54 protein-coding genes, 1 rRNA gene and 3 pseudogenes (1 of these 58 cut by a window edge) are annotated in these 55,288 nt (G+C 71.3%); 26 read left to right on the plus strand and 32 right to left on the minus strand.

Translation table 11 applies throughout. The features are described 5' to 3' along the window. Together AB0M27_RS15780 and AB0M27_RS15785 are read right to left on the minus strand one after the other, a co-directional pair. A 16S ribosomal RNA gene (locus tag AB0M27_RS15780) occupies positions 1-356 on the minus strand; the annotation flags it as partial. Between the two features lie 519 nt (positions 357-875). Further along, entirely contained in the window at positions 876-1,526 is a 651-nt protein-coding gene (locus AB0M27_RS15785) for a DNA-3-methyladenine glycosylase (RefSeq protein WP_365721960.1), read from the minus strand. Between the two features lie 100 nt (positions 1,527-1,626). Between AB0M27_RS15785 and AB0M27_RS15790 the strand changes: the two genes are divergently transcribed. The 3 genes from AB0M27_RS15790 to AB0M27_RS15800 all read left to right on the plus strand — a co-directional run bounded on the left by AB0M27_RS15790 (position 1,627) and on the right by AB0M27_RS15800 (position 3,669). Beyond that, positions 1,627-2,409: a sporulation protein gene (locus AB0M27_RS15790; protein WP_365721962.1), complete on the plus strand. Its 783-nt coding sequence runs from the start codon at positions 1,627-1,629 to the stop codon at positions 2,407-2,409. 45 nt (positions 2,410-2,454) lie between these two features. Next, positions 2,455-2,994: a YbhB/YbcL family Raf kinase inhibitor-like protein gene (locus tag AB0M27_RS15795; protein WP_365721964.1), complete on the plus strand. Its 540-nt coding sequence runs from the start codon at positions 2,455-2,457 to the stop codon at positions 2,992-2,994. A gap of 168 nt (positions 2,995-3,162) precedes the next feature. Further along, entirely contained in the window at positions 3,163-3,669 is a 507-nt protein-coding gene (locus AB0M27_RS15800; protein WP_228623854.1) for an HNH endonuclease, read from the plus strand. Positions 3,670-3,805: 136 nt separating this feature from the next. Here the strand turns inward: AB0M27_RS15800 and AB0M27_RS15805 are convergent, their stop codons facing one another. The 3 genes from AB0M27_RS15805 to AB0M27_RS15815 form a co-directional block, all read right to left on the minus strand. Continuing rightward, positions 3,806-4,774 (minus strand): SPFH domain-containing protein, encoded by a 969-nt coding sequence (locus AB0M27_RS15805; RefSeq protein ID WP_365721966.1) that lies wholly within the window; start codon positions 4,772-4,774, stop codon positions 3,806-3,808. A gap of 111 nt (positions 4,775-4,885) precedes the next feature. Further along, on the minus strand, positions 4,886-5,317 hold the full coding sequence (locus AB0M27_RS15810) for an NfeD family protein (protein ID WP_365721968.1): 432 nt from the start codon (positions 5,315-5,317) through the stop codon (positions 4,886-4,888). A gap of 95 nt (positions 5,318-5,412) precedes the next feature. Then, positions 5,413-6,204: an ABC transporter ATP-binding protein gene (locus AB0M27_RS15815; protein WP_365721970.1), complete on the minus strand. Its 792-nt coding sequence runs from the start codon at positions 6,202-6,204 to the stop codon at positions 5,413-5,415. Positions 6,205-6,353: 149 nt separating this feature from the next. On the opposite strand from AB0M27_RS15815, the gene AB0M27_RS15820 reads away from it, so the two are divergent. Further along, entirely contained in the window at positions 6,354-7,142 is a 789-nt protein-coding gene (locus tag AB0M27_RS15820; protein ID WP_365721972.1) for a hypothetical protein, read from the plus strand. A gap of 150 nt (positions 7,143-7,292) precedes the next feature. Here the strand turns inward: AB0M27_RS15820 and AB0M27_RS15825 are convergent, their stop codons facing one another. The 3 genes from AB0M27_RS15825 to AB0M27_RS15835 all read right to left on the minus strand — a co-directional run bounded on the left by AB0M27_RS15825 (position 7,293) and on the right by AB0M27_RS15835 (position 9,489). Then, positions 7,293-7,538 carry a chaplin gene (locus AB0M27_RS15825; protein WP_356310424.1) on the minus strand — a complete coding sequence of 82 codons (246 nt, stop codon included), beginning with the start codon at positions 7,536-7,538 and terminating at the stop codon, positions 7,293-7,295. Positions 7,539-7,709: 171 nt separating this feature from the next. Next, positions 7,710-8,351: a response regulator transcription factor gene (locus AB0M27_RS15830; protein ID WP_365721975.1), complete on the minus strand. Its 642-nt coding sequence runs from the start codon at positions 8,349-8,351 to the stop codon at positions 7,710-7,712. Further along, positions 8,344-9,489 (minus strand): GAF domain-containing sensor histidine kinase, encoded by a 1,146-nt coding sequence (locus AB0M27_RS15835; protein WP_365721977.1) that lies wholly within the window; start codon positions 9,487-9,489, stop codon positions 8,344-8,346. The genes AB0M27_RS15830 and AB0M27_RS15835 overlap by 8 nt, the downstream gene beginning before the upstream one ends. Positions 9,490-9,714: 225 nt before the next feature. On the opposite strand from AB0M27_RS15835, the gene AB0M27_RS15840 reads away from it, so the two are divergent. The 3 genes from AB0M27_RS15840 to AB0M27_RS15850 all read left to right on the plus strand — a co-directional run bounded on the left by AB0M27_RS15840 (position 9,715) and on the right by AB0M27_RS15850 (position 12,545). Further along, entirely contained in the window at positions 9,715-10,410 is a 696-nt protein-coding gene (locus AB0M27_RS15840) for an SDR family oxidoreductase (RefSeq protein WP_365721979.1), read from the plus strand. Further along, positions 10,407-11,489: an S-adenosylmethionine:tRNA ribosyltransferase-isomerase gene (locus AB0M27_RS15845; protein WP_365721981.1), complete on the plus strand. Its 1,083-nt coding sequence runs from the start codon at positions 10,407-10,409 to the stop codon at positions 11,487-11,489. Before AB0M27_RS15840 ends, AB0M27_RS15845 begins: the two co-directional genes overlap by 4 nt. A gap of 300 nt (positions 11,490-11,789) precedes the next feature. Next, positions 11,790-12,545 carry a transglycosylase SLT domain-containing protein gene (locus AB0M27_RS15850; RefSeq protein WP_365721983.1) on the plus strand — a complete coding sequence of 252 codons (756 nt, stop codon included), beginning with the start codon at positions 11,790-11,792 and terminating at the stop codon, positions 12,543-12,545. An 83-nt stretch (positions 12,546-12,628) separates the two neighbouring features. Here the strand turns inward: AB0M27_RS15850 and AB0M27_RS15855 are convergent, their stop codons facing one another. After that, a complete protein-coding gene (locus tag AB0M27_RS15855; protein WP_365721985.1) occupies positions 12,629-15,229 on the minus strand; it encodes an FHA domain-containing protein in 2,601 nt (866 codons plus the stop codon). Positions 15,230-15,470: 241 nt separating this feature from the next. On the opposite strand from AB0M27_RS15855, the gene AB0M27_RS15860 reads away from it, so the two are divergent. Both AB0M27_RS15860 and serB read left to right on the plus strand, forming a co-directional pair. Further along, positions 15,471-17,288, plus strand: coding sequence for a streptophobe family protein (locus tag AB0M27_RS15860; RefSeq protein ID WP_365721987.1), 1,818 nt, complete (start codon positions 15,471-15,473; stop codon positions 17,286-17,288). 227 nt (positions 17,289-17,515) lie between these two features. Continuing rightward, positions 17,516-18,739 carry a phosphoserine phosphatase SerB gene (gene serB / locus AB0M27_RS15865; protein ID WP_351801070.1) on the plus strand — a complete coding sequence of 408 codons (1,224 nt, stop codon included), beginning with the start codon at positions 17,516-17,518 and terminating at the stop codon, positions 18,737-18,739. Positions 18,740-18,802: 63 nt separating this feature from the next. Here the strand turns inward: serB and AB0M27_RS15870 are convergent, their stop codons facing one another. The 4 genes from AB0M27_RS15870 to AB0M27_RS15885 all read right to left on the minus strand — a co-directional run bounded on the left by AB0M27_RS15870 (position 18,803) and on the right by AB0M27_RS15885 (position 21,424). Then, positions 18,803-19,321, minus strand: a complete 519-nt coding sequence (locus tag AB0M27_RS15870; RefSeq protein WP_365721989.1) for a histidine phosphatase family protein — start codon at positions 19,319-19,321, stop codon at positions 18,803-18,805. Positions 19,322-19,399: 78 nt separating this feature from the next. Beyond that, the gene (locus AB0M27_RS15875; protein ID WP_365721991.1) at positions 19,400-19,606 is read right to left on the minus strand and encodes a hypothetical protein; all 207 of its coding nucleotides are present in this window, start codon (positions 19,604-19,606) and stop codon (positions 19,400-19,402) included. Positions 19,607-19,790: 184 nt separating this feature from the next. Beyond that, positions 19,791-19,910, minus strand: a complete 120-nt coding sequence (locus AB0M27_RS15880; RefSeq protein ID WP_279617406.1) for an SGM_5486 family transporter-associated protein — start codon at positions 19,908-19,910, stop codon at positions 19,791-19,793. Positions 19,911-20,059: 149 nt separating this feature from the next. Then, a complete protein-coding gene (locus tag AB0M27_RS15885; RefSeq protein ID WP_365721993.1) occupies positions 20,060-21,424 on the minus strand; it encodes a CynX/NimT family MFS transporter in 1,365 nt (454 codons plus the stop codon). Between the two features lie 82 nt (positions 21,425-21,506). On the opposite strand from AB0M27_RS15885, the gene AB0M27_RS15890 reads away from it, so the two are divergent. Continuing rightward, positions 21,507-22,199, plus strand: coding sequence for a FadR/GntR family transcriptional regulator (locus AB0M27_RS15890; RefSeq protein ID WP_365721995.1), 693 nt, complete (start codon positions 21,507-21,509; stop codon positions 22,197-22,199). Positions 22,200-22,273: 74 nt separating this feature from the next. Here the strand turns inward: AB0M27_RS15890 and AB0M27_RS15895 are convergent, their stop codons facing one another. From AB0M27_RS15895 to fabG, 3 genes are all read right to left on the minus strand, one after another. Continuing rightward, positions 22,274-22,624, minus strand: a complete 351-nt coding sequence (locus AB0M27_RS15895) for a hypothetical protein (protein ID WP_365721997.1) — start codon at positions 22,622-22,624, stop codon at positions 22,274-22,276. Positions 22,625-22,778: 154 nt separating this feature from the next. Next, positions 22,779-23,546, minus strand: a complete 768-nt coding sequence (fabI, locus tag AB0M27_RS15900; RefSeq protein ID WP_365721999.1) for an enoyl-ACP reductase FabI — start codon at positions 23,544-23,546, stop codon at positions 22,779-22,781. A 5-nt stretch (positions 23,547-23,551) separates the two neighbouring features. Then, positions 23,552-24,256 (minus strand): 3-oxoacyl-[acyl-carrier-protein] reductase, encoded by a 705-nt coding sequence (fabG, locus tag AB0M27_RS15905; RefSeq protein ID WP_365722001.1) that lies wholly within the window; start codon positions 24,254-24,256, stop codon positions 23,552-23,554. Positions 24,257-24,504: 248 nt separating this feature from the next. Between fabG and AB0M27_RS15910 the strand changes: the two genes are divergently transcribed. The 3 genes from AB0M27_RS15910 (at position 24,505) to tyrS (ending at position 28,754) form a co-directional block, all read left to right on the plus strand. Then, positions 24,505-26,028, plus strand: a complete 1,524-nt coding sequence (locus AB0M27_RS15910) for a TldD/PmbA family protein (protein ID WP_365722003.1) — start codon at positions 24,505-24,507, stop codon at positions 26,026-26,028. Then, positions 26,025-27,419: a TldD/PmbA family protein gene (locus AB0M27_RS15915; RefSeq protein WP_365722005.1), complete on the plus strand. Its 1,395-nt coding sequence runs from the start codon at positions 26,025-26,027 to the stop codon at positions 27,417-27,419. The genes AB0M27_RS15910 and AB0M27_RS15915 overlap by 4 nt, the downstream gene beginning before the upstream one ends. 66 nt (positions 27,420-27,485) lie before the next feature. Beyond that, positions 27,486-28,754 carry a tyrosine--tRNA ligase gene (tyrS, locus tag AB0M27_RS15920; RefSeq protein WP_365722007.1) on the plus strand — a complete coding sequence of 423 codons (1,269 nt, stop codon included), beginning with the start codon at positions 27,486-27,488 and terminating at the stop codon, positions 28,752-28,754. Between the two features lie 124 nt (positions 28,755-28,878). Here tyrS and AB0M27_RS15925 read toward each other — a convergent pair whose 3' ends face one another. Continuing rightward, on the minus strand, positions 28,879-29,166 hold the full coding sequence (locus tag AB0M27_RS15925; RefSeq protein WP_365722009.1) for a GlsB/YeaQ/YmgE family stress response membrane protein: 288 nt from the start codon (positions 29,164-29,166) through the stop codon (positions 28,879-28,881). 198 nt (positions 29,167-29,364) lie between these two features. Here AB0M27_RS15925 and AB0M27_RS15930 point away from each other — a divergent pair, with 198 nt between their 5' ends. Further along, positions 29,365-29,757, plus strand: a complete 393-nt coding sequence (locus AB0M27_RS15930) for a DUF3099 domain-containing protein (RefSeq protein ID WP_365722011.1) — start codon at positions 29,365-29,367, stop codon at positions 29,755-29,757. Positions 29,758-29,984: 227 nt separating this feature from the next. Next, positions 29,985-30,203 carry a hypothetical protein gene (locus tag AB0M27_RS15935; RefSeq protein WP_365722013.1) on the plus strand — a complete coding sequence of 73 codons (219 nt, stop codon included), beginning with the start codon at positions 29,985-29,987 and terminating at the stop codon, positions 30,201-30,203. Here AB0M27_RS15935 and moaA read toward each other — a convergent pair. The 3 genes from moaA to AB0M27_RS15950 form a co-directional block, all read right to left on the minus strand. Continuing rightward, a complete protein-coding gene (moaA, locus tag AB0M27_RS15940; protein WP_365722015.1) occupies positions 30,200-31,189 on the minus strand; it encodes a GTP 3',8-cyclase MoaA in 990 nt (329 codons plus the stop codon). The genes AB0M27_RS15935 and moaA overlap by 4 nt on opposite strands. Positions 31,190-31,345: 156 nt before the next feature. After that, on the minus strand, positions 31,346-32,965 hold the full coding sequence (locus AB0M27_RS15945; protein ID WP_365722017.1) for a cation acetate symporter: 1,620 nt from the start codon (positions 32,963-32,965) through the stop codon (positions 31,346-31,348). Next, positions 32,962-33,318, minus strand: a complete 357-nt coding sequence (locus AB0M27_RS15950; RefSeq protein WP_365722018.1) for a DUF485 domain-containing protein — start codon at positions 33,316-33,318, stop codon at positions 32,962-32,964. The genes AB0M27_RS15945 and AB0M27_RS15950 overlap by 4 nt, the downstream gene beginning before the upstream one ends. 258 nt (positions 33,319-33,576) lie before the next feature. Between AB0M27_RS15950 and AB0M27_RS15955 the strand changes: the two genes are divergently transcribed. The 4 genes from AB0M27_RS15955 (at position 33,577) to AB0M27_RS15970 (ending at position 39,269) form a co-directional block, all read left to right on the plus strand. Beyond that, entirely contained in the window at positions 33,577-35,106 is a 1,530-nt protein-coding gene (locus tag AB0M27_RS15955) for a S8 family serine peptidase (RefSeq protein WP_365722019.1), read from the plus strand. A gap of 78 nt (positions 35,107-35,184) precedes the next feature. Further along, positions 35,185-36,708 carry a S8 family serine peptidase gene (locus AB0M27_RS15960; protein ID WP_365722021.1) on the plus strand — a complete coding sequence of 508 codons (1,524 nt, stop codon included), beginning with the start codon at positions 35,185-35,187 and terminating at the stop codon, positions 36,706-36,708. A 47-nt stretch (positions 36,709-36,755) separates the two neighbouring features. Further along, positions 36,756-38,132, plus strand: a complete 1,377-nt coding sequence (locus AB0M27_RS15965; protein ID WP_365722023.1) for a CoA transferase — start codon at positions 36,756-36,758, stop codon at positions 38,130-38,132. A gap of 126 nt (positions 38,133-38,258) precedes the next feature. After that, complete coding sequence (locus tag AB0M27_RS15970; RefSeq protein ID WP_365722025.1) at positions 38,259-39,269, plus strand: CopD family protein; 1,011 nt, start codon at positions 38,259-38,261, stop codon at positions 39,267-39,269. A gap of 4 nt (positions 39,270-39,273) precedes the next feature. Here AB0M27_RS15970 and AB0M27_RS15975 read toward each other — a convergent pair whose 3' ends face one another. From AB0M27_RS15975 to AB0M27_RS15985, 3 genes and pseudogenes are all read right to left on the minus strand, one after another. Beyond that, complete coding sequence (locus AB0M27_RS15975) at positions 39,274-40,323, minus strand: zinc-dependent alcohol dehydrogenase family protein (protein WP_365722027.1); 1,050 nt, start codon at positions 40,321-40,323, stop codon at positions 39,274-39,276. Positions 40,324-40,437: 114 nt separating this feature from the next. Further along, positions 40,438-41,148: a VIT family protein gene (locus AB0M27_RS15980; RefSeq protein ID WP_365722029.1), complete on the minus strand. Its 711-nt coding sequence runs from the start codon at positions 41,146-41,148 to the stop codon at positions 40,438-40,440. A 38-nt stretch (positions 41,149-41,186) separates the two neighbouring features. Next, positions 41,187-41,891, minus strand: a pseudogene (locus AB0M27_RS15985) (amidohydrolase family protein); the annotation flags it as partial. Between the two features lie 152 nt (positions 41,892-42,043). Between AB0M27_RS15985 and AB0M27_RS15990 the strand changes: the two are divergent. The 6 genes and pseudogenes from AB0M27_RS15990 to AB0M27_RS16015 all read left to right on the plus strand — a co-directional run bounded on the left by AB0M27_RS15990 (position 42,044) and on the right by AB0M27_RS16015 (position 48,229). Beyond that, positions 42,044-42,714, plus strand: a pseudogene (locus AB0M27_RS15990) (TetR family transcriptional regulator). Between the two features lie 618 nt (positions 42,715-43,332). Continuing rightward, positions 43,333-44,325: a DEDDh family exonuclease gene (locus tag AB0M27_RS15995; RefSeq protein ID WP_365722031.1), complete on the plus strand. Its 993-nt coding sequence runs from the start codon at positions 43,333-43,335 to the stop codon at positions 44,323-44,325. A 160-nt stretch (positions 44,326-44,485) separates the two neighbouring features. Continuing rightward, positions 44,486-44,719 carry a hypothetical protein gene (locus AB0M27_RS16000; protein WP_061928587.1) on the plus strand — a complete coding sequence of 78 codons (234 nt, stop codon included), beginning with the start codon at positions 44,486-44,488 and terminating at the stop codon, positions 44,717-44,719. Between the two features lie 34 nt (positions 44,720-44,753). Next, positions 44,754-45,563 carry an SURF1 family protein gene (locus AB0M27_RS16005; RefSeq protein WP_365722033.1) on the plus strand — a complete coding sequence of 270 codons (810 nt, stop codon included), beginning with the start codon at positions 44,754-44,756 and terminating at the stop codon, positions 45,561-45,563. 120 nt (positions 45,564-45,683) lie between these two features. Further along, positions 45,684-47,468, plus strand: a pseudogene (locus AB0M27_RS16010) (glycoside hydrolase family 15 protein). Between the two features lie 5 nt (positions 47,469-47,473). After that, a complete protein-coding gene (locus AB0M27_RS16015) occupies positions 47,474-48,229 on the plus strand; it encodes an SDR family oxidoreductase (RefSeq protein WP_365722035.1) in 756 nt (251 codons plus the stop codon). Positions 48,230-48,245: 16 nt separating this feature from the next. On the opposite strand, the gene amaP is transcribed toward AB0M27_RS16015, so the two are convergent. Genes amaP through AB0M27_RS16040 form a run of 5 tightly spaced genes read right to left on the minus strand, consistent with a single transcriptional unit; the run spans position 48,246 to position 50,521 of the window. Next, complete coding sequence (gene amaP, locus AB0M27_RS16020; protein ID WP_365722037.1) at positions 48,246-48,827, minus strand: alkaline shock response membrane anchor protein AmaP; 582 nt, start codon at positions 48,825-48,827, stop codon at positions 48,246-48,248. A gap of 5 nt (positions 48,828-48,832) precedes the next feature. Continuing rightward, on the minus strand, positions 48,833-49,447 hold the full coding sequence (locus tag AB0M27_RS16025) for a DUF6286 domain-containing protein (RefSeq protein WP_365722039.1): 615 nt from the start codon (positions 49,445-49,447) through the stop codon (positions 48,833-48,835). Further along, the gene (locus AB0M27_RS16030) at positions 49,447-49,803 is read right to left on the minus strand and encodes a hypothetical protein (protein WP_365722041.1); all 357 of its coding nucleotides are present in this window, start codon (positions 49,801-49,803) and stop codon (positions 49,447-49,449) included. Before AB0M27_RS16030 ends, AB0M27_RS16025 begins: the two co-directional genes overlap by 1 nt. Positions 49,804-49,809: 6 nt before the next feature. Next, positions 49,810-50,004 carry a hypothetical protein gene (locus AB0M27_RS16035; protein WP_153535343.1) on the minus strand — a complete coding sequence of 65 codons (195 nt, stop codon included), beginning with the start codon at positions 50,002-50,004 and terminating at the stop codon, positions 49,810-49,812. A 46-nt stretch (positions 50,005-50,050) separates the two neighbouring features. Continuing rightward, positions 50,051-50,521: an Asp23/Gls24 family envelope stress response protein gene (locus tag AB0M27_RS16040; protein ID WP_365722043.1), complete on the minus strand. Its 471-nt coding sequence runs from the start codon at positions 50,519-50,521 to the stop codon at positions 50,051-50,053. Positions 50,522-50,618: 97 nt separating this feature from the next. On the opposite strand from AB0M27_RS16040, the gene AB0M27_RS16045 reads away from it, so the two are divergent. Beyond that, complete coding sequence (locus AB0M27_RS16045) at positions 50,619-51,353, plus strand: nucleopolyhedrovirus P10 family protein (RefSeq protein WP_365722045.1); 735 nt, start codon at positions 50,619-50,621, stop codon at positions 51,351-51,353. Positions 51,354-51,389: 36 nt separating this feature from the next. Here AB0M27_RS16045 and AB0M27_RS16050 read toward each other — a convergent pair whose 3' ends face one another. The 4 genes from AB0M27_RS16050 to AB0M27_RS16065 form a co-directional block, all read right to left on the minus strand. Continuing rightward, complete coding sequence (locus AB0M27_RS16050; RefSeq protein WP_365722047.1) at positions 51,390-52,193, minus strand: enoyl-CoA hydratase/isomerase family protein; 804 nt, start codon at positions 52,191-52,193, stop codon at positions 51,390-51,392. Between the two features lie 161 nt (positions 52,194-52,354). Next, entirely contained in the window at positions 52,355-52,576 is a 222-nt protein-coding gene (locus AB0M27_RS16055; protein WP_004002281.1) for a helix-turn-helix domain-containing protein, read from the minus strand. Between the two features lie 323 nt (positions 52,577-52,899). Continuing rightward, positions 52,900-54,498: an ABC-F family ATP-binding cassette domain-containing protein gene (locus AB0M27_RS16060; RefSeq protein WP_365722049.1), complete on the minus strand. Its 1,599-nt coding sequence runs from the start codon at positions 54,496-54,498 to the stop codon at positions 52,900-52,902. Positions 54,499-54,618: 120 nt separating this feature from the next. Continuing rightward, positions 54,619-55,288, minus strand: partial view of a hypothetical protein gene (locus AB0M27_RS16065; protein ID WP_365722051.1) — the 3' portion only. 152 nt of this gene lie beyond the right edge of the window; 670 of the gene's 822 nt are visible here — the last part of the coding sequence; the start codon falls outside the window, past its right edge — the gene reads right to left on this strand; it ends in the stop codon at positions 54,619-54,621.

A 55,288-nucleotide genomic window follows, 5' to 3' on the forward strand; every position in this document is an offset into this window, starting at 1 on the left:
TTCCCCACTGCTGCCTCCCGTAGGAGTCTGGGCCGTGTCTCAGTCCCAGTGTGGCCGGTCGCCCTCTCAGGCCGGCTACCCGTCGTCGCCTTGGTGAGCCATTACCTCACCAACAAGCTGATAGGCCGCGGGCTCATCCTTCACCGCCGGAGCTTTCCAGCCTCCACCATGCGGAGGAGACTCGTATCCGGTATTAGACCCCGTTTCCAGGGCTTGTCCCAGAGTGAAGGGCAGATTGCCCACGTGTTACTCACCCGTTCGCCACTAATCCACCCCGAAGGGCTTCATCGTTCGACTTGCATGTGTTAAGCACGCCGCCAGCGTTCGTCCTGAGCCAGGATCAAACTCTCCGTGAATGTTTTCCCGTAATCGGGATGAACACCACGAGAGCGGTGCGAGAGGAGGAATAGTCCCCTCGCACACAGCGTCCTCGCTGTGTTTTTCAAAGGAACCTCGCCCCGGTCGCGATGACCGGAGACGGGGTATCAACATATCTGGCGTTGATTTTTGGCACGCTGTTGAGTTCTCAAGGAACGGTCGCTTCCTTTGTACTCACCCTCTCGGGCTTTCCTCCGGGCGCTTCCCTTCGGTGTTTCCGACTCTATCAGATCTTTTCTCGACCCGATTCCCTGTCGGCGGGATGTCTCCGGGGTTTTCGGCTTTCGCCGTCCGCCCTTTCGACATTCACTACGTTAGCTCATTCTCTCGGCGACTCATAATCGAGTCTCGCGAGTTCGAATTCGGGCACGCGGACGCGCCAAAACCGACCCCGCCGAGGGGTTGTAGCTGAGTAGTGGGTGGGCCGCTCCGGCTGCAGGCAAACGCCGTACCCGGTTCAGCGGCTCGGGATACATTACGCACCTTCGTGGGGCGCGTCAACTTCGGCGCCGCTTCGGTACGTGTGCCCGATAGGGACTCACCGTCGGGTCGCCCGCGACCCAGTAACGCCAGGGATGGATGTCGCCGTTCCCGCCTTCGCCGGCGACTCCGGTGCGCGGGCCGCTTCGTACCTGGTCAGGGGCTACCGGCGTACCCGTGAGCATCCGCAGCGGGGTCTCGCCGGAGGCGCACGCGTCCGTGCCGTCCATGGCGCGGTCGACTTCCAGGGCCGTCGCCAGGCGGGCCGGGCCCTTGGCCAGTTCCTTGTCGTTCCGGGCCGAAACTCGCCGTTTGCGGGCGAGTTCTACGCCGTCGACGACCTCACCGGCGCGGAGCAGGACAGCGCTCGCGCGGCCCTCGGGACCGCAGACGAGGTTCATGCAGTGCCACATGCCGTAGGTGAAGTAGACGTATACGTGTCCGGGGGGACCGAACATCACCGCATTGCGGGCGGTGGGGCCACGGTAGGCGTGTGAGCCGGGGTCGTTCGGGCCGTCGTACGCCTCGACCTCGGTGAGGCGGACTGCGATCGGGCCGTCGGGTGTCGTACGCACCAGGATGCGGCCGAGGAGGTCCGGTGCCACCTCCAGGACCGGGCGGTCGAAGAACTCTCGGGGTAGTGGCGTACGGTCCGGGAGCGCGATCATGCCGTCCGAGGGTAATGCAGAGGGGACACCGCGTCGGCGGAACCGGTCGGCGGCGGATCGCGTTTGTAGGGGTCGAGGGTCCTTCGTAAAGGGAGAGTCAATGGCGTTCAAGAAGCTGCTCGCGAGCCTCGGGGCCGGCGGGGCGTCGGTCGAGACGGTGCTGACCGAGGTCAATGTCGTGCCGGGCGGTGTCGTCCAGGGTGAGGTGCGGATCCAGGGCGGGTCCGTGAACCAGGACATCGAGGGTCTGTCCGTCGGTCTGCAGGCCAAGGTCGAGGTGGAGAGCGGCGACGAGGAGTACAAGCAGAACATCGAGTTCACCAAGGTGCGGCTCGGCGGTGCCTTCGAGCTGCAGGCGGGTGCCGTCCACGCGGTGCCGTTCGGTTTGGAGATCCCCTGGGAGACGCCGGTCACGATGATCGACGGGCAGGCGCTGCGCGGGATGCACATCGGTGTGACGACCGAGCTGGCGATCGCTCGGGCCGTGGACTCCGGCGACCTGGACCCGATCAACGTCCACCCGCTCCCGGCGCAGAAGGCCATCCTTGACGCCTTCATCCAGCTGGGCTTCCGCTTCAAGAACGCGGACATGGAGCGTGGCCACATCCGGGGCACGCGGCAGAAGCTGCCCTTCTACCAGGAGATCGAGTTCCACCCGCCGTCGCAGTACCGGGGCCTGAACCAGGTCGAGCTGAGCTTCGTGGCCGACGAGCACGCGATGGACGTCGTGCTGGAGATGGACAAGAAGCCGGGTCTGTTCAGCGAGGGTTCGGACACCTACCGGTCGTTCCAGGTGGGTCTGAACGACTGGATGGGGACCGACTGGGCGGCTTATCTGAACCAGTGGCTGTCCGAGGTCGGCAGCAAGCGCAACTGGTTCTAGGCTCGGGAACTGCTGGTTCCAGATCATCGATCAGGAGGTACCGAGGTGACCGAGCTCAAGCGGCGGCCGCTCCCCCATGACTTCCATCCGCCCGTGCCGTCGTTCACGGTGACGAGCGCGGACATCGAGGAGGGTGCGACGCTGAAGAGCGCCCAGGTCCACGCGGAGGGCAACACCTCGCCGCACCTGCGGTGGGAGGGCTTCCCGGCGGAGACCAAGAGCTTCGCCGTGACGTGCTACGACCCCGACGCACCGACCGGCAGCGGCTTCTGGCACTGGGTGCTGTTCGACATCCCGGCCTCCGTGACGGAGCTGCCGGCGGGTGCGGGCAGCGGCAAGTTCGAGGGCCTGCCCGAGGGCGCGGTGCATGTGCGCAACGACTACGGGACGAAGGACTTCGGTGGCGCCGCGCCGCCGCCCGGGGACGGGCCGCACCGGTACGTCTTCACGGTGTACGCGGTGGACCAGGAGAAGCTCGGTCCGGATGCCGACGTCTCTCCGGCCGTCGTCGGCTTCAATCTGCGGTTCCACGCGATCGCGCGTGCCCAGCTCATCGGTGAGTACGAGAACCCCGCGCAGGGCTGAGCGCGGCGCCGTGATTCAGCCGAGCGTTCATTGAACGTTTGCCCGCCTCCGGTCTTGGAAGTGATCGGAGGCGGGCATTTTTTATTGCGTTGTCCATCTCGGCGCGCCCGTCCAGAGTTGATCCAAGCCCGCCGGGGGGTGGGCAGATGCGCACGGGAGGTGGGCTGGATGCGGGACACGCTGGTACTGAACGCGAGCTTTGAGCCGCTGTCGACGGTGACGTTGAATCGAGCCGTCGTTCTGGTGCTCCAGGACAAGGCCGTCGTCGAGCAGGCCCATCCCGAACTGCGTATGCGCGGTGCCGATGTGGACATACCCGCGCCCCGGGTGATCAGGCTGTGCAGATATGTACGGGTGCCGTTCCGAAGACAAGCCCCGTGGTCGAGGCGGGGTGTGCTGGTCCGGGACCGGCACCGGTGCGCGTACTGCGGGCGCAGGGCCACGACGGTGGACCACGTGCTGCCGCGGGCGCAGGGTGGGCAGGACACGTGGCTGAATACGGTTGCCGCGTGTGCGGAGGACAACCACCGGAAGGCCAACCGGACTCCCGAGGAGGCGGGTATGGCTTTGCTGAGGGAGCCGTTCGAGCCGACTCCGGCTGATGCGATGCTGTTGGCTTTGGGTGCCGAGGAGTTCGAGGCGCTTCCCGAGTGGCTCGCTCGGGATGCGGCCTAGGCGTCTGCCGGGTTCGGTTCGCCGGCGGTTGCGGGTTGTCTCGGGTTTCTCGCGCCCGCGCGGCGGAGCCGCATATCCATACGGCCCCGCGCCCCGTGACGGGGCGCGGGGGGAACCGGCGTTCACATGGAGACCCTCAGTCGATGTTCGGCTTCTCGCGGCGCTCGGTGCCCGGGCCGTTGTTCTGTGAGGGGACGTTGGCTCCGCCGTTGCCCTGGCCTCCGCCGCCCAGGGGGCCGAAGTTGCCCATGGCGCCGGAGAGGCCCTTGAGGGCGTCGCCGATTTCGCTGGGGACGATCCAGAGCTTGTTGGCGTCGCCCTCGGCGATCTTCGGGAGCATCTGCAGGTACTGGTAGGACAGGAGCTTCTGGTCCGGGTCGCCGGCGTGGATGGCCTCGAAGACCGTACGGACCGCCTGAGCCTCGCCCTCGGCGCGCAAGGCGGCGGCCTTGGCCTCACCCTCGGCGCGCAGGATCTGGGACTGCTTCTCGCCCTCGGCGGTGAGGATGGCGGCCTGGCGCGTACCTTCGGCGGTGAGGATCGCGGCGCGCTTGTCACGGTCGGCGCGCATCTGCTTCTCCATCGAGTCCTGGATGGAGGTGGGCGGTTCGATGGCCTTCAGTTCGACGCGGTTGACGCGGATGCCCCATTTGCCCGTCGCCTCGTCGAGGACGCCGCGCAGGGCGGCGTTGATCTCCTCGCGGGAGGTCAGGGTGCGTTCGAGGTCCATGCCGCCGATGATGTTGCGGAGTGTGGTGACCGTCAGCTGTTCGATGGCCTGGATGTAGCTGGCGACCTCGTAGGTGGCCGCGCGGGCGTCCGTCACCTGGTAGTAGATGACCGTGTCGATGTTGACGACCAGGTTGTCCTGGGTGATCACCGGCTGCGGCGGGAAGGGTACGACCTGTTCGCGCAGGTCGATGCGGTTGCGGATGGTGTCGATGAACGGGACCACGATGTTCAGGCCCGCGTTCAGGGTGCGTGTGTAGCGGCCGAAGCGCTCGACGATGGCGGCGCTGGCCTGTGGGATGACCTGGATGGTCTTGATCAGGGCGATGAAGACCAACACCACCAGAATGACCAGGACGATGATGACCGGTTCCATCGTGTTCCCCGTACCCCTCTCCGCCTCGGCGCCTTAGGCAGATCTCGTGGTTGCAGAAGATCTTGCTGGTCGAGTCTGACAGACCATTGCCCAACTCGTGTGCAGGATGCCTCAGATGACGATGGCGGTGGCCCCCTCGATGTCCACGACGTCCACCTCCTGGCCCACTTCGTAGGCGCGGTCGGTGTCGAGGGCGCGGGCCGACCAGACCTCCCCGGCGAGCTTGATGCGGCCACCGGCGCCGTCGACGCGTTCCAGGACGACCGCCTGCTTGCCCTTCAGGGCGTCGACGCCGGTGGCGAGTCCGGGGAGTTGTCTGCTGTGCCGGGCCGCGATGGGGCGGACGACGGCGATGAGTGCGACGGAGACGACGACGAAGGCGAGGACCTGGATCACGGCGTCGAAGCCGAGTCCGGCGACGACCGCGGCCGCGACGGCGCCCACCGCGAGCATGCCGAACTCCGGCATGGCGGTGACCACGAGCGGGATTCCGAGCGCCGCCGCGCCGACGAGCCACCACACCCATGCGTCGATGTCGTTCACACGGTCATGGTAGGGCCGGGGTCGGGCGGCGGACAGGGCGCGAAAGGGAGCGGGACGGGCCTGGGAAGGCCTCGGGGAAGACCTCGGGTGAAGGGTCAGGACAGGGGCAGGCCCTGAGCCGTCCAGCGGTCGCCGACCTGCTCGACGACGAGCGGCAGGCCGAAGCAGAGGGAGAGGTTGCGGGAGGTCAGTTCCAGCTCGATCGGGCCGGCGGCGAGGACCTTGCCCTGACGGATCATCAGGACGTGGGTGAAGCCGGGGGCGATCTCCTCGACGTGGTGTGTGACCATGATCATCGAGGGGGCGACGGGGTCGCGGGCGAGCCGGCCGAGGCGGCGGACCAGGTCCTCGCGGCCACCGAGGTCGAGGCCGGCGGCGGGCTCGTCCAGCAGGAGCAGCTCGGGGTCGGTCATCAGGGCGCGGGCGATCAGGGTGCGCTTGCGCTCGCCCTCGGAGAGGGTGCCGAAGCGGCGGTCGAGGTAGTCGCTCATGCCGAGGCGGTCGAGAAAGGCGCGGGCGCGCTGCTCGTCGACCTCGTCGTACTCCTCCTGCCAGTGGGCGGTCATGCCGTAGGCGGCCGTCAGTACCGTCTCCAGGACCGTCTGGCGCTTGGGGAGCTTCTCGGCCATGGCGATGCCGGCCACGCCGATGCGGGGGCGCAGCTCGAAGACGTCGACCTTGCCCAGGGTGTCGCCGAGGATGGTGGCAGTGCCCTTGCTGGGGAAGAGGTAGCTGGAGGCGACGTTCAGGAGGGTGGTCTTGCCGGCGCCGTTGGGTCCGAGGATGACCCAGCGCTCGCCCTCCTTCACCGACCAGGAGACCTGGTCCACCAGAGCCCGGCCCTCGCGGACCACGGATACGTCCTGAAGCTCCAGAACATCGCTCATGAGCGCGTTGTCTCCCCTTGCAGTGTGCCGGTCTCGGCTGTCGCGTACGCCTGTGGCTCGGTCCGCCGCGCCTGTGGGCGCAGCCCTTATGAAATCTACGCCACGAGTGCGCCGCTCCATTCCATCGGTCCGGTCCTTAGGGTGGGGGCATGCTCACGGAACCGCGTTCAGGACGCCTTGCCGCTTGGGGAAATGCCCTTTTGGCCGGACTTGTGTCTCCGGATGACGCCGCGCTCGCCATTGTGGGCGAGGACACCGTGCACCGGGTGGAGGGGCTGCCCGGGGAGTCCGCGCAGGTCGGGCTCACGCTGGCACTGGGGCGGCTGCGGACGCTGGGGGCGACCGGGCTGCGGGTGGCGCTGCCGGCGCCGGGGCATCCGCTGGGGCTGAGCGGTCCGCCCGAGTTCAATGCGCGGGCGCTGGAGGCCGAGGAGGCGGTGGTCTGCCACGGCGCCGCGTTCGGGCTGGTGCCGGACGTCTACGAGGCCGGGCCGCAGGGTGATGTGCATGCCGAGGTGGTCTGGCATGTGCTGCCGGTGCGGGAGGCGCCGCCCGCCGATGTGCCGTCGCTGGGCGAGGCGGAGCGGGAGCTGGCGGAGGCGCTGCGGGAGGCGACCGAGGTGCTGTCGAAGCTGGACGTCGCAGGGTCGGGTCCGGTGGCTGAGGCGGCGATCGACGCGTACCGGGCGCGGGCCGAGCGGGGGCGGGAGGTGCTGGCGCCGGGGTATCCGCCGCGTGCGGTGCGAGTGCTGGAGCTGGCACAGCGGGTCGCGCTGCTGGTGTCGCTGGCGTACGGCAACGGGCACGGGGGTGCGGTCAGTTCCAGCGAGATGGCGGCGCGGTCGGAGGCGTTGCGGCCGGTGGAGCGGACGGCGCGGCGGGCGCAGGTGGCGGCGTACAACTCGATCGTGGAGGAGCGGGAGCGGGGAGCCCGGTAGCTGGATGGTGGGGGACGATCGCACCGGCTCAGGGGCGCGAGGCTGTTATCGGTATGCGGCTCCACCCGCGTGGGCGCGCCTAGTGAACAACACATGACAGGCGGCCTCCCGGTGGGCACCGGGAGGCCTGTGGTCAGTGTCGGCCGGACCTCAGTGGTTGAGGCCGAGGTTGCCGAAGGCCGGATTCAGCACGCCGATGACGCTCACGCTGTTGCCGACCGCGTTCACCGGGACGTGCACCGGGACCTGGACGACGTTGCCCGAACCGACGCCCGGGGAGCCGTGGGCCTCGCCGCCTGCCCAGCTGCCGGTCGTGGCGGAGGCCATGCCCGCACCGGCGGCCACGAGGCCACCGGCCACCATCGTCACGGCAGCTACCTTCTTCAGGTTCTTCACTTTCCAACCCCTCCTAGGCGGTCACCGCGGTGGTTCGCCGCGGCACGCACTGGAGAACGGCGGAGATCGTCGGAGGATGCGCCATCCGGGTGACATTCCCACGACGGTATGAATCTCAGTCCGGAGCGGAACCCTCCGTATTGCCGGGCGCACCGGCGCGCACGGCGCGCTTCAGCCGGTCACGCCGTGTCGTACGGCCCACAGCGCGGCCTGGGTGCGGTCCGCGAGGTCGAGTTTCATCAGGATGTTGGAGACATGCGTCTTGACGGTCTTCTCGGACAGGACGAGGGCGCGGGCGATCTCGCGGTTGGAGCGGCCGTCCGCGATCAGGCCGAGCACCTCGCGCTCCCGCTCGGTGAGCGAACCGCCTCTGCTCTGCCCGGAGTTGCCCTCCTCCTGGGAGAGCAGGGCGTCGGCGACCTCGGGCTGGAGCAGGATGTGGCCGGCGTGCACGGAGCGGATGGCGCCGGCGAGGGCGTCGGGGTCCACGTCCTTGTAGACGTAACCGGCGGCGCCCGCGCGCAGGGCCGGTACGACCGTGCGCTGCTCGGTGAAGCTGGTGACGATGAGCACGCGCGCGGGGTTGTCGAGTTCGCGCAGCCGGCGCAGGGCCTCGACGCCGTCCATGCCCGGCATCTTGACGTCCATCAGGACGACGTCCGGGCGCAGTTCCTCGGCGCGGGCGACTCCCTCGGCGCCGTCGGCGGCCTCGCCGACGACCTCGATGTCGTCCTGCACCTCCAGGAAGGTGCGCAGGCCCCGGCGGACGACCTGATGGTCGTCGACGAGCAGCACCCTGATTCCGTCAGCCACCGGGGACCTCCATCTCGATCGTGGTGCCCTTGCCGGACACCGACTCCACGGTCAGCGTGCCGCCGACCCCGCTCGCGCGGTCCCGCATCGAGACCAGGCCCAGATGCCGTCCGGCGCGGCGGATCGCCTTCGGGTCGAAGCCGCCGCCGTCGTCGGTGACGCGCAGCACGGCTCCGCAACCGCGCCGCTGGACGCTGACGTCGACGTGTGCGGCGCCGGAGTGGCGCAGTGCGTTGTGCAGGGCTTCCTGGGCCACCCTGAGCAGGGCTTCCTCCTGGGCGGCGGGCAGGGCGCGGAAGCCGTTGCTGGTGAAGGTCACGCGCGCGGTGTGGGCGCGGTCGAGGACCTGGGTCTGGGTGCGCAGGGTGGCGATCAGGCCGTCCTCGTCCAGGGCAGCGGGGCGCAACTCCACTACCGCGGCGCGAAGTTCGTCGACGGCCTCGGCGGCGAGCGCGGCGACCTGGTGGAGTTCGCCCTTGGCGCGGGCGGGGTCGCGGTCGACGAGGGCCGCCGCGGCCTGGGCGGTCAGGCGCAGGGAGAAGAGCTTCTGGCTGACCGCGTCATGCAGTTCGTGGGCGAGGCGGGAGCGTTCCTCGGCGATGGTGAGTTCGCGGCTGCGTTCGTAGAGCCGGGCGTTGGTGAGGGCGATGGCGGCGTGCTGAGCGAGGATGGCGAGCAGTTCCTCGTCCTCCTCGGTGAAGCCGCAACTCCCGTCCCGCCTGGGACAGTTCTTGTTCGCCAGGAAGAGGGCTCCGATGACCTCGTCGCCGTCGCGGATCGGCAGGCCGAGGAAGTCGGCCAGGTCCGGGTGCGCGGCCGGCCAGCCCTCGAAGCGGGGGTCCTTGCGCACGTCGGCGAGGCGCTCCGCCTTCGCCTCGTGCAGCATCGCGGCGAGGATGCCGTGCTGGCGAGGGAGCGGGCCGATGGCGCGCCACTGCTCGTCGCTGACGCCGTCGACGACGAACTGGGCGAAACCGCCGTGGTCGTCGGGGACGCCGAGGGCGGCGTACTGGGCGTCCAGCAGCTCGCGGGCGGAGGCGACGATCGTCTTGAGGACGTCGCGCACCTCCAGATGCCTGCTCATGGCCAGCAGCGCGGAACTGACCGCTGCGAGGCCGGACCGGGGGCGGTGACTCATGTCCTCACGGTACCGGCGGGGTGTGACAAGCGGATCGGACCTGTGGCGGCGGGGCCCGGTCCGCTGGTCCTAGGGCGGCCGGCGTAGGTCCCGGGGCCCGGACGCGCGGTGTACGCCGAAGGGCCCCTGCGGTTTGCGGCCCGCGTCCGACGCGGCCGGGCCGGCGCCGTTCCTAGGTTGTGGTCACCGCCTGATGGAGGCGGTGGTGACGAAAGGACGGTAGTCATGCCGGTGGCGATCATCACGGGAGCCTCGAAGGGCCTGGGGCGGGCGCTCGGAACGGCGCTGGCGGCGCGAAGCTGGGATCTGGTGCTGGACGCCCGGGGCGCCGAGGCCCTCGAGGAGGCCGCGGAGAACATCGCCGGGCACGGCGCGCGCGTGGAGGCGCTGGCCGGGGACGTGACGGATGCCGGGCACCGGGCCGCGCTGGTGGCGGCCGCGCGCCGGCTGGGCGGGGCCGACCTGCTGGTGAGCAACGCGAGCGCGCTGGGTGCCGAGCCGCTGGTGCGGCTGGCCGCGCTGCCCCTGGAGGGACTGCGGCGGGCACTGGAGGTGAACGTGGTGGCCGCGCTGGGCCTGGTCCGGGAGGCGCTGCCGCTGCTGCGGGAGTCGCCGGCCGGGACGGTGGTCGCGGTCAGCTCGGACGCGGCGGCCGAGGCGTACGAGACCTGGGGCGGCTACGGCGCCTCGAAGGCGGCCCTGGACCAGCTGGCGGCGGTGCTGGCGGTGGAGGAGCCCGGCCTGCGGGTGTGGGCGGTGGATCCCGGGGACATGGCGACGGACCTGTACGCGGCGGCCGTACCCGACGACGACGATCCGCGACCGGCGCCGGACACGGTCGTACCGGCGTTCCTGCGGCTGCTCGACGAGCGGCCGGCCAGCGGGCGGTACGCGGCGCCGGCGCTGCTGGAGCGGCGATGAGGACCGTCGTGCGCGTACCGGAGGGGCTGTCCGCGCGCGTGCCCGCCGAGCGGCGTGGTCCGGGGCTGGGGCGGGACGCCGTACGGCTGCTGGTGTCGCGGGGTACGGAGGTGACGCATCACCTCTTCCCGGAGCTGCCGCTGCTGCTGCGGGCCGGGGACCTGTTGGTGGTGAACACCTCGCCCACGCTGGCCGCGGCGGTGGACGGACGGATCGGGCACGCGCGCGTGGTGGTGCATTTCTCCACGCGCGGGGACGACGGCCGGTGGGCGGTCGAGCTGCGGGAACCGGACGGGCGGGGTACCACCCGCGCGCGTACGGGCACGCGTGCGGGTATGGAGGTGGTGCTGCCGGGAGCGGGGCGGCTGGTGCTTCAGGAGCCGCTGAGCCCGAGCGGGAAGCGGCTGTGGTGGGCCCGGGCGGACGGGGACGTCCTCGGGATGCTGCGCGCGCACGGGCGGCCCATCCGCTACTCCTATACGGCGGGGGACCAGCCGCTGTCCGCGTACCAGACGGTCTTCGCACTGCCGTCGCCGGACGGGTCGGGCAGTGCGGAGATGCCGAGTGCGGCGCGCCCCTTCACCACGGCCCTGGTGGCGGAGCTGGTGAGCCGGGGTGTGCAGTTCGCGCCGATCACGCTGCACACGGGGGTGGCGTCGGCGGAGGCGCACGAGCCGCCGTATCCGGAGCGGTTCGCGGTGCCGGAGGCGTCGGCGCGGCTGATCAACGCGGTGAAGACGGGCGACCGAAGGGTGATCGCGGTCGGCACGACGGCTGTGCGGGCCGTGGAGTCGGCGGCCGGGCCGGACGGGGTGGTGCGGGCGGCCGAGGGGTGGACGGACCTGGTCGTGACGCCCGAGCGCGGGGTCCGGGTGGTGGACGGGCTGCTGACCGGGCTGCACGAGCCGGAGGCCTCGCATCTGCTGATGCTGGAGGCGGTCGCGGGGCAGGCCGCGGTCGACCGGGCCTACGAGGAGGCGCTCAGCGGGCTCTACCTGTGGCACGAGTTCGGCGACGTGCATCTCCTCCTCCCGGTGGAGAACTCTCACACAGAGCGTTGCGACGGCAACTCCTGGTGAAACTGCTACGCGCCCGATGTGAGCCCGCACATAGGACCCACATCACGTACGACCGGGCATAGGAGATAAACCATCCCCGCATGAACGGGAATAACGGTCGAGTCTGTCCAGTTTTGCCCTTCCCTGATCCACTATCGAGGATCGTACGTCACACCTTTGCCATGGCATTTTGCGCCAGCTAAGAATTGCTTCCGTCGCTCAGCGCCGTGGGTCACCGGCCCGCGGCGTTCGTGTGGGAGGAGCCGATTCCCCCGGCGGACGCAGGAGCGACCTCCGCGCTATCGAAGAGGTCCATCAGCCATGCCCAAGAACATCCTCAACCGTGCTCATAGTGCCCTGACCAAGCAGCACAAGCTCGCCATCGTCGGCGTCGCCGCTCTCGGCACCGCCGCCATCGCCGTCTCGGCCGTCCCGAGCAACGCCGAGACCGTCACCACCGGCGCCCCGGCCACGGCCGCCCAGGTCGCCGCCGGCACGACGCTCAAGAACGTCAAGGGCACGGTCACCGACCAGCTCGCCCCCGAGACGGTCAAGCTCGACACGTTCGCCGCGAAGAAGAAGGCCGCCGACGAGGCCGCCGCCGCCAAGCGGCGCGCCGAGGCCGCGAAGAAGGCCGCCGCGCAGAAGGCCGCCGCCGACGCCGCCAAGAAGGCCGCGCAGGCTCGCGTCGCCAAGGAGGCCGCGAGCCGCTCCACCCAGCGGGTCGACATCCAGCCGGTCGCCGCGAAGACGTACGCCAACAACCTCGACGGCTGGATCCGTCAGTCCCTGGACATCATGAAGCAGCACGGCATCCCGGGCTCCTACAGCGGTGTGCACCGCAACATCATTCGTGAGTCCTCGGGCAACCCGATGGCCATCAACAACTGGGACATCAACGCCATCAACGGCATCCCGTCCAAGGGCCTGCTCCAGGTCATCGACCCGACCTTCCGCGCCTACCACGTGCCCGGCACGTCGTGGAACATCTACGACCCGGTCGCCAACATCACGGCCGCCTGCAACTACGCGGCCCACCGGTACGGCTCGATGGACAACGTCAACAGCGCGTACTGAGGGCTGGCGCGGACCTCGTACACGTAACGCCGAAGGGCGGCTCCCCATCGCGGGGTGCCGCCCTTCGCGTCGTACCGGCACGGCTACTTGCGCATGACCTCCGGCTCGTGGCGGCGCAGGAAGCGGGCCACGAAGAAGCCGCAGACCACGCCGAGCGCGATCAGGGCGACCATGTCCAGCGTCCAGGCCCCGGCCGTGTGGTTCCACAGCGGGTCCGTGCTGGTCGGGTCGTCGGTGTTCGGGGCGATGTTGTTGAAGTCCAGCGTGGCGCCGGCCGCGGCCACCGCCCAGCGCGACGGCATCAGGTACGAGAACTCGTTCACGCCGAGGGTGCCGTGCAGGGTGAAGAGACAGCCGGTGAAGACGACCTGGATGATCGCGAACATCACGAGCAGCGGCATGGTCTTCTCGGCGGTCTTCACCAGCGAGGAGATCACCAGGCCGACCATCATCGAGGTGAAGCCGAGCGCCATGATCGGCACGCACAGCTCGAACAGGGTGGAGCCGCCGAGCACGACACCCTGGTCGGGGATCTCACGGCTGGAGAAGCCGATGACACCGACCATCAGGCCCTGCAGCACCGTGACGGCACCGAGCACGACCACCTTCGACATCAGGTACGCCGACCGGGACAGGCCGGTCGCGCGCTCCCGCTCGTAGATCACCCGTTCCTTGATCAGTTCACGGACGGAGTTCGCGGCGCCCGCGAAGCACGCGCCGACGGCGAGGATCAGCAGCACGGTGGTGGCCGTGCCGTTGGGGATGTGCGTGCCGGTCCTCGGGTTGATCGCCGCGTTGACCAGCAGGCCCCGCTTGTGGTCGATCAGCAGGCTGACCGCGCCGAGCACCGCCGGCAGGATCACCGTCAGCGCCAGGAATCCCTTGTCGGACACGATGACCGACACATAGCGCCGGATCAGGGTCATCAGCTGCGAGCCCCAGCTCTGCGGCTTGGGCGGCTTCATGGCCTGCGGCGGAGGCATGTGTACGGCCTGCGGGGCGACCGAGTCCACGTCCGCGGCGTACATCTGGTAGTGCTGCGAGCCCTTCCAGCGGCCCGCCCAGTCGTAGTCGCGGTAGTTCTCGAAGGCGGAGAAGACGTCGGCCCAGCTGTCGTAGCCGAAGAAGTTCAGCGCCTCCTCCGGCGGGCCGAAGTAGGCGACCGCGCCGCCCGGCGCCATCACCAGCAGCTTGTCGCACAGCGCCAGCTCGGCCACCGAGTGGGTCACCACGAGGACCGTGCGGCCGTCGTCGGCGAGGCCCCGCAGCAGCTGCATGACGTCGCGGTCCATGCCCGGGTCCAGACCCGAGGTCGGCTCGTCCAGGAAGATCAGCGACGGCTTGGTGAGCAGCTCCAGCGCCACCGAGACACGCTTGCGCTGGCCACCGGAGAGGGAGGTGACCTTCTTGTCCTTGTGGATGTCGAGCTTGAGCTCGCGCAGCACCTCGTCGATGCGGGCGTCGCGCTCCTGCGCCGTGGTGTCGGCCGGGAAGCGCAGCTTGGCCGCGTACTTCAGGGCCTTCTTGACGCTCAGCTCCTTGTGCAGGATGTCGTCCTGCGGGACCAGACCGATGCGCTGGCGCAGCTCGGCGAACTGCTTGTACAGGTTGCGGTTGTCGTACAGGACCTCGCCCTGGTTGGCGGGCCGGTAGCCGGTGAGCGCCTTGAGCAGGGTCGACTTGCCGGAGCCGGACGGGCCGATGACCGCGATCAGGGACTTCTCCGGGACACCGAAGGAGACGTCCTTGAGGATCTGCTTCCCGCCGTCGACCGTGACGGTCAGATGGCGCGCGGAGAAGGAGACCTCACCGGTGTCGACGAACTCCTCCAGCCGGTCGCCGACGATCCGGAACGTGGAGTGGCCGACGCCGACGATGTCGGCCGGGCCCAGCTGCACCGAGCCGCCCTTGGGGATCGGCTGGCCGTTGACGTAGGTGCCGTTGTGCGAGCCGAGGTCGCGGATCTCCAGCCGGCCGTCGGGCGTGGCGTGGAACTCGGCGTGGTGCCGGGAGACCTGCAGGTCGGAGACGACCAGGTCGTTCTCCAGGGCACGGCCGATGCGCATCACCCGGCCGACGGCGAACTGGTGGAACGTGGTCGGGCTGCGGTCGCCGTAGACCGGCGGCGCCCCCGCGGCACCACCGGGCGTCTTCTGCGCGTACTGCTCCGCGGGCCCCGCCTGCTGCTGCGGGAACGCGGGCGCCTGCTGCGGCCAGCCCTGCTGCGGGGCCTGCTGCTGTGCGGGCGCCTGGTGCGGTACGGCCTGCTGCGGGGCCGGTGCCTGCTGGGCCTGCGGCTGTGCGGCCTGCTGAGAGGCGGGTGCCTGCTGGGCCCAGCCCGGCGCCCCGGCGCCCTGCGCCGCGTACGGTGCCGGCTGCTGCTGACCGACCGCCGCGCCCGACAGGTTCAGCCGCGGTCCGTCGGTCGCGTTGCCGAGGTGCAGCGACGCGCCCGGTCCGATCTCCATCTGCTGGATCCGCCGGCCCTGCACGAACGTGCCGTTGGTGCTGCCATGGTCCTCGATGACCCAACTGCGGCCGTTGAAGCTGACCGTGGCGTGCCGCCAGGACACCCTGGCGTCGTCGAAGACGATGTCACCCTGCGGATCGCGGCCGAGGGTGTAGGGCCTGGACGGGTCCAACGTCCAGGTCCGTCCGTTTGATTCCAGTACGAGTTCCGGCACTCCATGCCCCACTGAGTTGTCCCCCGAAATACCCCCATCACAGGGAGTCTAGGGATGTCGAACATCGGGGGGAACTATTTCAGGCTCGGCCCGCTGACCGAAACCCGGGCCTTGTCGACGGGCGCCCGCGCGCGCTTCAACTCGCCCCGTTGACGGGGTTGAAACCGGGCCGGAGAGTGGTAATCCCGGCGTGGGGGACAAGCGCGGCTCCGGTGCCGCGCCGCGGATCGGGGGGTCTGCCATGAGGTCTGCCACGAACGCCGAGACCGCGCCGCGCGCCACGACGGTGCCCTGGACGGACGTCCTGCTGTCCGCGATCGCCACGGTGAGCTGGGCGTTGATCGGGATGGCGGGCACGGCCGCGCTCGGCCTGCATCTCCTGCGAGCGGACACGGCGGGCTCACTGGGCCCCATGACAGCGGCCGTTGTGGCACTCGGGGCGGGTGGTTCGGTCACGCCGTCGGGCGATGTGTCCGCGTTCGGTCTGAAGGGCGCCGAGACCCACACCGCCATCGAGATCACGCCACTCGGGGTGAGCCTGGCCGGCGCCCTGCTGCTGGCGTGGTTCTTCCTACGGTCCTTGCGTACTGCCGGAGTTGTCGTCGCACCCACCGAACTACTCGCCCGCGCGGGCACGGTGGTCGCGCTCTTCGTCGCACTGCTGGGCGGTCTCGCCTGGGCGGGGCACGACGTCGTCACCATCGACGGCGGCTCGCTCAGACTGGACCGGCTGCCGGGCACGGGCGGCAAGGGAGGCGGCGCACTGAGCATCCCCGGCCTCGGCGACGTGAGCGGACTGCTGCCGGACCGGATCGGCGACCTCGTCCACGCCAAGGCCGCGGTCGGCTTCACCGTGGACACGTCGGCCACGCTGCTCGGCGGCGCCCTCTGGAGTGCCGGCGTCCTGCTGATCGCCCTGCTCGCCTCCCGGCGCGCTCCGCTGCCACCGGACTGGTCCGTCGTGCACCGGGCGGTACGGCCGGCGGTCTCGGCGCTCGTCACCGTGCTGCTGGTGGCCGTGGCGGCGGGGCTCGCGGCTGCGGCCTACGCGGCGATCGGCGACGACCACCCCGAGCGGATCGCCGGCGCGGCCCTGCTCGGTGCGCCGAACGGGGTCTGGCTCGGCCTGACCCTCGGTCTCTTCGTCCCCTGGGACGGCCACGCCACCGGCGTCCTCGGCACCTCCCTCCCCCACCCGCTGGACCAGCTCCTGTCCGCGCACACCGATCAGCCGGTGACGCTGGGCCGACTGGCCGACCTGGACAGCCGGGTGTGGCCGCTGGCCCTGGCCGCGGCACTGGCGATGCTGCTGGCCGGGGTCCTGACGGCGGTCCGCACACCGGTGCTACGACGGGCCGCCCGGCCGCTGGGACGGCAGGCCGACAGCACGGTGGGACGACGGGCCGACAGCGCTCTCGCTTTCGCCGTCCGGTGCGGCCTGCGCCTCGGCATCACCACCGCGCTCGCCCTCCCCCTGCTCGCCTGGCTGACGGCCGTGTCCCTGACCGCCTCACTGTCCGTCCTCGGCTTCGACGCCTTCGGCGCGGGCCTCGACCTGCACGGCCACCTCGGCCTCGCCCTGCTGCTCGGCGCGGTGTGGGGCGCGGGCGCCGGGGTGATCGGTTCCCTGACGGCCTGGGCGACCGGGGCGGCGGGGGGACGGACGGCTTGGGCGGCGCGGAGGGTACGGGGGAACGGGGGGAGCTTGGGGTACGACGGGGATGGTGGTGCTGGAGGTCTCGGACCGTACGCGCCGAGCGCGCCGTACCGGCCGCCGAACCCGGACACGAATCCCTATCTACAGGTGCCGCAGCACCTCCAGGTGCCAGAGGACCTGCGCGAGGAGCCGCCGGCTGCCGGGCCCACGGCCGCCGGGGACGACATGTACGGCGCCCCGACCATCGCCCGGCCGCTCGACGCCGCTCCCCCGCCGCCCAGACGCGGTCCACCGACGCGGCGAGGTGACCGCTCTCAGGGGTCGGACGGCACCGAATGGCCACCGCCGCCCCCTCCCCCGCCGCCCCCGGCACCGCCCGGGAAGCCGAAGGGCCGCGGGTGAGCCAGGGCAGGGGCCGTGCACGACGAAGATTCGGCGCACCTCTCCTGCCCATGCCCGTCGGGGCATCTCATGGCACAGTCGTGGTGGGGCCGGGAGCCGCCGTGTGCGGGCGGGCGGTGTCTCCCGGTGGCAAGATCCCTGACACCGGCGCGACATCCATTGTTCCGTGTCCGTCAGTCGGACCTCGACGGCGGACGGCACTGGGTGCCGGATACGGTGGTGACACCATGAGCGCTTCGCAGACCTCCGCTGAACAGACCCCCGAGGTCCCCACCCTCCTCGTCAAGATCTTCGGCAAGGACCGGCCGGGCATCACGGCGGGCCTCTTCGACACCCTCGCCGCCTACGTCGTCGACGTGGTCGACATCGAGCAGGTCGTCACCCGGGGCCGCCTGGTGCTGTGCGCGCTGGTGACGCAGCCGCCGGCCGGCCTGGAGGGCGACCTCAGGGCCACCGTGCACAGCTGGGCCGAGTCGATGAAGATGCAGGCGGAGATCATCTCGGGGCATGGCGACAACCGGCCGCGCGGCCTCGGACGTTCACTGGTGACCGTCCTCGGCCATCCGCTGACCGCCGAGTCGACGGCCGCCATCGCCGACCGGATCGCGAAGGCCGGCGGCAACATCGACCGTATCTTCCGGCTCGCCAAGTACCCGGTGACGGCAGTGGAGTTCGCGGTCTCCGGCGTGGAGACCGAGCCGCTGCGCACGGCCCTGGTCACGGACGCGGCGGCACTGGGTGTCGACGTCGCGGTCGTCGCGGCGGGCCTGCACCGGCGCGCTCAGCGCCTGGTGGTCATGGACGTGGACTCCACGCTGATCCAGGACGAGGTCATCGAGCTGTTCGCGGCGCACGCCGGCTGCGAGGACAAGGTCGCCGAGGTCACGGCGGCGGCGATGCGCGGGGAACTGGACTTCGAGCAGTCGCTGCACGCGCGCGTGGCGCTGCTGAAGGGGCTGGACGCCTCCGTGGTGGAGAAGGTCCGCAACGAGGTCCGGCTGACGCCGGGCGCCCGCACCCTGATCCGCACGCTGAAGCGGCTCGGCTACCAGGTCGGGGTCGTCTCCGGTGGCTTCACCCAGGTCACGGACGATCTGAAGGAACGGTTGGGCCTGGACTTCGCGCAGGCCAACACGCTGGAGATCGTCGACGGCAAGCTCACCGGCCGGGTCACCGGCGAGATCGTGGACCGCGCGGGCAAGGCGCGGCTGCTGCGCCGGTTCGCCGCGGAGGCGGGAGTGCCGCTGTCCCAGACGGTGGCGATCGGCGACGGCGCCAACGACCTGGACATGCTGAACGCGGCCGGTCTGGGTGTGGCCTTCAACGCCAAGCCGGTGGTCCGCCAGGCGGCGCACACGGCGGTGAACTTCCCCTTCCTCGACACGGTCCTGTATCTGCTGGGCGTCACCCGCGAAGAGGTCGAGGCGGCCGACACGCACGACGAGGGCTGAACCGGCCCGGATGCGCAGGGGCCCGGCACTGCGGAGGTGCCGGGCCCCTGCGCGTGGGTGGGGTCACTCGGCGGGCGCCCAGTAGTCCCTGAGGGTGGCCACGCCCGGCTCCAGGCTCTTCCAGGGGCCGTCGAAGGACAGCAGCGCGAAACCGGCGGCCGGGAAACCGCGGTGGTTCATCCGGTCGCGGGCGTCGCCCTCGGCCGTGCCGGACAGGATTTCGGCCAGACCGTGGACGCCCGGGTTGTGACCGATGAGGATCACGTTCCGCACGTCGTCGGGAGTCTCGTTCAGCACGGCGATCAGTTCGCCGGGCGAGGCCTCGTAGACCCGCTCCTCGTAGACGGTCTTCGGCCGGTGCGCCAGTTCGTGGACGGCGAGCTTCCAGGTCTCGCGGGTCCGGTTGGCGGTGGAGCACAGGGCCAGGTCGAAGGTGATACCGGTGTCGGCCAGCTTGCGTCCGGCCACCGCGGCGTCCATGCGGCCCCGCTCGGCGAGCGGGCGCTCATGATCGGACACTTGGGGCCAGTCGGCTTTCGCATGCCGGAGGAGGACGATACTGCGAGGTTCTGCGGCGCTCATGGGACCCAGCTTCGCATGAAACAAGCCATGCGGCGCAGGGAGTTGACATGCGGATTCACCGCGTACGGAGGCTCCTGGTCAGCGTATGAGGAGCTGGTGGGCGCGCTCGAAGAGGTGCGTGATCGCCGGGTCGCCGCTCGCCGCGTGCGCGTCCGACGGGTTCAGTATCAGCGCCAGCAGGGCGATGAAGGCGAGCGCGGGGAGGGCGAGGGCCCACCAGGGCAGCCGGATGTCGACGCCGCCCGTGGTCGCCAGGTGGGGCCGGGAGTGGGTGCGGGCCGCCATGATCGCCTCCGTGGGTCTTCGAGCGGGTCCGTGACCGTGTCGTGCGGTCACATCTCGAAGCTACGGAATCCGGGGCGGACAACCCATCCGGACTTCCACCCAGTTGACCCTGACCCTTTCCCCCTAGGGGATGGTGGAGCTAACCCCACCAATCCGCCGGGAGACGCGGGCCGGGACGCCGCCGTCACGGGGAGGCGAGGGTCGCGATGACGGCGATGATCACGAAGATGGCGAAGAACGAGCCGAAGACGATCAGCATCTTCTTCTGGCCGTTCTGCGGGTTCGGGTCGAGCACAGGCTGCATGCGCCCAGTCTCGCACCCTCCGCTCCGCGGGGGTCGATCGGGGGCGGGCAGTGGCCCCGCGGGGACCGCCGGGCGCGGGTCACACCCCGCCAGCCCAGACACCCCAATCAGCGCATCGCGCCCCCGCGCCCCGGTGTCCCGCCCCCGGGTCAGCGTGCCGTCGCCTCGTCCTCCACGGTGCGGTTGCGGCCCGCCAGGAAGCCCACCGCCATCTGCGGCAGCATCAGGCCCGTCATGAGGGCGATCGGCAGGCCCCAGCCGCCGCTCTGCTGGTAGAGCACGCCGACCAGCAGCGGGCCGGGGATGGAGATCAGGTAGCCGGTGCTCTGCGCGAACGCGGACAGCTGGGCCACGCCCGGCCCGCTCCGGGCCCGCATGCCGACCATCGTCAGGGCCAGCGGGAAGGCGCAGTTGGAGACGCCAAGCAGCAGCGCCCAGGCCCAGGCGCCCGCGGCCGGCGCGAAGTACAGGCCGGCGTATCCGGCGAGCCCGCACACGCCCAGGACCAGCGCGATCGGCCCCTGGTGGGGCAGCCGGGTGGCGACCCGCGGGATGACGAAGGCCAGGGGCACGCCCATCACCATGGTGACGGCGAGCAGCACGCCCGCGGTGCCGGCCGGAACGCCGGCGTCGCGGAAGATCTGCGGCATCCAGCCCATGGTGATGTAGGCGGCGGTGGCCTGCAGGCCGAAGAAGACGGCGAGCGCCCAGGCGGTACGGCTGCGGGTGATGCGCAGCGGCGCCTGCTGCGCCGCCGCCCCCGCCTGCTGCGCCGCCGCCCCCGCCTGCTGTGCCCCCGCCCGCTCCTGCCGCCCCGCTCGCGCGCTCCCGGCGTCGCCGCCGCGGACCCGGAGGAGCAGCAGCCAGGGCAGTACGGCGGCGCCCGCCAGTGCGGCCCACACGGCGAGGCCGGACTGCCAGCTGCCGCCGAGGGCGTCGGTCAGGGGCACGGTCACCGCGGCGGCGAGGGAGGTGCCGAGGGCGAGGGCCATCGAGTACAGGCCGGTCATGGAGCCGACCCGGTCGGGGAACCAGCGCTTGACGATGACCGGCATGAGCACGTTGCTGAGGGCGATGCCCATCAGGGCGAGCGCGCTGGCGGCCAGGAATCCGGCCGTGTTGCCGAGATACGGCCGTATCAGCAGGCCGGCGGTGATGGCGGCCATGCCGGCGCACACCACGGCGGCCGGACCGAAGCGGCGGGCCAGTCGGGGTGCGGTGATGCCGAAGACCGCGAAGCAGAGCGGGGGCACGGAGGTGAGTACGCCCGCCACGCTGCCGCTCATGCCGAGCCCGTCGCGGACCTCCTCCAGGAGCGCGCCGAGGCTCGTGATGGCCGGGCGGAGGTTCAGCGCGGACAGGACGATGCCGACGACGACCAGCCGGGTCGCCCACGCGCGCGTGCGGCCGGCGCCGGGGGTCGTCCCGGGGGTGTTCGTCGTGGCGGCCGTACCGTGTTCGGTCGGTGACATCGCCGTACGGGTCTCCACTGTCGGGGCTTCCTCACGTGCCATGAGGGTCATCATAGAATCATGGGATGATTGGTTGTCCATCCCCGCGGCGCTCCCGCCCGGGCCTCGCGTGCGAAGGTGTGCCATGCCCCTGAGCCACCCGCGCCGTTCGGCGCTGTCCGAGCAGGTCATCGCCGAACTGCGCAACCAGATCACCTCCGGCGAGTGGCCGGTCGGCTCGCGCATCCCGACGGAGCCGGAACTGGTCGAGCAGCTCGGCGTCGCCCGCAACACCGTCCGCGAGGCCGTCCGCGCGCTCGCCCACAACGGTCTGCTGGACATCCGGCAGGGCTCGGGCACCTATGTGGTGGCGACGAGCGAGCTGGCCGGTGTGATGCACCGCCGGTTCGCCGACGCCGATCCCCGGCACATCGCCGAACTGCGCGCCGCGCTGGAGTCGGCCGCGGCGAAGCTGGCCGCCGAGCGCCGCACCGAGAAGGACCTCAAGCAGCTGGACGCGCTGCTGGACCGGCGCGAGGTGGCCTGGGAGACCGGCGAGGCGGAGGCCTTCGTGTCTGCCGACGCCACCTTCCACCTGGCCGTCGTGGCCGCCTCGCACAACGACGTGATCACCGCGATGTACGCCGATCTGGGCGAGGTGCTGCGGGACTGGCTGCGCGCGGACGTGGGCGCGGAGCTGACTCCGGAGACGTACATGGATCACACGCGCCTGGTGGACGCGATCCGCGCGGGGGACGCGGAGGCGGCGGCTGCCGAGGCCGCGAGCTACCCGTTCCTGTGCCGGCCGGGCCGGTTCGGCACCCCTTCCGGTGACTGACACAGCCGGTTCAGCGACCCCTTCCGGTGACTGACCAGCCGTTCAGCGCTCCTGCCGGTGACCGGTCCAGCCGTTCAGTGCACGTTCTGGTGGCTTATCCAGACCGAGCGGAGTTCCTTCCAGCACCGGCCGGTGAGCCGTACGGTCATGGCGGGTCCGGTGTCCACCGGTGCGCTGTCGGTGTCGATGTCCCACCAGCGGGCGCACTCGATGTGCAGACGCACGCGATCGGTGTCGACATAGGGATTGTGGCAGTAGGCCACCACATGGGAGCCGTGGACGGCCGTACGGCAGGAGGCCCCGAAGGGGCTCGGCGCGGGGGGCTTTCCGTCGTCCACGCGCGCGAAGGGCATCGCCTCGTACGGCAGGGAGAGCACGAGGGCCACGGCCACGATCACCGGGGCCAGGCTTCGGGACAGGCGCACAACGGGACCTCCTCGGCCGGGCTGGGGAGGGACGCGCGAGGTGAACGCTCAATCCAGGGTGAGCCGTCCGGGCCGCCGGGCGCCCGGCAGGTGGGCCGAACGGGTGACGCCCCGCTCCCGCGCGCGGCGGGAAACGGGGCGTCGGGTACGAGGATCAGGCGCCGATGGCGTGCAGACCGCCGTCGACGTGGATGATCTCGCCGGTGGTCTTCGGGAACCAGTCGCTCAGCAGGGCGACGATGCCCTTGCCGGCCGGCTCCGGGTCCTTCAGGTCCCACTCCAGCGGGGCACGGGTGTCCCAGACGGAGGCCAGCTCGCCGAAGCCCGGGATGGACTTGGCGGCCATGGAGCCGATCGGGCCCGCGGAGATGAGGTTGCAGCGGATGTTCTGCTTGCCCAGGTCGCGGGCGATGTAGCGGCTGGTGGCCTCCAGGGCGGCCTTGGCCGGTCCCATCCAGTCGTACTGCGGCCAGGCGAACTGCGCGTCGAAGGTCAGGCCGACGACCGAGCCGCCGTTCTGCATCAGCGGCAGGCAGGCCATGGTGAGCGACTTCAGGGAGTACGCCGAGACGTGCATGGCGGTGGCCACCGACTCGAACGGCGTGTTGAGGAAGTTGCCCCCGAGCGCGTCCTGCGGCGCGAAGCCGATGGAGTGCACGACGCCGTCGAGGCCGCCCAGCTCCTCGCCGACGACGTCGGCCAGCCGGCCCATGTGTTCGTCGTTGGTGACGTCCAGCTCGATGACCTTGGTGGGCTTCGGCAGCTTCTTGGCGATGCGCTCGGTCAGCGTGGGCCGCGGGAACGCCGTCAGGATGATCTCCGCGCCCTGCTCCTGGGCCAGCTTGGCCGCGTGGAAGGCGATGGAGGACTCCATCAGCACGCCGGTGATCAGGACGCGCTTGCCCTCGAGGATTCCGCTCATGGTGATCAGTGACCCATTCCCAGTCCGCCGTCAACGGGGATGACGGCTCCAGTGATGTACGAGGCGTCGTCCGAGGCGAGGAACCGCACCGTCGCGGCGATCTCCTCCGGCTGCGCGTAACGGCCGAGCGGCACCTGCGAGACGATGTTCTGGCGCTGCTCGTCGGTGAGCACCTTGGTCATGTCGGTGTCGACGAAACCGGGCGCGACGACGTTGAAGGTGATGTTGCGCGAGCCCAGCTCACGGGCGAGGGAGCGCGCGAAGCCGACGAGGGCCGCCTTGGAGGCGGCGTAGTTCGCCTGGCCCGCCGAGCCGAGCAGGCCGACCACGGACGAGATCAGGATGACGCGGCCCTTCTTGGCGCGCAGCATGCCGCGGTTCGCGCGCTTGACGACGCGGAACGTGCCGGTGAGGTTGGTGTCGATGACCGAGGTGAAGTCCTCCTCGGACATGCGCATCAGGAGCTGGTCCTTGGTCACGCCGGCGTTGGCGATCAGTATCTCGACCGGACCGTGCTGGTCCTCGATCTCCTTGTAGGCCTGCTCCACCTGCTCCTGGTCGGTGATGTCGCACTTGACGGCCAGGAAACCGGCCGGCGGCTCACCCGAGCGGTACGTGATCGCGACCTTGTCGCCGGCGTCGGCGAACGCGCGGGCGATGGCGAGGCCGATGCCCCGGTTTCCTCCGGTGACGAGAACCGAGCGGCTCAACGGATCACCCTTTCGATAGCGGTCTGCAGATGTCGGACAACCCGCCCGGACACCTGGTGACAGGCGGCTTCATCGAAAACCTATCGGTACGGCCGGGTCCGCGGGCAATCGGGCACCGACAGTGGCGGGCGGGAGTCACTGTCGGATCCCTACAGAACCGCCGCCGTCCGGGTGCGAAACGTGTGGTCCGCCGGGCCGCTCCCACGACATGATCGGATCCGACAGGCCACGACAGCAGGGAGACCTCCGTGCCTCATTCCATCGACGAAGCCTTCACGGCGCTTCCGCTAAGGTCCCTCGCCGACGCCGCTCTGGCACGCGCGCGTGCGCTCGGGGCCGAGCACGCGGACTTCCGGTTCGAGCGGGTGCGCAGCGCGTCCTGGCGGCTGCGGGACGCCAAGCCCGCCGGGTCGTCGGACACCACCGACCTCGGGTACGCGGTGCGGGTCGTGCACGGCGGTACGTGGGGCTTCGCCTCCGGCGTGGACCTGACCATGGACGCGGCCGCCAAGGTGGCCTCCCAGGCGGTGGCCATGGCCAAGCTGTCCGCGCAGGTCATCGCGGCAGCGGGGGTCGGCGAGCGGGTGGAGCTGGCCGACGAGCCGGTACACGCGGACCGCACGTGGGTGTCGTCGTACGAGATCGATCCGTTCTCCGTGCCGGACGAGGAGAAGGCCGCGCTACTGGCGGACTGGAGCGCCCGGCTGCTGGCCGCGAACGGCGTCAACCACGTGGACGCCTCGCTGCTCACCGTGCACGAGAACAAGTTCTACGCCGACACCGCGGGTACCGTGACGACCCAGCAGCGGGTACGGCTGCATCCGCAGCTGACGGCCGTGTCGGTCGACGATTCCAGCGGCGAGTTCGACTCGATGCGCACCCTCGCGCCGCCGGTCGGGCGGGGCTGGGAGTACCTCACCGGCACCGGCTGGGACTGGGACGAGGAGCTGGAGCGGATCCCGGAACTGCTCGCCGAGAAGATGCGCGCGCCGAGCGTGGAGCCGGGCCTGTACGACCTGGTGGTCGACCCGTCCAACCTGTGGCTGACCATCCACGAGTCCATCGGGCATGCGACGGAGCTGGACCGGGCCCTCGGTTACGAGGCCGCCTACGCCGGCACCTCCTTCGCCACCTTCGACCAGCTGGGCAAGCTGAAGTACGGCTCCGAGCTGATGAACGTCACCGGCGACCGCACCGCCGAGCACGGCCTGGCGACCATCGGGTACGACGACGAGGGCGTCGAGGCGCAGTCCTGGGACCTGGTGAAGGACGGCACGCTGGTCGGCTACCAGCTGGACCGGCGGATCGCCCGGCTCACCGGGTTCGACCGGTCCAACGGGTGCGCGTTCGCCGACTCCCCCGCGCATGTGCCGGTGCAGCGCATGGCCAACGTCTCGCTGCGGCCGGACCCGGCGGGGCTGTCCACCGAGGGCCTGATCGGGAGTGTCGACCGTGGCATCTATGTGGTCGGCGACCGGTCCTGGTCGATCGACATGCAGCGGTACAACTTCCAGTTCACCGGGCAGCGCTTCTTCAAGATCGAGAACGGCCGGATCACGGGGCAGCTGAAGGACGTGGCCTACCAGGCGAACACGACCGACTTCTGGGGTTCGATGACCGCCGAGGGCGGCCCGCAGACCTACGTCCTGGGCGGCGCCTTCAACTGTGGCAAGGCCCAGCCGGGGCAGGTGGCCTCCGTGTCGCACGGGTGCCCGTCCGCCGTCTTCAGGTCCGTCAACATCCTCAACACGACCCAGGAGGCCGGTCGATGAGCGCCCGTACGAACAAGCCGCACGAGATCGTCGAGCAGGCGCTCGCGCTGTCCCGGGCCGACGGCTGTGTCGTCATCGCCGACGAGCACTCCACCGCCAACCTGCGCTGGGCGGGCAACGCCCTGACCACGAACGGCGTGACGCGCGGCCGTACGCTCACCGTGATCGCGACCGTGGACGGCAAGGAGGGCACCGCCTCGGGTGTCGTGTCGCGCTCGGCGGTCACCGCGCAGGAGCTGGAGCCGCTGGTCCGGGCCGCCGAGACCGCCGCGCGCGGTGCCGGGCCCGCCGAGGACGCGCAGCCGCTGGTCGGCGAGGTGCCGCAGTCGCCGGACTTCACGGACGCGCCCGCCGAGACCTCCTCCGCGGTGTTCGCCGACTTCGCCCCGGCGCTCGGCGAGGCGTTCGCACGCGCGCGTGCGGGCGGCCGTGAGCTGTACGGCTTCGCCAACCACGAGCTGGTGTCGACATACCTGGGCACGTCCACCGGGCTGCGCCTCAGGCATGACCAGCCCACCGGCACGCTGGAGCTGAACGCCAAGTCGCCCGACCGCACGCGCTCGGCCTGGGCCGGCCACTCCACACGGGACTTCAAGGACATCGACCCCGGCGCGCTCGACGCCGAGCTGGCCGTACGGCTCGGCTGGGCCGAGCGGCGCGTGGAGCTGCCCGCCGGCCGCTACGAGACGCTGCTGCCGCCCACGGCCGTCGCGGACCTGCTGATCTACCAGCTGTGGTCGGCGTCGGGCCGGGACGCGGCCGAGGGCCGGACGGTCTTCTCCAGGCCGGGCGGCGGCACGCGTGTGGGCGAGAAGCTCGCCGAGCTGCCGCTGACCCTGCGCAGCGACCCGAACGAGCCGGGCCTGGAGTGCCCGCCCTTCGTGGTCGCCCACTCCTCCGGCGGGGACCAGTCCGTGTTCGACAACGGGCTGCCGACCCACACGACGGAGTGGATCGGCGAGGGTGTGCTCAAGCACCTGACGACCACCCGGCACAGCGCGGGCCTGACCGGGCTGCCGGTCGCCCCGGTCCTCGGGAACCTGATCCTGGACGGCGGGAACGACCGCTCGCTCCAGGACATGGTCGCGGGCACCGAGCGCGGGCTGCTGCTGACCTGCCTGTGGTACATCCGCGAGGTCGACCCGGCCACGCTGCTGCTCACCGGTCTGACCCGGGACGGCGTCTACCTCGTGGAGAACGGCGAGGTGACCGGGCAGGTCAACAACTTCCGGTTCAACGAGTCGCCGGTGGACCTGCTGCGGCGGGCCACGGAGGCGGGCCGTACGGAGAAGACGCTGCCGCGCGAGTGGAGCGACTGGTTCACCCGGGCCGCGATGCCCGCGCTGCGGATCCCGGATTTCAACATGAGCTCTGTCAGTCAGGGCGTATAACCTCGTAGGCGTTCGTGGTCGGGTGTCGCCCGACCGCCCGAAGATCACCGAGGAGACACGAGAACCGTGACGGACATCGTCGACGAGCTGAAGTGGCGTGGGCTGTTCGCCCTGTCCACCGACGAGGACGCTTTGCGCAAGGCGCTCGCGGACGGTCCCGTCACGTTCTATTGCGGTTTCGACCCGACCGCGCCGTCACTGCACGTCGGGCACCTGGTGCAGGTGCTCACCGTGCGCCGGCTCCAGCAGGCCGGACACCGGCCGCTGGCGCTGGTCGGCGGCGCGACGGGGCTGATCGGCGACCCGCGCCCGACGGCGGAGCGCACGCTGAACGACCCGGAGACGGTGGCCGGCTGGGTCGGCAGGCTGCGCGCCCAGATCGAGCCGTTCCTGGACTTCGAGGGCGAGAACGCGGCGGTCATGGTGAACAACCTCGACTGGACCGCGGGTCTCTCCGCGATCGAGTTCCTGCGGGACATCGGCAAGCACTTCCGCGTCAACAAGATGCTGACGAAGGACTCCGTGGCCCGCCGCCTGGAGTCCGACCAGGGCATCAGCTACACCGAGTTCAGCTACCAGATCCTGCAGGGCATGGACTTCCTGCAGCTTCACCGGCGCTACGGCTGCACGCTTCAGCAGGGCGGCAGCGACCAGTGGGGCAACCTCACGGCCGGCCTGGACCTGATCCACAAACTGGAGCCCGGTGCCGAGGTGCACGCGCTGGCGACCCCGCTGATGACCAAGGCCGACGGCACCAAGTTCGGCAAGACCGAGGGCGGCGCGGTCTGGCTCGACCCCGAGATGACGACGCCATACGCGTTCTACCAGTTCTGGCTGAACGTGGACGACCGGGACATCTCCAAGTACATGCGCATCCTGTCCTTCAAGTCCCGCGAGGAGCTTCAGGAGCTGGAGCAGCAGACGGAGGAGCGGCCGCAGGCCCGGGCCGCACAGCGCGCGCTCGCCGAGGAGCTGACGACGCTGGTGCACGGCGCGGACCAGACGGCCGCGGTGATCGCCGCGTCGCGCGCCCTGTTCGGGCAGGGCGAGCTGGCGGAGCTGGACGGTCGGACGCTGGCGGCGGCGCTGTCCGAGGTGCCGCACATCCAGGTCGCGGAGCTCGGGCCGGTGGTCGACCTGTTCGCCGAGGTCGGGCTCGTCGCCAGCAAGTCCGCTGCGCGGCGGACGGTGAAGGAGGGCGGGGCCTACGTGAACAACGTGAAGGTCGCCTCCGAGGACGCCGTCCCGGCGAAGGAGGATCTGCTGGACGGGCGGTGGCTGGTGCTGCGGCGGGGGAAGAAGAACCTTGCCGCGGTGGAGGTTGTTTCCGCTTAGCGCCGTGGGGGCGTGGGTTGTTGTGCAGCGGGCTGCGGCTTCGTCGTGGCTTGTCGCGCCCGCGCGGCGGAGCCGCATGTCGATACAGCCCCGCGCCCCTTTCGGGACGTCACTCAGCGAGTCTTCAAGCCCCGACCCTCTCCTGCTTTCTCTTCCCCAGCGTCGCCATGTAGAGGGCGTCCACGGCCGCGACGATGATGATCGCGGCCACCAGCTGGAAGATGTGCCGGGTCCAGTCGATGCCGCGGGTGGCCGCCACGCCGACGGCCCGGGCGACCGCGTTGCCCACGATGGCGCCGAGTATGCCGCAGATGGTGGTCAGCCAGAGGGGACTGTGCTGCTTGCCCGGGATGATCGCCTTGGCTATCAAGCCCAGTACGAATCCCACGATGATCGCCCACAACCAGCCCATGGCTGCCTCCTTGTACGGCTCGACGTGAGCATTAGGGCCAGTGTGGGTCGGTGGGCCGTACGGCGCATGTCGGGTTCACCCGCGCGCGGCAGGACCGGTGGCGTTACCGCAGGCAGTGGGCGACCCGGTCTCGTGGGCGGCGCAGCCGCGGCGTAACGTAAAAGGCCGGGAGCCGATACGGGCGGATGGTGGAATGTGATGCGGAAACAGCACGGCGGCAACGTCCAGGTGTTCCGGATCACCGGAGCCCGGACGGGACTCGCCGAGGACATACGGGGCCGACAGCGCAGGTACGTCATCTCGATGACGATCCGCACGGTGTCGGTGATCCTCGCGGTCTCCCTGTGGAACGTCGAGCGGTACGTCGCTGTCGTGGCGCTCGTGGCCGGAGCGCTGCTCCCCTATGTCGCCGTAGTGATCGCGAACGCCGGCCGGGAGCGGCCGCCGTCCCTTCCCTCGACGTTCGTCACCACGCCGATGCGGCCTATGATCACGCCGCCGCGGGCGGAGGAGGCGCAGGCGGGATCCGCCCCGGAGGACGCGGCGGCTCATCCGACGGGGGCACATGGTGAGCGGCCCGGCCCCGCGTGACCGAGAGGGATGGGCCGGAAGCGGAACGACGCCGCCCGTCAAGCTCAAGAAAAGCTCAGATCAATCGTGCAGTTGCAGTGCCGGGCGACGGGGTAGCCGTGACATACTGCGTACGCGCTCCGCATCCCCCGTCGGAGCGACGGACCGACGCCGGGCAGCTCCCCCCGTGGCTGCTCGGCGTCGCCTTGTTCGGGACCCTTTCTGTACGACGAACCCGAGACGAACCTGTGAGTGACGAGACCCCGATCTGCTCCGCCAAGGGCTGCCGTGCCGCTGCCGTGTGGGTGCTTGCGTGGAACAACCCGAAGATCCACACGCCGGAGCGGCGCAAGACATGGCTCGCGTGCGAGGAGCATCGCGAGCATCTTTCGCAGTTCCTCGGAGTGCGAGGTTTCCTGAAGGACGTCGTGAGGTTCGCCGACTGGCGGGATCCCGAGGGGGACTAACCGCCGATCGCCGACATCGGTCGGTCCGGCTGCACGAACGACGGGTCGTCCAGTCCCGCTCCGGCCTTCTTCCCCCACATCGCCAGGTTCCAGATGCGGGCGATCTCCTCGTCGGGGGCATCGCTGCGGAGAGCTGCGCGCAGGTCCGTCTCCTCCGTCGCGAAGAGACAGGTGCGTATCTGGCCGTCGGCCGTGAGGCGGGTGCGGTCGCAGGCCGCGCAGAAGGGTCGGGTGACCGAGGCGATGACGCCGACCCGGTGCGGGCCGCCGTTCACCAGCCAGCGCTCCGCCGGGGCCGAGCCGCGCGCGTCGGCACCCTCGGGGGCGAGGTCGAAGCGGGTGCGCAGGGAGGTCAGGATGTCTCCGGCGGTGACCATGCCCTCGCGCTTCCAGCCGTGCTGGGCGTCCAGCGGCATCTGCTCGATGAACCGCAGTTCGTAGTCGTGCTCCACGGCCCAGGCCAGCAGGTCGGGGGCCTCGTCGTCGTTCAGGCCCGGCATCAGGACCGAGTTGACCTTGACGGGGGTCAGGCCGGCCTCGCGGGCGGCTTCGAGGCCTTCGAGGACGTCCTTGTGGCGGTCGCGGCGGGTCAGGGCCTTGAAGACGTCGGGGCGGAGGGTGTCCAGGGAGACGTTGACCCGGTCCAGGCCGGCGGCCTTCAGGGCGGTCGCGGTGCGCTTGAGGCCGATGCCGTTGGTGGTGAGGGACATCTGCGGACGGGGGGAGAGGGCCGCGACGCGCTCGACGATGCCGACCAGGCCGGGGCGCAGCAGGGGCTCGCCGCCGGTGAAGCGGACCTCCTCGATGCCGAGCATGCGCACGGCGATGTCGACGAGGCGGACGATCTCGTCGTCGGTGAGCAGATCGGGCTTGGCCAGCCACTGCAGACCCTCCTCGGGCATGCAGTACGTGCAGCGCAGATTGCAGCGGTCGGTCAGCGAGACCCTCAGGTCGGTGGCCACCCGGCCGTAGGTGTCGATGAGCACGTGGGGCCCCTCCCTCAATCCCGGATCACTTATTTTCCGTCACCTGCGAGCGTACGTGACGCCACTGACAACGACAGCGGCCCGATCCGACGAGGTACGACACGGCCGCGTCGTAGGACCATACAGTCCCGTCACGACGCGGCCGTCGTACGAACGTCAGTGCGCTCCGGTGCCGGTCAGGGACCGCACCTCCAGTTCGGCGTACTTGCCGGCGTCCGGGACCTCCTTGGACAGCAGGGTGCCCACGACGCCGAGCAGGAACCCGACCGGGATGGAGATGATGCCGGGGTTCTCCAGCGGGAACCAGTGGAAGTCGACATCGGGGAACATCGAGGCCGGGCTGCCGGAGACCACCGGGGAGAAGAGCACCAGGCCAACCGCGGTGACCAGGCCGCCGTAGATCGACCACAGGGCGCCCGAGGTGGTGAACCGCTTCCAGAACAGGCTGTAGAGGATGGTCGGCAGATTGGCGGAGGCCGCGACCGCGAAGGCGAGGGCGACCAGACCGGCCACGTTCAGGTCGCGGGCCAGGGCGCCGAGGACGATCGAGACCGCGCCGATGCCGACGGTCGCCCAGCGGGCCGCGCCGACCTCCTGCTTCTCCGTGGCCTGCCCCTTCTTGATGACGTTGGCGTAGATGTCGTGGGCGAAGGAGGACGACGAGGCCAAGGTGAGGCCCGCGACGACCGCCAGGATCGTTGCGAAGGCGACGGCCGAGATGGTGGCGAGCAGGATCGCGCCCCAGTTCGAGTCGACGCCGCCCAGATGCAGCGCCAAGAGGGGCGCCGCGGTGTTGCCCGCCTTGTTGGAGGCGATGATCTCGTCCGGTTTGATCAGCGCGGCGGCACCGAAGCCGAGGGCGAGGGTCATCAGGTAGAAGGCGCCGATCAGGCCGATCGCCCAGATGACCGACTTACGGGCGGCCTTTGCGGTCGGGACCGTGTAGAAGCGGATCAGGATGTGCGGCAGGCCCGCGGTGCCGAGGACCAGGGCGAGGCCGAGCGAGATGAAGTCCAGCTTGGTGGTGCCCGTGGCGCCGTACTTCAGACCGGGCTCCAGGAACGCCGAGCCCTTGCCGCTGTTGTCGGCGGCCTTGCCGAGCAGGTCGGAGATGTTGAAGTGGAACTTCAGCAGGACCAGGAAGGTCAGCAGCACGGCGCCGGCGATCAGCAGCACCGCCTTGACCATCTGGACCCACGTGGTGCCCTTCATGCCGCCGATGGTGACGTAGACGATCATCAGGAGGCCGACCAGGGCGACGATGCCGATCTTGCCACCGTCGCTGGTGATGCCGAGCAGGAGCGAGACGAGGACGCCCGCGCCCGCCATCTGGGCCAGCAGGTAGAAGATCGAGACCACGATGGTGGAGGTGCCGGCGGCCGTGCGGACCGGGCGCTGGCGCATGCGGTACGCCAGCACGTCACCCATGGTGTAGCGGCCGGAGTTGCGCAAGGGCTCGGCGACCAGGAGCAGGGCGACGAGCCAGGCGACGAGGAAGCCGATGGAGTACAGGAAGCCGTCGTAGCCGAACAGGGCGATGGCGCCGGCGATACCGAGGAAGGACGCGGCGGACATGTAGTCGCCGGAGACGGCGAGGCCGTTCTGGAAGCCGGTGAACTGGCGTCCGCCGGCGTAGAAGTCGGCGGCGTTCCTGGTCTGGCGGCCCGCCCAGATGGTGATGACGAGGGTCGCGGCGACGAACACCGCGAACAGGGTGATGATCAGCGTTCGGTGCTGGCTCGCCTCGCCGGCGGCCAGCGTGATCGCGAGACTCATGCGCCGCCCTCCATCCGGGACTTGATTGCCGCCGCCTTGGGGTCGAGCTTGGTGGCGGCGTGCCGTGCGTACCACCAGGCGATGAGGAAGGTGGTGAGGAACTGGGCGAGGCCCAGGACGAGGGCCACGTTGACGTTGCCGGCCACCTTGGTGCCCATGAAGCCGTCCGCGTAGTTGGAGAGCAGCACGTACAGCAGGTACCAGGCGGTGAAGGCGACGGCCAGCGGGAAGGCGAACGAGCGGTGGGCGCGGCGCAGTTCACCGAACTCCGCGCTCTGCTGCACCTCGGCGAACTCCTCGGTCGAGGGAAGTGGGGCCCCCGGTGTGGCGGGGGGCGGTGTCTCGGTGGCCACGGAGTCTCCTCGCGTTGCGGAAGCAATGACGACGGGGAGCTTGATCGTGCTGACGCTCCCTGCCAAGGTCCACGGCGCCACGCGAGAACCGGTTCAAGTCCTATGAGTTGTTTCGCAAGCGGTCTTGTTGAGCCATTGCCAAGTCATTGCTGATCGGTGAGCCGTGGAGATAGCTTCTGCCTGCACCACCCGCCATGTACCTGCCCGAGCACCACCTGTGACTCGGGCGGTTTCGTACCCGGATGATGTGGAGATCCCATGGTTCATCTGCGTTCCAGACGCCGGCTCGCGCTCGCCGTGCCCGTCGTGCTGTCGCTGACCGCCTCGCTCGGCTTCCTGCCGACGGCGGCCTCCGCGGCGCCCGAAGCGGCCAGGGCGGCGCGGGTGGCGGACGACGGACCGAGCCTCGCGTACGTGGTCAACACCCGCACGGATCACCGAACGATCGAGTCCGTGCAGCGGGAGATCCTGCGCAACGGCGGCTCGGTCGTGGCCAGTTACGACGAGATCGGCGTGCTCGTCGCCCACTCCGCGAACCCGGACTTCGCCGCGCGGATGCGCGCGGTCGGCGGCGTGGACTCGGCGGGCGCCACGCGTACCGCGCCGCTGAGTGCCGCGGGGACGACCGACGAGGGCGCGGTACAGGTCCTGTCGAAGGCGGACGCCGCGAAGCTCACCCAGGCCGCGGCCCCGGGTCAGGAGCCGCTCGAGGCGGACCAGTGGGACCTGCGGGCGATCGGCGCCGACCGGGCCGCGCGGATCAACCCGGGCAGCAGCAGCGTGACCGTCGGTGTCATCGACACGGGCGTGGACGACACCCACCCGGACATCGCCCCGAACTTCTCCGCCTCCCAGTCGGCGAACTGCGTGAGCGGCAAGGCGGACACGACCTACGGCGCGTGGCGCCCGGCGGACGCCGCCCACTACCACGGCACCCATGTGGCCGGCGAGATAGCCGCGGCCCGAAACGGCATAGGCGTGGCGGGTGTGGCGCCGGGCGTGAAGGTCGCGAGCATCACGGTGGCCCAGCCGGACTCGACACAGCTGTTCTACCCGGAGAGCGTGGTCTGCGCCTTCGTGTTCGCCGCCGATCACGGCATCCAGGTCACCAACAACAGCTACTACGTTGATCCGTGGCTGTACAACTGCATGGACGATCCGGATCAACGTGCCATCGTTGACGCGGTCAACAGGGCCCAGCTGTATGCACAGCGCAAGGGCACACTCAATGTGGCCTCCGCGGGCAACTCCAACGACGATCTCGACTCACACGCGCTCGTGGACGACTCCAGTCCCGACGACTCGACGACCACGACCCGCACGGTCGACCCCCACAAGTGCTTCGACGTGCCGACCCAGCTGCCCGGTGTGGTGACGGTGAGCGCGGTGGGCGTGAAGGGCGCCAAGTCGTACTACTCCAGCTACGGCCAGGGCGTGATCGACGTGGCGGGACCGGGCGGCGACAAGTACCAGATCCCGGACACGCCGTCGAAGAACGGCCGCATCCTGTCCACCCTGCCGAACGACCAGTACGGCTTCCTCCAGGGCACCTCGATGGCCTCCCCGCACGTGGCCGCGGTGGCCGCGCTGCTGAAGTCGGCCCATCCGGACGCCACTCCGGCCCAGCTGCAGGCCCTGCTGAAGGCCGAGGCGGACAACCCGGGCTGCCCGAGCGAGCCCTACGACGGCGACGGTGACGGGGTCGTGGACGCGACCTGCGTCGGCGGCAAGGACGTCAACGGCTTCTACGGCTTCGGCGTCGTCGACGCGCTGCGCGCAGTCAAGTAGCCGGTCAAGTCGCCGCGCTCCGCGCGGACTTCCCGCACGGCACGCTCGTACCGCGAACGAACTGGAGAGAACTGACCCATGACAGCGCCCAAGCCGCGCTTCCGCCGCGCCCTCGCGATCCCGGCCGGGATGGCCCTGGCCACGGCCCTGGCGTTCCTGCCGAACGTCACCGCGTCCGCGGCGGACAACACCCCGGCGGCCACCGCCGACGGGCCCATGCTCAGCTATGTCGTCAACGTCCGCCCCGGGAACGGTGTCTCGGCGCACGTGCAGCAGGCGGTCACCGGAGCCGGAGGTTCGGTGGTGATCGCGTACGACCAGATCGGCGTGATCGTCGTCCACTCCGCCAACCCGGACTTCGCCAAGGAGATCCGCACGGTGCGCGGGGTGGACTCGGCCGGTGCCACGCGCAACGCGCCGCTGCCCGCCCAGTCCACCACCGACGTCGGCACACCGAAGGTGCTCGGCGCCGAGCAGGTCGCCGAGGCCGGTGCCGAGGCGGCGGCGGGACAGGACCCACTGGAGCCGCTGCAGTGGGACCTGCCGGCCATCAAGGCGGACAAGGCGCACGAGAAGACGCTGGGCAGTCCGGACGTCACGGTCGCGGTCATCGACACCGGCGTGGACGACACCCACCCGGACATCGCGCCCAACTTCGACCGGGCCGCCTCCGCCAACTGCGTGTCCGGCAAGCCCGACACCACGGACGGCGCCTGGCGGCCGAGCACGTCGGAGAGCCCGCACGGTACGCACGTGGCGGGTGAGATCGCGGGTGCGAAGAACGGCGTCGGCATCACGGGCGTGGCGCCGGGCGTCAAGGTGGCCGGCATCAAGGTCGCCAACCCGAAGGGGTACTTCTACACCGAGGCCGTGGTCTGCGGCTTCGTGTGGGCGGCCGAGCACCACGTCGACGTGACCAACAACAGCTATTACACCGACCCGTGGTACTTCAACTGCACCACCGATCCGGACCAGAAGGCGCTGGTCGACGCGATCACGCGGGCCTCGCAGTACGCGGAGAAGAAGGGCACGGTCAACGTCGCCGCGGCCGGCAACGAGAACTACGACCTCGCGTCCGACTCGATCACCGACCCGGTCTCCCCGAACGACGGCACCGCGTCGGACCGCGTGATCGACCCGCACACCTGCTACGACATACCGACCCAGCTGCCGGGTGTCGTGACGGTCGCGGCGACGGGAGCGAAGGGCCTGAAGTCGTCCTTCTCCAACTACGGCCTCGGTGTGATCGACATCGCCGCACCCGGCGGCGACTCGACCGCCTACCAGAAGCCGGAGCCCCCGGCGACCAGCGGTCTCATCCTGGGCCCGCTGCCGGGCGGCAGGTGGGGCTACATGGCCGGTACGTCGATGGCGACGCCGCATGTCGTGGGTGTTGCCGCATTGATCAAGTCAACCCATCCACATGCCCCGGCCTCCCTGGTCAAGGCGCTGCTGTACGCGGAGGCCGACGCCACGCCGTGCACGGACCCGTACGACATCAACGGTGACGGCAAGGTCGACGCGGTGTGCGAGGGGGCGAAGAACTACAACGGCTTCTACGGCTTCGGTACGGCGGATGCGCTGGCCGCGGTGACCGAGTAGAGCGGTCCGCCCATATATTGATTCAGTCAATACTGCATAGTGCAGTCATGACTGGTATCAAGTCCGCATGGTCCGCACTGGGTGGCGATCCCGCCCAACTCGCACGGCTCACCACCGTGGTGCGGGAGGGCGCGCTCGAGGCGCGCCTTCCCGTACGGGAGCTCGCCCGTGCCTGTGTCGGCTCCTGTGCGCTGGCCGCCGCCGAACTGACGGCCCGACGCGCCGGGCTCGCCGAGGTGCCCGCCGTCCGGGTCGACGACGGCGCCGTGGCGACCGCCTTCCACAGTGAACGGCACCTGCTGGTCGACGGGCGGGCACCGGTCGCCTTCGCGCCGCTGTCGCGGTTCTGGCGGACGGCCGACGGCTGGGTGCGCACCCACGCCAACTATCCGCATCACCGGGCCCCGTTGCTCGGGGCGCTCGGCCTGCCGGCGGACGCCTCGCCGGAGACGGTGGCCGGCCGGCTCGCCGAGCGGTCCGCGCTGGAGGTCGAGGAGGCGGTGTACGGCGCCGGCGGCCTCGCCGTGGCCCTGCGCGCCCCGAAGGAGTGGGCCGCCACCGAGCAGGCCACCGAGGTGGCCGCACGCCCGCTGGTCGAGCGCGAGCGCCTCGACTCCACGCACGCGCGCGTGCTGGCCCCGCTCGATCCCGCCACCACTCCCCTGCTGCCCGCCGCCGGATTGCGCGTGCTGGACCTGACCCGGGTCCTCGCCGGCCCGGTCGCCACCCGCACCCTCGCCCTGCTCGGCGCGGACGTGCTCCGCGTGGACGCCCTCTGGCTGCCCGAACTCCCCGACCAGCACGCCGACACGGGCTTCGGGAAGCGGTCGGCGACGCTCGACCTCACCGCCGACCGCGACACCTTCGAGGAGCTGCTGGCCGCGGCCGACGTCGTTGTCACCGGCTACCGGCCGGGTGCCCTCGACCGGTTCGGGCTCTCGCCGCAGGCATTGGTCGCGCGCCGGCCCGGACTGGTCGTGGCGCAGATCTCGGCGTGGGGCGCGTACGGCCCCTGGGGCGGGCGGCGCGGCTTCGACAGCCTGGTGCAGGTCGCGACCGGCATCGCCGCGACCGAGGGCTCGGCCGAGCAGCCCGGGGCACTGCCCGCGCAGGCACTGGACCACGGCACCGGTTATCTCCTGGCGGCGGCCGTCCTGCGGGCGCTGACCGAGCAGTCGTACGACGGGGGCGGCCGCCTCGTGCGACTGGCACTGGCCCGCACCGCGCGCTGGCTGACCGACGAAATCCGGCCGACCGCGGCGACGGGTGCGCCGTACGAGGGCCCGGACGCCTGGCTGGCCGAGACGGACGGCCCGCTCGGCCGGCTGCGGCACGCGCGGCCGCCGGTGTCCTTCGCGGGCGGCCCCGCCGACTGGGCGCGGCCGCCGGTGCCGTGGGGGTCGGACAGCGCCCGCTGGCGGTGAGCGCGCGGGCGGCCGGAAACGGGTGAGCGCGCGGGCGGCCGGAAACGTATGTATGCGTGGAATTCCGTACTGCCAGTTGTTTTCCGGGACTTGCCCGGTTCTGCGGCGGCTGGCGAAGATCGCGGGGTGAGCTTGATACGACCGACCGCCGAGGCGACCGACGAGGAGGGCCCGGGGCGGCGGTCCGGCACCGGCCGGGCCGCCGCCCTCCTGATACTGGTGGCGCTGGGCGCCCTGATCCCCCTGCTCGGGCCGTCCGCGGCGCTGCACGGCACCGGGGAGGCCGCCGCGCCGGGGGTCGGTGGCATCGGGCTGCTGCGCACGGTGCTGTTCACCGCGCTGAGCGTGCCCCTCGGCGAGCTGTTCGTGCACCGGCTCGCCCGGCACCTGCCCGGTGTCCCGCCCGAACGGCCGCGCAGCTGGGCGCCGTTCGCGACAGCCGCCGGGTTCGTCGCCGCGCTGGCGCTCGCCTCGGTGGTGTCCGCCGGCAATCTGGTCCCGCACCGCCTCGCCCAGATCGACGTCGGCGGCCTGTACGGCTCCCGCGATGGCCGGCTGGCCCTGCTGGAGGTCAACGCCTTTCTACTGGCGGCCCTGTGCGCGTTCCTCAGGCGCCCGGCGGCCCAGGTCTGGCCGCTGGCCGCGGTGGTGGTCGCGGAGGCGCTGCGCGCCCACCCCACGACCGAGCCCAGCCCGCTGATCGGCTCGGGGCTGACGCTGGTGCACCTGACGTGCGCGGCGCTGTGGGCCGGCGGTCTGCCGCACGCCCTGCGGCTGATCCGGCTGTGGCACGGCGATCCGGCCGGGACCGCGCTGCTCGGCCTCTACGCGCGCGTGGCGGCCGTCCTGCTCGCCGCCATCACCGCGACCGGCGTGTGCAGTGCGCTGCGCCGCATGCCGCCGGCCACGATCGTGGACCAGCTGACGACGACGGCGTACGGCCGCACCCTGCTGGCCAAGGTCGTCCTGGTCGCCGCCGTCGCGCTGCTCGCCCTTTGGGCGCGGATCCGGCTGCGCCGCGCCGCCGCCCCGCTGACCGCGTACGCGCCCGCGCGGGCCGAGGTGATCGCCCTGGGCGCGGTCGTCGCGGTCTCGGGCCTGCTCACGGCGCTGCCGCTGCCGATCCGCTGGAGTTAGCGGGTCAGCGGTCGTTGGTGACCAGAACCTTGAGAGCGGTGCGCTGGTCCATCGCCTTGTAGCCCCCGGGCACGCCCTCGATGTCCACCGTCATGTCGAACACCGGCGAGGGGTCGATCGTGCCGTCGAGGACGTCGGGGAGCAGGTCCGGGATGTAGGCGCGGACCGGGGCGACGCCGCCGCGCAGGGCGATGTTCCGGTCGAACATGACGCCGAGGTCGAGGCCGGTGCCGCTGCCGTGCGGCACGCCCACGAAGCCGATCGCGCCGCCGTCGCGGGTGATGTTGACCGCCGTACGCATGGACTGTTCCGTGCCGACGGCCTCGACCACGGCGTGCGCGCCCTGGCCGCGGGTGAGTTCACGGACGGCCTCGACGGCGGCTTCCCCGCGCTCGGCGACGATGTCGGTGGCCCCGAAGCGGCGCGCGATGTCGGTGCGGACCTCGTGCCGGCCGAGCGCGATGATCCGCTCGGCGCCCAGCCGCTTGGCGGCCAGGACCGCGCACAGGCCGACCGCGCCGTCACCGACCACGGCGACCGTGGCGCCGGGGCGGGCGCCCGCGCCGAGGGCGGCGTGGTGGCCGGTGCCGAGGACGTCGGAGAGGGTCAGCAGCGCGGACAGCAGACGGTCGTCGGAGGCCGCGTCCTTCGGCAGCTGGACGAGGGTGCCGTCGGCGAACGGCACGCGCACGGCCTCGCCCTGGCCGCCGTCGTAGCCGACGGAGCCCCAGAAGCCGCCGTGCTCGCAGGACGTCGTCAGGCCCTCGCGGCAGTAGTCGCAGACGCCGTCGGACCACATGAACGGCGCGACCACCAGGTCACCGCGCCGGACGGTGCTCACCTCGGAACCGGTCTCCTCGACGATGCCGAGGAACTCGTGCCCGATGCGCTGCCCCGGCTGCCGGGCCGCCTCGCCCCGGTAGGCCCACAGGTCGCTGCCGCAGATGCAGGCGCGCAGCACCCGTACCACGGCGTCGGTGGGCAGCTGCGCCACGGGCTCGGGGACGTCCTCCACGCGCATGTCGAACGGGGCGTGAATGGTGGTGGCGCGCATGGCGAGGGTCCTTCTCGTGCGGGTCGGTGCGGGGCGCTCAGGGGGTGGTCGAGCGCACCTCACGGTACGCCGTCGCCGGGCCGGTCTGCGCGCTCAGGGTCCTCGGCCCGCGTGTCAGACGCCCGCCGCGCCCAGCAGGCTGCCCGCCGCGTAGGTGACCCCCATCGCCAGCGCCCCGCCCACCACGTTGCGCAGCACCGCGCGTCTCGGGTCCGCCGCGCCGAGCCTGGCGCTTTTCCAGCCGGTGAGGACGAGCGCGGCCAGGACGGAGACCACCGTCACACCCAGCCGCCAGCCCGCCGGGGGCAGGACGATGGCCAGCAGCGGCAGCAGCGCGCCCACCGTGAAGGCCAGGAAGCTCGCCCAGGCGGCGTGCCAGGGGTTGGTCAGCTCCTCCGGGTCGATACCGAGCTCCACGCGCGCGTGGGCCTTGAGCGGGTCCCGCGCGGTGAGCTGTTCGGCGGCCTCGCGGGCCACCTCGCGGGACAGTCCGCGTTCCTCCAGCAGCGTGGTCAGCTCTTGCAGCTCGGCCTCCGGCTGCTCCCGCAGTTCCCGCTTCTCCACGGCCAGCGCGGCCATCTCCGAGTCGCGCTGGGTGGAGACGGAGACGTACTCGCCGGCGGCCATGGACATCGACCCGGCGAGCAGGCCGGCCAGTCCGGCGGTGAGCAGGGCGGACCGGCTCTGGGTGGCGCCTGCCACGCCGACGACGATGCCCGCGGTGGAGACGATGCCGTCGTTCGCGCCGAGCACGGCGGCCCGCAGCCAGTTCAGCCGCGAGCCGAGCGCGCCCCCGTGGGCCTCTTCGTGGGTGGGATCCGTCACAGCAGGGAGGATCGCACTCCTGGGCTGCCACCTCCACATCACCACACCCGCAGTGAGGCTCCCCGAGCGACCACCGGGCTGGTCGCGTCCGCCGGAGGCCGGGTCAGTGGCTCGGCGACCTCCGCCGCCGTGGGCTCCGCCTTCGCCGCGGCGGTGTCGAGCAGGGCGATGCCGAAGCCGTAGACGCGGGCCGTGTTGCCGCCGAGCATGGCCCGCGACCTCCTCACGCGGCACGCCCGCGTAGGCGACGCGCAGGGCCTCGCGGGTGTAGGGATGGGTGCCCTCGTCGTGCGGGTAGTCACTGCCCCACATGATCTTGTCGACGCCGATGCGGTCCCACAGCGGCACCTCGTGCGGGCGCATGAAGCTGGCGCCGGCGAAGCAGTTGTCCCGCCACACCCGGGAGGGCGGCGCGCCCCTGCCCTCGGCGAGTCCGGTGCCGAACTTGGCCTCGGCGGTGCCGGCCTTCGTGGCCGCCGAGACCAGGCGGCCGTGATAGTGGTCCAGCATGCCGAGCACCCCGGGGATACAGCCGGAGCCCCGCTCGGTCGGGACCAGTCTCAGCTCGGTGTGCCGGCGGAAGGCGCCGCCGAAGACCAGATGCCACAGGGCGCGGTGGGAGAACCAGGTCGCCTCCACCATGAACACCGCGCGGGCGGCCGGTTCCTCGCCGAACGGCGGGGAGGCCGAGCCGGCGCGGCGGTTGACGGGACGCCGAGTTCCGCGCACGCGGCCCAGATCGGGGCGATCTCCCGCTCGGTCCGTGCGCCGTACCGTACGCGTGCCATACGCCGTACCGCCCTTCGTCTGGCGGGTTGGAATTCCTGACGGCTCGTCACATGTAACTCGGTCACAGCAGACTTCGCGTGGGGTAAAGACGCGGCAGTGGACGGGAATTGGGAGGGGGCATGGCGAGCGGGCGAGGAGTGCGCTGACCCGGGAGGCGGTGCTGGACACCGCCGCCGGACTGGTGAAGCGGCACGGGCCGGACGCGCTCACCATGCGGGGCCGGCCGCGGAGCTGGGCACCGCGGTGACGTCGATCTACTGGCATGTCGGCGGGCGTGAGGCCCTGCTCGACGCCCTCGTGGAGCGGACCGTGGCCGAGCTCGGCGAGATCCGCCCCTCCGAGCGCACACCCGAGCAGCGCGTGGTCGGCGTCGTGCGCGCCCTGCGCCGGCAACTGCGCGACCACCGCGTCAGGTGGCCCTGGTGCACGAGCGGGAGCTGACCGAGCGGATGTTCCTGCCCGCCCAGCGGGTCCTGGTGCGCGAGGCGCACGCCGCCGGGCTGCGCGGGGCGCAGGAGGCCGAGTTCGTGCGGGCCATGCAGTTCCAGGTCGTCGGGCATGTGCTGGTGGAGCGCAACCGCGAGCGCGCCCTGGCGCAGCGTCCCGGCGAGCAGGAGCTGTGGAGCGCCGAGACCGCCGGGGGGCGACCCCGCGCCGGCGCGTGCGCCGGCCCTCCCGGTGGACACCGAGCGGCTGTTCGTGACGGTCGTACGAGCGCTGGTGCGGTCACCGTGGGCACCGGCCCTGCCCGCCGACCGGGCCGACTCGGGCGGCTGAGAGACAGGAACAAGCGCGCACGCGTGGCGGAGACTTCGAGCCGCCCATCGGCGTGCCGCCGCCGCGCGCGAGTCTCCGACGAACGCCAGCGCCCGCCGTACACGCACGAGGTCCGAGCGACTGGCGAGCCTACAGCCAAACGTGCTGCGGGCCTGCGGCCTGGCGGGCTCGCAACCGAGCGGGCCTGCGACCGGGCGGGCTGCGGCCAAACGCGCTGCCAGCCTGCAGCTGGGTCAGTTCGGGGGTAAACGCAGGGCGAGCCTGCACCTGCGCGGCCTTGCAGCCGGGCCAGTTCGCGGCCGAACGCGCTGCCGGCATGCGGCCCGGCGGCCAAACGGCGCCGCGAGCCTGCGGCCGGGGGCTCACAGCCAAGCGCGCTGCGGCCTGCGGCCGGGTGGGCCCGTGGCCAAGCGTGCTGTGCCCTGCGGCCGGGCGAGTTCACGGCCCGGGACCGCGGCACCCCTGAACCTGTGCCTTTCAGATGGCCGAGACTGCTGGGCGGGTGGACAGCGGGCAGCACACGTGCGTGCGACGGCCGAGCGGCTGGGCGGCAAACCGGCGGAGCCCCGGGCACCTGCGGGACCACGCTGTCAGTCGCGGCCCGTATCCTCAATGACCATGCTCGAAGACCGTGCGACCGCAGTGTCCTCCCCCAGTCAGTGGCCGGCCGCGTATCCGAAGGGATACGCGGTCGTTGACGTGGAGACCACCGGCCTGGCCCGGGACGACCGGATCATCTCGGCGGCCGTCTACCGGCTGGACGAGCGCGGCGAGGTCGAGGACCACTGGTACACGCTGGTCAACCCGGAGCGCGACCCGGGGCCGGTGTGGATACACGGTCTGACGAGCGAGGTACTCGAAGGGGCGCCGCTCTTCGCGGACATCGCCGAGGAGTTCGCGGCCCGGCTGGACGGCCGGGTGCTGGTCGCGCACAACGCCGTCTTCGACTGGCAGATGATCGCGCGGGAGTACGCGCGCGCGGAGCGCGAGGCGCCGGTGCGTCAGCGGATGTGCACCATCGCGCTGTCGAAGGAGCTGGGCCTGCCGCTGCCCAACTTCAAGCTGGAGTCGCTGGCGGCGCACTACGGCGTCGTACAGCAGCGGGCGCACCACGCGCTGGACGACGCGCGCGTGCTGGCGGAGGCGTTCCGGCCGAGCCTGCGGGCCGCGGCGGCGGGCGGCGTCCGGCTGCCGCTGCTGGAGTGCCGGCCGCTGACGGAGTGGTCGGACCGTCCGGTTCCCCGGCAGTCGTCCGGCGGATACGGGGGCTACGGCGGCTACCGGCCGAGCAGTTGGCGCCCCTCCCGTAAGAAGCCCGCATGCCCCTATCCCAACCCGGGTCGCTATGAAGACGGCAAACGCCTCAAACAGGGCATGCGGGTGGCGTTCTCGGGGGACACCTCCGTCGACCGCGAGCTGCTGGAGGACCGGGCCACCGAGGCCGGGCTGCACGTGGCGTCCGGCATCTCCCGGCTGACCAGCCTGCTGGTGACCAACGACCCCGACTCGGGCACGTCCAAGGTGGTCAAGGCGCGGCAGTTCGGTACGCCGATCGTCGACGAGGCCGCGTTCGGGCAGCTGCTGCGGGATGTCGAGCCGGCCGACGCGTGACGGCAGGGCGGCGCCTCGAAAGCCACCACCGAAAGCGCCACGAAAGGCCTCACCGAAAGGCGCCACCGAACCGGCGGTCATCGTGCGAACGGGTGGTTGCCGGACGACTCACCCGGCGGCCGCTCGCCCGCGCGGACGGTGACGGCTCACCCTGTGGCGCATGGCGAAATGCGAAGTTTGCGGCAACGACTACGGAATGACCTTCGAGGTCCACGCCCAGGGCGCGGTGCACGTCTTCGACTGCTTCTCCTGTGCGATCCACCGGATGGCCCCCATCTGCGAGCACTGCCGGGTGCAGATCATCGGCCAGGGCGTGGAGGCCGACGGCAAGTTCTACTGCGGGGCGCACTGCGCCCGCGCCGAGGGAAAGGTGGGGATCGTCGACCGGGTGTGACCCGGTACCCGCCTGAATGCACCCCACGGCCCGGATGTACCGTCGTGGGGTGCACCGCTACCGCTTCCTGTTGTCCCGTCAGTGGGTGATCCTCAGCATCGTCGCGATCGCGCTGATCCCGACGATGATCAGGCTGGGCTTCTGGCAGCAGCACCGGTACGAGGAGCGCACCGCCCGGAACAACCTGGTCTCCTCGGCCCTGCACGCCAAGCCGGTCCCGGTCGAGCGGCTGACCTCGCCCGGGCACACCGTGACCCGCACCGAGAAGTACCGCACGGTCACCGCGACCGGCACCTTCGACACCGCCAGGGAGGTCGTGGTCCGGCGCCGGACCAACTCCGACGGCGAGGTCGGCTTCCACGTGCTCACCCCCCTCGTCCTCACGGACGGCAGGGTCCTCCTCGTCAACCGCGGCTGGATCCCCGCGAACGGCGCCCAGACCGCCTTCCCGGAGATCCCCGCCCCGCCGTCCGGCCGGACCACCGTCACCGGGCGGCTGATGGCCGACGAGACGACCGCGGCGAGCGGCATCAAGAACGTCAAGGGCCTCCCCGACCGGCAGATCATGCTGATCAACAGCACGGAGGAGGCGCACCGGCTCGGCGCGCGGGTGCTCGGCGGCTATGTCGAGCAGACGGCGCCCACGCCCAAGGGCGGCCCGGAGCAGATCTCCGACCCCGGCAGCGAGGACGCCCCGCTGAACTACGCTTACATGATCCAGTGGTGGCTGTTCGCCGCGGGCGTCCCGGTCGGCTGGTGGTTCCTGGTCCGGCGCGAGATCAGCGACCGCGAGGAGGCCGCGGCGCAGACGAAGCCTGAGGAGAGCGCACCGGCCACGGTGTGACCGGGACCGGGCAGAACGGGGTGACCGGGACCGGGTGCCAAGGAGAGCGCCGAGGGGAAACCTTCACTCCCCCGGCGCACCACCTGATTGGCCCTCTGGCCCGCCGGGAAACCGGATCCCGTGAACGCGCGCATCGAGGACTACGCACTCATCGGTGACGAGCAGACCGCCGCGCTGGTCGGGAAGAACGGCTCGATCGACTGGCTGTGCCTGCCCCGCTTCGACTCCGGCGCCTGCTTCGCCCGGCTGCTGGGCGACGAGGACCACGGTTACTGGCGGATCGCCCCCGAGGGAGCGGACACCTGCGCGCGCCGCGGCTACCGGCCCGACACCCTCGTCCTCGACACCGAGTGGGAGACCCCGGACGGCACGGTCCGCGTCACCGACCTGATGCCGCAGCGCGACCTCGCCCCCGACGTCGTACGCATCGTCGAAGGCGTCAGCGGCCGGGTCACCGTCCGCAGCACCCTCCGGCTGCGCTTCGACTACGGCTCGATCACGCCGTGGGTGCGCCGCGCGAACGGGCACCGGGTGGCCGTCGCGGGCCCGGACTCGGTCTGGCTGCGCTCCGAGCCCGCCGTGCGCACCTGGGGCGCGGACTTCGGCACCCATTCCGAGTTCACCGTCACCGAGGGCGAGCGCGTCGCGTTCGTGCTCACCTGGCACCCCTCGCACGAGCGGCGCCCGCCGCTCAACGACCCCTTCGAGGGCCTGGAGTGCAGCGTCACCGACTGGCAGGGCTGGGCCCGGCAGTGCTGTTATGAGGGCCCCTACCGGGACGTGGTCGTCCGCTCCCTGATCACCCTCAAGGCCCTCACCTACATCCCGACCGGCGGGATCGTCGCCGCGGCGACCACCTCGCTGCCGGAGAAGCCGGGCGGCGTGCGCAACTGGGACTACCGGTACTGCTGGCTGCGCGACTCCACCCTCACCCTCGGCGCGCTGCTCAACGCCGGCTACCAGGAGGAGGCCTCGGCCTGGCGCGACTGGCTGCTGCGCGCGGTCGCGGGCGACCCGGCCGACCTGCAGATCATGTACGGCGTCGCGGGCGAGCGGCGGCTGCCGGAGATGGAGCTGTCCTGGCTGCCCGGCTTCGCCGACTCCGCCCCCGTACGCGTCGGAAACGGCGCCGTCGAGCAGCTCCAGCTCGACGTGTACGGCGAGGTGATGGACTCGCTCGCCCTGGCCCGCAGCTCGGGCCTGTCCCCGCGGCCGCACATGTGGGCGATGCAGCGCGCCCTGATGCGGTTCCTGGAGTCGGCGTGGCGGCAGCCGGACGAGGGCCTGTGGGAGGTGCGCGGCGGGCGGCAGCAGTTCGTGCACTCCAAGGTGATGGTGTGGGTGGCCGCCGACCGTGCCGTGAAGACGCTGGAGCAGTACGAGGACCTCGAGGGCGACCTGGAGGGCTGGCGCAGATTCCGCGACGAGGTCCACCAGGAGGTGTGCGAGAAGGGCTACGACCCCGAGCGCAACACCTTCACCCAGTACTACGGCTCCCGCGAACTGGACGCGGCGCTGCTGCTCATCCCGCGCGTCGGCTTCCTGCCGCCGGACGACCCGCGGGTGGTCGGCACGGTGGACGCGATCCGCGACGACCTCGGGCACGGCGGCTTCCTGCGCCGGTACGACACCGAGGACTCGGTGGTCGACGGGCTGCCGAGCGGCGAGGGCGCCTTCCTGGCCTGCTCGTTCTGACTGGCCGACGCCCTGCATCTGACCGGCCGGAAGGACGAGGCGCGGGAGCTGTTCGACCGGCTGGTGGGCCTGGTCAACGACGTGGGGCTGCTGGCCGAGGAGTACGACGCCGTCAACGGCTGCCAGCTGGGCAACTTCCCGCAGGCCTTCAGCCACATCGCGCTGGTGAACACCGCCCTCACGCTGTTCGGGGACGACCAGGCAGGATAGGGACCATGGATCTTGGACTGAAGGACCGGGTGTACGTCGTCACCGGGGCGACCCGCGGACTCGGCAACGCCGCCGCGCGGGAACTCGTCGCCGACCGGGCGAAGGTCGTGATCACCGGCCGGGACGGGAAGCGGGTGGCCGACGCCGCCGCCGAACTGGGCCCGAACGCGGTGGGCGTGAGCATGGACAACGCCGACCCCGAGGCGCCGGAGCGGCTGATCGCGGCCGCGCGTGAGCACTTCGGCGGCTTCCACGGCGTGCTGGTGAGCGTGGGCGGGCCGGCGCCGGGGTTCGTCGCGGACAACACCGACGAGCAGTGGCGCGACGCCTTCGAGTCGGTGTTCCTCGGTGCGGTGCGGCTCGCCCGCGCGGCGGCGGCCGAGCTGGAGCCGGGCGGGGTGATCGGGTTCGTGCTGTCCGCGTCGGTGTACGAGCCGATTCCGGGGCTGACCATCTCCAACGGGCTGCGGCCCGGGCTCGCCGGCTTCGCCAAGTCCCTCGCGGACGAGCTGGGGCCGCGCGGGATCCGGGTGCTGGGGCTGCTGCCGTCGCGCATCGACACCGACCGCGTGCGCGAGCTGGACGCGTTGTCGGCCGATCCCGAGGCCACCCGGGCTGCGAACGAGGCTCGGATTCCGTTGCGGAGGTATGGGACTCCGGCGGAGTTCGGAAAGGTCGCGGCGTTCCTGCTCTCTCCGGCCGCGTCTTATCTCAGTGGGGTCATGCTGCCGGTGGACGGGGGGATGCGGCACGGGTTCTAGGGTGCGGCCCCGCCCGTCAAGTGACCCTCTCCGCACGGTGTTTGACCGCCCGCAGGCGTACCTCCGCCGGAAGCGAAGGCAGGCGAGCCGACTGGCGGGCGTGGGTCAGGGCCTCGGCCGTGAACTCGGTCAGGGCCGTGACCGGGTCCACGTGCGGCTCCAGTTGGAGCCACACCCTTGCCGTGGGCGTCGTACGGCGGCCCCGCAGGAGGACCTCCGCGTGCGCCACGCCCTCCTGCCGTACGGCGTCCTGGGCCAGGGCCGATTCCATGGCCCTGGCGCGCAGGAGGGCGGACTCGTCGTCGCCGGTGTCGATCAGGATCTCGGCCAGCCGGCGGCGGCGCAGGACCGACGTGAGCCACCACAGGGCGAGGAGGACGACGACGGCGAGGGCGGCGATGACCGTCGGCCACCACCAGCCGGTGCCGCGCCAGTGGGTGCGTTCTGCCTTGGTCAGCAGGACGTCGTGCGGGCCGGTGTGGATCCACCAGGAGGGTGGCGGCGCACCCAGGCCGACGGCGAGCACCGCGCCGCCGAGCGCGAGCAGGAGCAGGCCGAGGAGGGCCAGCAGGACGCGGTTGAGGCCGCCGGTGCGCATCGTCCTCACCCCTTCCGTCCGGGCCGCGACACTTGCAGCGACAGCGTGGGCGGGCGGCTCAGGCCGAGGCCCCGGATCGCGTCCGTGAGCACGGTGTCCAGGTCGGCGCGTACCTCGTCCAGGTCACGGAAGTGGGACACGGCACGGACATCGGCCTTCTTGTGCCGCATCCGCACCCGGACCGACCGGACCCCGGACACGTCGATGGCCCGGTCGCGGAGCAGGAGCGCCGCGGCCTCGCGCCGGAGCGCGGCGCGGACATCGGGGTGCGGGCGCCGCATGGACAGCAGTCCGCGCAGGCCGGGCGTGAGCGCGAGGACGATCAGCCACAGGCCGAGCGCGACGGCGACGGCCGCGCCGGTCAGCACCCAGACGTCGTCCAGGGGCCGTTCGGCCAGTTGCCGGGCGAGCGCGCGGCGCCAGTGCATCGCCGGGTGGTGGGCGCGTACGGCGGCGATGTCGTACAGCAGCAGGCCCGCGCCGGCCAGCAGCACAAGCGCGACGACGGCGGCCGGGACGCGGCGCGGCGACCAGAAGCGGCCGCTGCCCCCGGCGGGGGCGGGCGGGGTGGTGCCGGGCTCCTTGTCGAGGGTGGGGGTGGTCGACTGTGGTTCGCTCATCACGCCCTCCCGTGCGGTGCCGGGTGCAGCCGTTCGACCTGGACGGCGACCTCGGGCACCTCCATGTCCACCAACGCGCCTACCCGCTCGGTGACATGGCGACGCACGGCGGCGCAGTGGGCGCCGATGTCGCAGGGGTAGCCGAGTTCGAGGTGGACGCGGACGCGGGCCGCCCGCTGGCTGACGACGACCGTGGCGTGCGGGACGGCCGCGTCGGCGGGCGGCGACGGCAGCGCCTCCCGGGCGGCCTGCGCGGCGATCTTCGCCACGACCCGGTCGGCGATCCGGGTGGCGCCGCGCTCGCCCGGCGGCACGAGGGCCGACGGGAGGCGCGCCGCGCCGGTCTCGGCACTCACCTCCGGTCACCGCCGCCGGTCGCGCCGGTCGCCGCGGGTGCGGAAGAAGTCACCGAGTTCGAGGTCGCCCTCCGCGAACCGGCCGACGACGAACCCGATCGCGCCCAGTGCCGCCACCAGCAGAAAGGCGGCGAAGCCGCCGAAGTACCCGGCGAAGCCCAGCGCCATTCCGGCGATCATGCCGACCACGGCCATGCTCATGGAGCGCTCCTCAGCTCATCGGGTGTGCGGGGTCGGGGACCGGGTCTCACTGGATCCGGGGCTCCGGTTCCTCTTCCTCTTCCTCGGGCAGCTTGACGTCGCTCACCGCGATGTTGACCTCGACCACCTCGAGTCCGGTCATGCGTTCCACGGCGGCGATCACGTTCTCCCGCACGACGCGGGCGACATCGCCGATCGAGACGCCGTAGTCCACGACGATCTCCAGGTCGAGCGCGGTCTGCACCTCGCCGACCTCGGCCTTCACGCCCCGGGTGACCGACTTGGAGCCGCCGGGCACCCGGTCGCGTACGGCGCCGAGGGTGCGGGCCAGACCGCTGCCCAGGGCATGGACGCCGACCACGTCCCGGGCCGCGAGAGCGGCGATCTTCTCCACGACGCCGTCGGCGATGGTCGTCCGTCCACGGGCCGCGGGATCGCCGCCGCCGCGCCGGGTCGTCCTACGGGTCGAAACCTGTGGCTCCTGGTCGCCCTCGGGGGTCGTCGTCATGTCGGTCATCGCCGTACATCCCTTTCGGTCGTCCCCTTCGATCGTCCACTGCCCACCGTATGCAAGGTTCCCCGACCGCGCGCCGCTGATACGGCAGGCTGGAGGAATGACGGCGGAGCGGTGGACACAGATGGTGCGGCGCCAGGTGGGGCTGGGCAGGCTGCTGCCGCTCGGCGGGCCGGGCGACGGCGCCTGGATCGCGGAGGGCGCGGCCGCGGCGGTACTGGAGCGCGCGGCGGCGGAGGGGATGCCCGGGGTGCGACTCGGCGCGGTGCGGCTCGCGCTCGCCGCTCCGGAGGAGGCCCAGGGGCCTGTCGTACCGGCTCCGCCGAGCGCGCTGCCGCCGGGTCCGCTGCGGCTGACGGCGGACTTCGCCGCGACGGCCGGCGAGCCGCTGCCGACGGTGGCGTCCGGGCTACGGCGGACACTGGCGACGGCCGCGACGGAGCGGCTCGGGCTCGTGGTGACGGAGGTGGACCTGCGGGTCACCGACCTGCTGGACACGCTGGAGCCGGCCGCGGAGGTGCGTGCACCGCAGCCGGTGTCCGCGCGGGAGCCCACGGACCCGGACGAGGCCCGGGTGGCCGCGGCCGCACTGTCCGTCCCCGGGGTGACCGGGCTGACGGGCTCCCTCGGCGGTCTGGGCCGGGCGGTCCATCTGGAAGAGCGCACCGCTGGTACGGCGCTGCCGTGCCGGCACGCGCGCGTGGAGCTGGCAACCAGCGCGGACCGCCGAGCCATTGACGTGGCTCGGCAGGTCCGCATGGCCGTACGGGATGCGCTGGAGGACCGCCCGACGGTGGCGGTGTTGATTACGGCGGTCGGTGGCGCCGCCCTTTAGGGGCCCGCACCGTCCGAACGACCGCCGCTCCCACGGTTACTCGCCGAGGCCGGCCAGATCCCGAAGCCGGCGTGCCTGAGCGGCACGCTCGGCGGCACGCTGGGCCTCGTAGTCACGGCCCGGCGCCCCGCGCAGCAACGCCTTGGTCTCAGTGACGGCGTCCCGCGGCGCGGCCAGCAGCGCAGCCGCCAAGTCCCGCACGGCCTCGTCCAGTTGGTCGCCGGGCACGGCGACGTTGGCCAGCCCGGACGCCACCGACTCCGCCGCGCCGACGAACCGTCCGGTCGCGCAGATCTCCAGGGCGCGGGCGTACCCGACGAGGCCGACCAGCGGGTGCGTGCCGGTCAGGTCGGGGACGAGACCGAGGCTGGTCTCGCGCATGGCGAACTGCACGTCGTCCGCGACGACCCGCAGATCGCACGCGAGCGCGAGCTGGAACCCGGCCCCGATGGCGTGCCCTTGGACAGCGGCGATGGACACGATGTCGTTCCGCCGCCACCAGGTGAACGCCTCCTGGAACTCGGCGATGCTCGCGTCGAGCCCGGCGTCGTCACGGCGTGCGAGTTCGATGAAGGTCGGCTCGCCCGGGATCCCCTCCGGGGTGAACATCTGCCGGTCCAGCCCGGCGGAGAAGGACCTGCCCTCGCCGCGCAGCACGACGACACGAACGGAGCCCGGCAGCAGTCGGCCGGCCTCGGCGAGTGCGCGCCACAGGGCGGGGCTCTGCGCGTTGCGCTTGGCCGGGTTGGCCAGCGTCACCGTGGCGAGCGCGTCGTCGACGGTGAGCCGTACGCCGTCCTTGTCGAGTACAGGAGCGAGGTCCTGGTCGGGCGAAGCCATGGGGCGCCTCCGATGGGTGCGGTCATCCGGGCATGCCTACGGCATGCTTAAGTGACTGCACAGTAACCACCCGGCTGATCTGGGGTCCCCCCGGGCCCCTCAAGGGCCCAGGGGGGAGGCCGACCGGGTGACCACCATCGAAGCCGATGGGCCGCCCGGCGTCAGGACGATGCGGCCTTCTTGCCCCGGGTCGCTCCGCCACGCCCACGAAGCGTGACGCCCGACTCACTGAGCATCCGGTGTACGAAGCCATACGAGCGGCCGGTCTCCTCGGCCAGCGCCCGGATGCTCGCACCGGAGTCGTACTTCTTCTTCAGGTCTGCCGCGAGCTTGTCGCGCGCGGCGCCGGTCACCCGGCTGCCCTTCTTCAGAGTCTCGGCCACCCGTGCCTCCTCATGGGAAGTGCGCTCTGGTCTCCTCATGATCACCCCTCTTGGGCCTGATGGCCACCCATTCGGCAAGGTCCGTGAGACATCGTTGTGACGACAGGAGTGGACCCCCACAAGCGGAATCAAGGATTCCATGGGGTGGTGTCGAGGGGGCCGAACGGGTGGATTCGCGAAGTGCCAGGTCAGGGACGCGAGACGGCCGATCCCTTGGTACGCAAGGGATCGGCCGGGAAATCCGTGTACGACACACCTCGATACGAGGAGATCTCACACAGATGATGGATCACGGATGAGCCGAATGATCCATACGCAGTGGATCACGCCAGGGCGACGAGGTCCGCGTAGTCGGAACCCCACAGGTCCTCGACGCCGTCCGGCAGCAGGATGATCCGCTCCGGCTGGAGTGCCTCGACGGCGCCCTCGTCGTGCGTGACGAGGACGACCGCGCCCTTGTAGGTGCGCAGAGCGCCGAGGATCTCCTCGCGGCTGGCGGGGTCGAGGTTGTTGGTCGGCTCGTCGAGCAGGAGCACGTTCGCCGAGGAGACGACCAGGGTCGCCAGGGCGAGACGGGTCTTCTCACCGCCGGAGAGGACGCCGGCCGGCTTGTCGACGTCGTCGCCGGAGAAGAGGAACGAGCCCAGCACCTTGCGGACCTCGACCAGGTCCATGTCGGGGGCGGCCGAGCGCATGTTCTCCAGGACCGTGCGGTCCGGGTCGAGGGTCTCGTGCTCCTGGGCGTAGTAGCCGAGCTTGAGGCCGTGCCCGGGGACGACCTGGCCGGTGTCGGGCTTCTCGACCCCGCCGAGCAGGCGCAGCAGGGTCGTCTTGCCGGCGCCGTTGAGGCCGAGGATGACGACTCGGGAGCCCTTGTCGATGGCCAGGTCGACGTCGGTGAAGATCTCCAGGGAGCCGTACGACTTCGACAGGCCCTCGGCCATCAGCGGGGTCTTGCCGCAGGGCGCGGGCTCCGGGAAGCGGAGCTTGGCGACCTTGTCGGACATCCGGACCTCTTCGAGGCCGGAGAGCAGCTTCTCGGCCCGGCGGGCCATGTTCTGCGCGGCGACCGTCTTGGTGGCCTTGGCGCGCATCTTGTCGGCCTGCGCGTTGAGGGCGGCGGCCTTCTTCTCGGCGTTGGCCCGCTCCCGCTTGCGGCGCTTCTCGTCGGCCTCGCGCTGCTGCTGGTAGAGCTTCCAGCCCATGTTGTAGACGTCGATCGTGGACCGGTTGGCGTCCAGGTAGAACACCTTGTTGACCACGGTGTCGACGAGATCGACGTCGTGGGAGATCACGATGAAGCCGCCGCGGTAGGTCTTCAGGTAGTCCCGCAGCCAGATGATCGAGTCCGCGTCGAGGTGGTTGGTCGGCTCGTCGAGGAGCAGGGTGTCCGCGTCCGAGAACAGGATCCGGGCCAGCTCGATACGGCGGCGCTGACCGCCGGAGAGGGTGTGCAGCGGCTGGCCGAGAACGCGGTCGGGCAGGTTCAGCGCGGCGGCGATGGTGGCGGCCTCGGCCTCGGCGGCGTACCCGCCCTTGGTGAGGAACTCGGTCTCCTGGCGCTCGTACTGCTTGAGGGCCTTCTCGCGGGTGCCGCCCTTGCCGTTGGCGATGCGCTCCTCGTTCTCGCGCATCTTGCGGATCAGTACGTCGAGGCCGCGCGCGGAGAGGATGCGGTCGCGGGCGAGGACGTCCAGGTCGCCGGTACGGGGGTCCTGCGGGAGGTAGCCGACCTCGCCGGAGCGGGTGATCTGGCCGGAGGCCGGGATGCCCTCGCCAGCCAGGCACTTCGTGAGGGTGGTCTTGCCGGCGCCGTTGCGGCCGACGAGGCCGATGCGGTCGCCCTTGGCGACACGGAAGGTGGCGTTCTCGATGAGGACGCGCGCACCGGCGCGCAGCTCGATACCGGAGGCGGAGATCAAGGACAGACTCCAGGGCGTACAGGGATTTGGCGGGTGGGCGGCTGAGGACGTTCCCGCCGTCTAATGCGCGAGGAGAATGGCCATGGGAAGAAGTCTAACGGGGTCATGCAAGCTGTTTTTCTACGTCCGCGCGTTCGGTCCGTGCCGGGCGGATCGGTGCGGAAGATCGTTGCCGAGGGGCGTGCGGCCCGGGACGATCCGCCCGAGGTCGTCCAGGGCCACGAGCTGCCCGGTCCAGGCACCCTGCGCGCACGGCCGGGCGATCAGCAGGGCCGTGCCGCGCCGTACGGCGCCCTCGGGCCGGAACGCACAGCTCTGGCCGGCGGGCAGCACCCAGCGCAGGTCGCCGTCGGCGATGCGGTACGCGGTGACGCGCTGGGGGGTGACGACCGCGAGGATGCCGTGGCCGAGGAGTCGCAGCACGCCGGTGCCGCCCTGCGCGGGGAGCCACTCGGCCCAGTCGGGCAGGGCCCGGTGCCAGCGCACCGAGCGCCCGTCGGTGTCGGCCAGGAGCCCGTCCTCCCACAGCGCGATCACTTCCACGCGCGTGGTCAGCACGGCGAGAGGCCGATGCCCCACGCGCGCGTACCGCCAGCGCAGCGCGCCGGTACGGGTGTCGTAGGCGGCCACGTCGGCGCCCCGCGCGCGGAGGGTCCACGTTCCGGCTCCCGGCTGCGATTGCCAGGGCGCGGGGCGGACGAGACGGTCCTCGTAGGGGGTGGGGCGCAGGTGGTGGGCGACACCGAGAAGACAGAGCGCGAGCACGAGGGCGACCGCTCGGCGGACGCGT

This window comes from Streptomyces sp. NPDC052107 (assembly GCF_040680215.1).
Taxonomy (GTDB): Bacteria; Actinomycetota; Actinomycetes; order Streptomycetales; family Streptomycetaceae; genus Streptomyces.

Bases quoted from the DNA above. Each gene is read 5' to 3' on its own strand.
- AB0M27_RS15785 (WP_365721960.1), bottom strand. From the start codon at position 1,526: ATGATCGCGCTCCCGGACCGTACGCCACTACCCCGAGAGTTCTTCGAC.
- AB0M27_RS15790 (WP_365721962.1), top strand. From the start codon at position 1,627: ATGGCGTTCAAGAAGCTGCTCGCGAGCCTCGGGGCCGGCGGGGCGTCG.
- AB0M27_RS15800 (WP_228623854.1), top strand. From the start codon at position 3,163: ATGCGGGACACGCTGGTACTGAACGCGAGCTTTGAGCCGCTGTCGACG.
- AB0M27_RS15805 (WP_365721966.1), bottom strand. From the start codon at position 4,774: ATGGAACCGGTCATCATCGTCCTGGTCATTCTGGTGGTGTTGGTCTTC.
- AB0M27_RS15815 (WP_365721970.1), bottom strand. From the start codon at position 6,204: ATGAGCGATGTTCTGGAGCTTCAGGACGTATCCGTGGTCCGCGAGGGC.
- AB0M27_RS15820 (WP_365721972.1), top strand. From the start codon at position 6,354: ATGCTCACGGAACCGCGTTCAGGACGCCTTGCCGCTTGGGGAAATGCC.
- AB0M27_RS15835 (WP_365721977.1), bottom strand. From the start codon at position 9,489: ATGAGTCACCGCCCCCGGTCCGGCCTCGCAGCGGTCAGTTCCGCGCTG.
- AB0M27_RS15840 (WP_365721979.1), top strand. From the start codon at position 9,715: ATGCCGGTGGCGATCATCACGGGAGCCTCGAAGGGCCTGGGGCGGGCG.
- AB0M27_RS15845 (WP_365721981.1), top strand. From the start codon at position 10,407: ATGAGGACCGTCGTGCGCGTACCGGAGGGGCTGTCCGCGCGCGTGCCC.
- AB0M27_RS15850 (WP_365721983.1), top strand. From the start codon at position 11,790: ATGCCCAAGAACATCCTCAACCGTGCTCATAGTGCCCTGACCAAGCAG.
- AB0M27_RS15860 (WP_365721987.1), top strand. From the start codon at position 15,471: ATGAGGTCTGCCACGAACGCCGAGACCGCGCCGCGCGCCACGACGGTG.
- serB (WP_351801070.1), top strand. From the start codon at position 17,516: ATGAGCGCTTCGCAGACCTCCGCTGAACAGACCCCCGAGGTCCCCACC.
- AB0M27_RS15870 (WP_365721989.1), bottom strand. From the start codon at position 19,321: ATGAGCGCCGCAGAACCTCGCAGTATCGTCCTCCTCCGGCATGCGAAA.
- AB0M27_RS15875 (WP_365721991.1), bottom strand. From the start codon at position 19,606: ATGGCGGCCCGCACCCACTCCCGGCCCCACCTGGCGACCACGGGCGGC.
- AB0M27_RS15880 (WP_279617406.1), bottom strand. From the start codon at position 19,910: ATGCAGCCTGTGCTCGACCCGAACCCGCAGAACGGCCAGAAGAAGATG.
- AB0M27_RS15885 (WP_365721993.1), bottom strand. From the start codon at position 21,424: ATGGCACGTGAGGAAGCCCCGACAGTGGAGACCCGTACGGCGATGTCA.
- AB0M27_RS15890 (WP_365721995.1), top strand. From the start codon at position 21,507: ATGCCCCTGAGCCACCCGCGCCGTTCGGCGCTGTCCGAGCAGGTCATC.
- fabI (WP_365721999.1), bottom strand. From the start codon at position 23,546: ATGAGCGGAATCCTCGAGGGCAAGCGCGTCCTGATCACCGGCGTGCTG.
- AB0M27_RS15915 (WP_365722005.1), top strand. From the start codon at position 26,025: ATGAGCGCCCGTACGAACAAGCCGCACGAGATCGTCGAGCAGGCGCTC.
- AB0M27_RS15925 (WP_365722009.1), bottom strand. From the start codon at position 29,166: ATGGGCTGGTTGTGGGCGATCATCGTGGGATTCGTACTGGGCTTGATA.
- AB0M27_RS15930 (WP_365722011.1), top strand. From the start codon at position 29,365: ATGCGGAAACAGCACGGCGGCAACGTCCAGGTGTTCCGGATCACCGGA.
- AB0M27_RS15945 (WP_365722017.1), bottom strand. From the start codon at position 32,965: ATGAGTCTCGCGATCACGCTGGCCGCCGGCGAGGCGAGCCAGCACCGA.
- AB0M27_RS15955 (WP_365722019.1), top strand. From the start codon at position 33,577: ATGGTTCATCTGCGTTCCAGACGCCGGCTCGCGCTCGCCGTGCCCGTC.
- AB0M27_RS15960 (WP_365722021.1), top strand. From the start codon at position 35,185: ATGACAGCGCCCAAGCCGCGCTTCCGCCGCGCCCTCGCGATCCCGGCC.
- AB0M27_RS15965 (WP_365722023.1), top strand. From the start codon at position 36,756: ATGACTGGTATCAAGTCCGCATGGTCCGCACTGGGTGGCGATCCCGCC.
- AB0M27_RS15975 (WP_365722027.1), bottom strand. From the start codon at position 40,323: ATGCGCGCCACCACCATTCACGCCCCGTTCGACATGCGCGTGGAGGAC.
- AB0M27_RS15995 (WP_365722031.1), top strand. From the start codon at position 43,333: ATGCTCGAAGACCGTGCGACCGCAGTGTCCTCCCCCAGTCAGTGGCCG.
- AB0M27_RS16000 (WP_061928587.1), top strand. From the start codon at position 44,486: ATGGCGAAATGCGAAGTTTGCGGCAACGACTACGGAATGACCTTCGAG.
- AB0M27_RS16005 (WP_365722033.1), top strand. From the start codon at position 44,754: ATGTACCGTCGTGGGGTGCACCGCTACCGCTTCCTGTTGTCCCGTCAG.
- AB0M27_RS16015 (WP_365722035.1), top strand. From the start codon at position 47,474: ATGGATCTTGGACTGAAGGACCGGGTGTACGTCGTCACCGGGGCGACC.
- amaP (WP_365722037.1), bottom strand. From the start codon at position 48,827: ATGCGCACCGGCGGCCTCAACCGCGTCCTGCTGGCCCTCCTCGGCCTG.
- AB0M27_RS16025 (WP_365722039.1), bottom strand. From the start codon at position 49,447: ATGAGCGAACCACAGTCGACCACCCCCACCCTCGACAAGGAGCCCGGC.
- AB0M27_RS16035 (WP_153535343.1), bottom strand. From the start codon at position 50,004: ATGAGCATGGCCGTGGTCGGCATGATCGCCGGAATGGCGCTGGGCTTC.
- AB0M27_RS16040 (WP_365722043.1), bottom strand. From the start codon at position 50,521: ATGACCGACATGACGACGACCCCCGAGGGCGACCAGGAGCCACAGGTT.
- AB0M27_RS16045 (WP_365722045.1), top strand. From the start codon at position 50,619: ATGACGGCGGAGCGGTGGACACAGATGGTGCGGCGCCAGGTGGGGCTG.
- AB0M27_RS16050 (WP_365722047.1), bottom strand. From the start codon at position 52,193: ATGGCTTCGCCCGACCAGGACCTCGCTCCTGTACTCGACAAGGACGGC.